The 57671-nt window shown below is 51.6% G+C and carries 43 protein-coding genes and 1 tRNA gene (2 of these 44 cut by a window edge); 30 read left to right on the top strand and 14 right to left on the bottom strand.

Annotated features, from left to right (window positions below):
- Nucleotides 1–158: the beginning of a hypothetical protein gene (locus HU175_RS02655; RefSeq protein ID WP_176569106.1), read on the bottom strand. Its footprint begins 4663 nt before the window's first position; 158 of the gene's 4821 nt are visible here — the first part of the coding sequence; it begins with the start codon at nucleotides 156–158; the stop codon falls past the left edge of the window.
- Between the two features lie 42 nt (nucleotides 159–200).
- On the bottom strand, nucleotides 201–1028 hold the full coding sequence (gene prmA, locus HU175_RS02650) for a 50S ribosomal protein L11 methyltransferase (RefSeq protein ID WP_176565109.1): 828 nt from the start codon (nucleotides 1026–1028) through the stop codon (nucleotides 201–203).
- A 129-nt stretch (nucleotides 1029–1157) separates the two neighbouring features.
- Here prmA and HU175_RS02645 point away from each other — a divergent pair, with 129 nt between their 5' ends.
- The 6 genes from HU175_RS02645 (at nucleotide 1158) to HU175_RS02620 (ending at nucleotide 6444) form a co-directional block, all read left to right on the top strand.
- Nucleotides 1158–1778 carry a sigma-70 family RNA polymerase sigma factor gene (locus HU175_RS02645; protein ID WP_317167784.1) on the top strand — a complete coding sequence of 207 codons (621 nt, stop codon included), beginning with the start codon at nucleotides 1158–1160 and terminating at the stop codon, nucleotides 1776–1778.
- A complete protein-coding gene (locus tag HU175_RS02640; RefSeq protein WP_176565107.1) occupies nucleotides 1775–2380 on the top strand; it encodes a hypothetical protein in 606 nt (201 codons plus the stop codon). Before HU175_RS02645 ends, HU175_RS02640 begins: the two co-directional genes overlap by 4 nt.
- A complete protein-coding gene (locus HU175_RS02635; protein ID WP_176565106.1) occupies nucleotides 2377–3282 on the top strand; it encodes a hypothetical protein in 906 nt (301 codons plus the stop codon). Before HU175_RS02640 ends, HU175_RS02635 begins: the two co-directional genes overlap by 4 nt.
- Nucleotides 3283–3361: 79 nt before the next feature.
- Nucleotides 3362–4132 carry a hypothetical protein gene (locus HU175_RS02630; RefSeq protein ID WP_176565105.1) on the top strand — a complete coding sequence of 257 codons (771 nt, stop codon included), beginning with the start codon at nucleotides 3362–3364 and terminating at the stop codon, nucleotides 4130–4132.
- A 230-nt stretch (nucleotides 4133–4362) separates the two neighbouring features.
- A complete protein-coding gene (locus tag HU175_RS02625; RefSeq protein WP_176565104.1) occupies nucleotides 4363–5859 on the top strand; it encodes a S41 family peptidase in 1497 nt (498 codons plus the stop codon).
- Nucleotides 5860–5901: 42 nt separating this feature from the next.
- Entirely contained in the window at nucleotides 5902–6444 is a 543-nt protein-coding gene (locus HU175_RS02620) for a PolC-type DNA polymerase III (RefSeq protein ID WP_176565103.1), read from the top strand.
- On the opposite strand, the gene HU175_RS02615 is transcribed toward HU175_RS02620, so the two are convergent.
- Entirely contained in the window at nucleotides 6422–9589 is a 3168-nt protein-coding gene (locus HU175_RS02615) for a two-component regulator propeller domain-containing protein (RefSeq protein WP_228724300.1), read from the bottom strand. The genes HU175_RS02620 and HU175_RS02615 overlap by 23 nt on opposite strands.
- Nucleotides 9590–9870: 281 nt before the next feature.
- On the opposite strand from HU175_RS02615, the gene HU175_RS02610 reads away from it, so the two are divergent.
- Nucleotides 9871–11976 (top strand): prolyl oligopeptidase family serine peptidase, encoded by a 2106-nt coding sequence (locus tag HU175_RS02610; RefSeq protein WP_176565102.1) that lies wholly within the window; start codon nucleotides 9871–9873, stop codon nucleotides 11974–11976.
- Between the two features lie 98 nt (nucleotides 11977–12074).
- Here HU175_RS02610 and HU175_RS02605 read toward each other — a convergent pair whose 3' ends face one another.
- The 3 genes from HU175_RS02605 to HU175_RS02595 all read right to left on the bottom strand — a co-directional run bounded on the left by HU175_RS02605 (nucleotide 12075) and on the right by HU175_RS02595 (nucleotide 19910).
- The gene (locus HU175_RS02605) at nucleotides 12075–18131 is read right to left on the bottom strand and encodes an alpha-2-macroglobulin family protein (protein ID WP_176565101.1); all 6057 of its coding nucleotides are present in this window, start codon (nucleotides 18129–18131) and stop codon (nucleotides 12075–12077) included.
- Nucleotides 18132–18304: 173 nt separating this feature from the next.
- Entirely contained in the window at nucleotides 18305–19051 is a 747-nt protein-coding gene (locus HU175_RS02600; protein WP_176565100.1) for an ABC transporter ATP-binding protein, read from the bottom strand.
- A 127-nt stretch (nucleotides 19052–19178) separates the two neighbouring features.
- Entirely contained in the window at nucleotides 19179–19910 is a 732-nt protein-coding gene (locus HU175_RS02595; RefSeq protein WP_176565099.1) for an MlaE family ABC transporter permease, read from the bottom strand.
- Between the two features lie 193 nt (nucleotides 19911–20103).
- Here HU175_RS02595 and HU175_RS02590 point away from each other — a divergent pair, with 193 nt between their 5' ends.
- Nucleotides 20104–20778 carry an SDR family oxidoreductase gene (locus HU175_RS02590; protein ID WP_176565098.1) on the top strand — a complete coding sequence of 225 codons (675 nt, stop codon included), beginning with the start codon at nucleotides 20104–20106 and terminating at the stop codon, nucleotides 20776–20778.
- Nucleotides 20779–20898: 120 nt separating this feature from the next.
- Nucleotides 20899–21813, top strand: a complete 915-nt coding sequence (locus HU175_RS02585; protein ID WP_176565097.1) for an ROK family protein — start codon at nucleotides 20899–20901, stop codon at nucleotides 21811–21813.
- A gap of 97 nt (nucleotides 21814–21910) precedes the next feature.
- On the opposite strand, the gene murB is transcribed toward HU175_RS02585, so the two are convergent.
- Nucleotides 21911–22936, bottom strand: coding sequence for a UDP-N-acetylmuramate dehydrogenase (gene murB / locus HU175_RS02580; RefSeq protein ID WP_176565096.1), 1026 nt, complete (start codon nucleotides 22934–22936; stop codon nucleotides 21911–21913).
- Nucleotides 22937–23060: 124 nt separating this feature from the next.
- On the opposite strand from murB, the gene HU175_RS02575 reads away from it, so the two are divergent.
- Complete coding sequence (locus HU175_RS02575; RefSeq protein ID WP_176565095.1) at nucleotides 23061–23660, top strand: SPOR domain-containing protein; 600 nt, start codon at nucleotides 23061–23063, stop codon at nucleotides 23658–23660.
- Nucleotides 23661–23742: 82 nt separating this feature from the next.
- On the top strand, nucleotides 23743–24855 hold the full coding sequence (gene gmd / locus HU175_RS02570; protein WP_176565094.1) for a GDP-mannose 4,6-dehydratase: 1113 nt from the start codon (nucleotides 23743–23745) through the stop codon (nucleotides 24853–24855).
- A gap of 75 nt (nucleotides 24856–24930) precedes the next feature.
- Here the strand turns inward: gmd and HU175_RS02565 are convergent, their stop codons facing one another.
- On the bottom strand, nucleotides 24931–25863 hold the full coding sequence (locus tag HU175_RS02565; protein WP_176565093.1) for a hypothetical protein: 933 nt from the start codon (nucleotides 25861–25863) through the stop codon (nucleotides 24931–24933).
- Between the two features lie 344 nt (nucleotides 25864–26207).
- Between HU175_RS02565 and HU175_RS02560 the strand changes: the two genes are divergently transcribed.
- From HU175_RS02560 to HU175_RS02540, 5 genes are all read left to right on the top strand, one after another.
- Nucleotides 26208–27026, top strand: coding sequence for an Fpg/Nei family DNA glycosylase (locus HU175_RS02560; protein ID WP_176565092.1), 819 nt, complete (start codon nucleotides 26208–26210; stop codon nucleotides 27024–27026).
- A gap of 95 nt (nucleotides 27027–27121) precedes the next feature.
- Nucleotides 27122–27841 carry a hypothetical protein gene (locus tag HU175_RS02555; RefSeq protein ID WP_176565091.1) on the top strand — a complete coding sequence of 240 codons (720 nt, stop codon included), beginning with the start codon at nucleotides 27122–27124 and terminating at the stop codon, nucleotides 27839–27841.
- A gap of 2 nt (nucleotides 27842–27843) precedes the next feature.
- Nucleotides 27844–30615, top strand: coding sequence for a TonB-dependent receptor (locus HU175_RS02550; protein WP_176565090.1), 2772 nt, complete (start codon nucleotides 27844–27846; stop codon nucleotides 30613–30615).
- A 6-nt stretch (nucleotides 30616–30621) separates the two neighbouring features.
- A complete protein-coding gene (locus HU175_RS02545) occupies nucleotides 30622–31773 on the top strand; it encodes a DUF4249 domain-containing protein (RefSeq protein WP_176565089.1) in 1152 nt (383 codons plus the stop codon).
- Between the two features lie 14 nt (nucleotides 31774–31787).
- Nucleotides 31788–34157: a hypothetical protein gene (locus tag HU175_RS02540; protein WP_176565088.1), complete on the top strand. Its 2370-nt coding sequence runs from the start codon at nucleotides 31788–31790 to the stop codon at nucleotides 34155–34157.
- 4 nt (nucleotides 34158–34161) lie between these two features.
- Here the strand turns inward: HU175_RS02540 and HU175_RS02535 are convergent, their stop codons facing one another.
- Nucleotides 34162–35427 carry a DNA polymerase IV gene (locus HU175_RS02535; protein ID WP_176565087.1) on the bottom strand — a complete coding sequence of 422 codons (1266 nt, stop codon included), beginning with the start codon at nucleotides 35425–35427 and terminating at the stop codon, nucleotides 34162–34164.
- A 143-nt stretch (nucleotides 35428–35570) separates the two neighbouring features.
- Between HU175_RS02535 and HU175_RS02530 the strand changes: the two genes are divergently transcribed.
- From HU175_RS02530 to HU175_RS02495, 8 genes are all read left to right on the top strand, one after another.
- Complete coding sequence (locus HU175_RS02530) at nucleotides 35571–36260, top strand: helix-turn-helix transcriptional regulator (protein WP_176569104.1); 690 nt, start codon at nucleotides 35571–35573, stop codon at nucleotides 36258–36260.
- A 209-nt stretch (nucleotides 36261–36469) separates the two neighbouring features.
- Nucleotides 36470–38587: an elongation factor G gene (fusA, locus tag HU175_RS02525; RefSeq protein ID WP_176565086.1), complete on the top strand. Its 2118-nt coding sequence runs from the start codon at nucleotides 36470–36472 to the stop codon at nucleotides 38585–38587.
- Nucleotides 38588–38783: 196 nt separating this feature from the next.
- Entirely contained in the window at nucleotides 38784–39089 is a 306-nt protein-coding gene (rpsJ, locus tag HU175_RS02520; RefSeq protein ID WP_176565085.1) for a 30S ribosomal protein S10, read from the top strand.
- A gap of 177 nt (nucleotides 39090–39266) precedes the next feature.
- Nucleotides 39267–41270: a DNA mismatch repair endonuclease MutL gene (gene mutL, locus HU175_RS02515; protein WP_176565084.1), complete on the top strand. Its 2004-nt coding sequence runs from the start codon at nucleotides 39267–39269 to the stop codon at nucleotides 41268–41270.
- Between the two features lie 36 nt (nucleotides 41271–41306).
- Nucleotides 41307–42086: a rhomboid family intramembrane serine protease gene (locus tag HU175_RS02510; RefSeq protein WP_176565083.1), complete on the top strand. Its 780-nt coding sequence runs from the start codon at nucleotides 41307–41309 to the stop codon at nucleotides 42084–42086.
- A gap of 2 nt (nucleotides 42087–42088) precedes the next feature.
- Complete coding sequence (locus HU175_RS02505; RefSeq protein ID WP_176565082.1) at nucleotides 42089–43012, top strand: rhomboid family intramembrane serine protease; 924 nt, start codon at nucleotides 42089–42091, stop codon at nucleotides 43010–43012.
- 237 nt (nucleotides 43013–43249) lie between these two features.
- Complete coding sequence (gene dxs / locus HU175_RS02500) at nucleotides 43250–45184, top strand: 1-deoxy-D-xylulose-5-phosphate synthase (protein ID WP_176565081.1); 1935 nt, start codon at nucleotides 43250–43252, stop codon at nucleotides 45182–45184.
- Nucleotides 45185–45284: 100 nt separating this feature from the next.
- On the top strand, nucleotides 45285–46529 hold the full coding sequence (locus HU175_RS02495; protein WP_176565080.1) for an aspartate kinase: 1245 nt from the start codon (nucleotides 45285–45287) through the stop codon (nucleotides 46527–46529).
- A 6-nt stretch (nucleotides 46530–46535) separates the two neighbouring features.
- Here the strand turns inward: HU175_RS02495 and HU175_RS02490 are convergent, their stop codons facing one another.
- Nucleotides 46536–47567, bottom strand: coding sequence for a type IX secretion system membrane protein PorP/SprF (locus HU175_RS02490; RefSeq protein WP_176565079.1), 1032 nt, complete (start codon nucleotides 47565–47567; stop codon nucleotides 46536–46538).
- A 230-nt stretch (nucleotides 47568–47797) separates the two neighbouring features.
- Here HU175_RS02490 and HU175_RS02485 point away from each other — a divergent pair, with 230 nt between their 5' ends.
- From HU175_RS02485 to HU175_RS02475, 3 genes are all read left to right on the top strand, one after another.
- The gene (locus HU175_RS02485) at nucleotides 47798–51019 is read left to right on the top strand and encodes a PKD domain-containing protein (RefSeq protein ID WP_176565078.1); all 3222 of its coding nucleotides are present in this window, start codon (nucleotides 47798–47800) and stop codon (nucleotides 51017–51019) included.
- 88 nt (nucleotides 51020–51107) lie between these two features.
- Nucleotides 51108–52136, top strand: coding sequence for a Holliday junction branch migration DNA helicase RuvB (ruvB, locus tag HU175_RS02480; protein WP_176565077.1), 1029 nt, complete (start codon nucleotides 51108–51110; stop codon nucleotides 52134–52136).
- 190 nt (nucleotides 52137–52326) lie between these two features.
- On the top strand, nucleotides 52327–52620 hold the full coding sequence (locus HU175_RS02475; protein ID WP_176565076.1) for a TIGR03643 family protein: 294 nt from the start codon (nucleotides 52327–52329) through the stop codon (nucleotides 52618–52620).
- A 156-nt stretch (nucleotides 52621–52776) separates the two neighbouring features.
- Here the strand turns inward: HU175_RS02475 and HU175_RS02470 are convergent, their stop codons facing one another.
- The 4 genes from HU175_RS02470 to era all read right to left on the bottom strand — a co-directional run bounded on the left by HU175_RS02470 (nucleotide 52777) and on the right by era (nucleotide 56544).
- Nucleotides 52777–53085 (bottom strand): ArsR/SmtB family transcription factor, encoded by a 309-nt coding sequence (locus tag HU175_RS02470; RefSeq protein WP_176565075.1) that lies wholly within the window; start codon nucleotides 53083–53085, stop codon nucleotides 52777–52779.
- A 146-nt stretch (nucleotides 53086–53231) separates the two neighbouring features.
- Nucleotides 53232–54173, bottom strand: coding sequence for a DMT family transporter (locus tag HU175_RS02465; protein WP_176565074.1), 942 nt, complete (start codon nucleotides 54171–54173; stop codon nucleotides 53232–53234).
- Nucleotides 54174–54228: 55 nt separating this feature from the next.
- On the bottom strand, nucleotides 54229–55536 hold the full coding sequence (gene der / locus HU175_RS02460) for a ribosome biogenesis GTPase Der (protein WP_176565073.1): 1308 nt from the start codon (nucleotides 55534–55536) through the stop codon (nucleotides 54229–54231).
- Nucleotides 55537–55623: 87 nt separating this feature from the next.
- On the bottom strand, nucleotides 55624–56544 hold the full coding sequence (gene era / locus HU175_RS02455) for a GTPase Era (protein ID WP_176565072.1): 921 nt from the start codon (nucleotides 56542–56544) through the stop codon (nucleotides 55624–55626).
- A 146-nt stretch (nucleotides 56545–56690) separates the two neighbouring features.
- Here era and HU175_RS02450 point away from each other — a divergent pair.
- The 3 genes from HU175_RS02450 to HU175_RS02440 form a co-directional block, all read left to right on the top strand.
- Nucleotides 56691–56763 (top strand) — tRNA-Met (locus tag HU175_RS02450).
- A gap of 158 nt (nucleotides 56764–56921) precedes the next feature.
- Complete coding sequence (locus HU175_RS02445; RefSeq protein WP_228724299.1) at nucleotides 56922–57605, top strand: hypothetical protein; 684 nt, start codon at nucleotides 56922–56924, stop codon at nucleotides 57603–57605.
- On the top strand, nucleotides 57602–57671 hold the 5' portion of the coding sequence (locus HU175_RS02440; protein ID WP_176565071.1) for a glycerophosphodiester phosphodiesterase. The gene runs 1199 nt beyond the window's last position; only the first 70 of its 1269 coding nucleotides appear in the window; its start codon is at nucleotides 57602–57604; the stop codon falls past the right edge of the window. The genes HU175_RS02445 and HU175_RS02440 overlap by 4 nt, the downstream gene beginning before the upstream one ends.

Below are 57671 nucleotides of genomic sequence, written 5' to 3'. Positions count from 1 at the left end.
AGGTTCGTTCCGGCCCGAACGGCGGCTGGCCCACCGGTCGCCATCAGTTTCTGTACGTCGGTAATAAACTGCTCGGGTTTGTCGGATAGCTTGACCGCCTGGGCGTGCGCGGCAAACGGTATTGCCAGCAGCAGAAAGAGGTAGAAATTACGGTTCATCATGGTATGTCATTAGCCTCGGCCAGCCGGCTACGCCAGTTTCTATTTAGAAAACGCCAGCGAGGTCCACTGATTTTTACCGAGCTGTTTGATTGTTGTCAGCCCCGATTCGTGGGCTTTTTGTTCAATATCGGGTGCGTCGTGTTCGTAAAAACCACTTACTACCAGTTTTCCGGTTTGTGGCATCAGGCTGGTGTAGATGGGGATTTCTTCCAGCAGGACGTTCCGGTTAATGTTAGCCAGCACAATGTCATAACGCTCAACGGGATCAACATCAGCGATCGTTCCCTGAAAGACCGTAACCTGCGGACAATCATTCAGTTCGGCGTTTTCCCGCGCATTTTCCACCGCCCATTCTTCGATATCAAAGGCAACGACCGACGTAGCCCCCATTTTTGCCGCCAGAATGGCCAAAATGCCGGTGCCGCTGCCAACGTCCAGCACGGTTTTGCCGGCAAAATCAAAGGCAAGCTGCTGTTCCATCATCATAGCCGTTGTTTCGTGATGACCTGTTCCGAACGACATTTTCGGGTTGATGACAATGTCATAACGAAACCGGGCCTCCGGTTGATGAAAGGAGGCCCGGACCCGAACCTGGTCAGCTACTTCTATCGGCTCATAATCCCGTTCCCACTCAGCATTCCAGTTTCGTTTTTCTAACGAACTCACTTCATAGACTATTGCAGTTTGCGGTTCGTATTTAGCCACTAATTCCTGGAGAGCCGACGCATCAAAATCTGATTCGATGATGTACGCATTGAGGCCCTCGTCGGTTTCGACAAACGACTCAAAACCAAGCTCAGCCAGCTCGGCCATTAAAATATCCGTGTAGTCAGGAGAAATTTGTACTCGTAGTTCGATGTAATTCATACGTCAAAGTAACGAAAAAGGACAGGAGGGTGGGAAGAGAAAGAAATATTCAAAATTTCGGGTAGCCTTTCCAACCTTTTGGCAGCCAGATTGCCCTTTCGATTGAAGCCATTACCAACCATGTTCCGCTTGAACACCTTTCCTAACGATCCTAACGCAACCGAGCCAAGAGCCACAGGCCCGGTTCCTGTCGGGCCTGAGCATACCCGGTCAGACAGGACAATAACGGACCCTGTTGAGCGGGATCTGGTAGCGCGATGCCTGTTTGACGGACCGCTGGCTGATCGACGCCTGGCGCAGCGACAGCTGTTTGAGCGCTACAAGCGGGCTATGTTCACGACGGCCTATCGGATTCTGAACGATTACGACCATGCCAACGACGTATTACAGGATGCTTTTGTGGATGTATTTCGGTCCTTAGGGCAGTTTCGGTTTCAATCTACGCTGGGCGCCTGGATCAAAATTATTGTGGTTCGCCAGGCACTTCGGAAACAGCAGCTGGAAGGTCGTTTTCTGACGCTGGATGAAACCATGCACGATCAGCCTGCACCCTGGCGGGATACAATTACGGGGGCTGAGCTTGATGCCGCCATACGAACCCTGCCCGATGGCGCCCGAACAATTTTCCTGCTGGTGGAGGTAGAAGGCTATGCGCATAAAGAAGTGGCCGAGCTGCTCGGCGTTTCAGAGGGAACATCGAAGTCGCAGGTGAGCTACGCCAAAAAACTATTAAGAAAACGCCTGTCATGAACGATCTTTTTTCACAACTCCCCGAAAACGACCCGCGGCCCGATCTGTGGAATCGTATCGATAAGGCGCTGAATGATCAGGAAGATGCGCAGGAGGCACCATTTCAACACGCGCTGGACAACCTGCCACAATATGAACCCGATGCGGGCATGTGGACTGCAATCGAAAGCCAGTTGGCGGAACCTAGTGCCCTAAAACGTTTTCCGTTTACGGTTCACCGGTCCGCATGGCAGTGGCTGTCGGTAGCCGCCGTAGTTCTTCTGGTAGGAAGCTGGCTATTGATACGCTTAGCCTCAACGGAACAGGTTCATATGGAATATGCTACTGAAACAGCCAGGCCTGTTCCTGCTCTGCCCGCTCCCGTTAGCTCGGACGAGGAAGCGTTCATCGCCCGCCAATGCGCTCAACAGCTTCCTGTATGTCAACGCCCCGAAGTCCACGAACTGCGTAACCAGCTCGCCAGTCTGGCAATCGAAGAGGAACGGATTCAGCAGGAACAGCAAACGTTTGGCGACGACCCGGCATTGATCCGCGCTCAGATAAAAGTAGCTAATCAGCGGGCTGAGGTAACGCGGGAACTCATTACGTTACTGCGCTCATGAAAGTATACATGCTAATACTGCTGCTGACAGGAGCTTTCCTATCGGGCTGGTCGCAAACGCCTGTTCAGGTAGTGACGAAAGTGGTGGAGAAAGAATTTTCGTACACCGAAGGCGTACAGCGAGTTAATCTGAATGCTCAGAAAGCTGATTTGCTCATTCGGGGGTGGAACCGGCCAACTGTTAGCGTAAAACTGCGCTTGATGGCCAAGCATCCCGATCGGGCTGTTGCCGAGCGCGAAGTCGCTTATCATCAGTACGTGTTACAGACCAGCGGGAATCAGATTGACTTGTCGAATCGGTTTGTCATTCCGCAACGGACGGGCAAGCTACAGAGTCAGCTCAAGGTCCTGTATGAAGTGAACGTACCGTACAAAGCCCTGCTCACGGTTCGTAACTCGTTCGGCGACATTCGGCTGAAGGATCTGGTTGGCGATGTCAGCGTAACGTTTGAATACGGAAAGCTGCAACTGGACGATATAGGCGGTAAACTGGCCATCACCTCTGCCTACGGCGACATTGATGGACGTAGCATCAACGCGATCCTGACAGGAAAAGCGGAGAAGGCCGATATAACACTGCGTGAGCTTGGGGGTAAGGTAAACTGGCAGAGTCGTTACGGTAAACTGACGATTACTCCCGTTTCATCGTTGACTCAGTTGCACATTGAAGCCATCCGGACCGATATACTGGTAACGGCCAAGCGCCTGACAGACTTCCGGTATGATGTCATTACTTCCTTTGCCCAAATTCATGTGCCTGAAACCGTTACTGATCAACTAGGTCGATATGGTGGTAAATACGTTTTTACGTATCAGCCAGCCGGGCAGCATCCTGAAATTTCTATACAAAACAGCTACAACGACGTGACGATTCAGGAGGAGAAATCACTGGTTGGGCGCTAAACTGACAGATTAATATTATTCCTTCTGTCCCATTCAACTATTCAATCGAATTAAAGTCTACAGTATATAAAACTTATCTATGAAAGCAGTTGTGTATATCATATTATTTAGTTGCTGTTCAATTAATTCGCTCTATGCCCAGTCGGATTCGATCCGGACTGAGTATCAAACCGAGGATGCTAAATTCTCTGCAGAAGAGTTAAAACGCTTCTTTCGGTACATCACCCGGGCAAATGTTGAAGAGAAAACGCTGATTAAGTTAGGTTTTTGGCCGGGTGGTGATCGCGGCAGTTTCAGTGAGGTCTACCGGCTGCGCGCTGGCCTGAATACAGAAATAGCCGTAGAACATAAAGTTAGTCCTTCATTCTCTGTATTGGGTGGCCTGGATGGATACTGGCGATACGCTCTCAATCGAAGGCCGACGGGATCTCTACCGGCTGGATTTGATCCAGACTTCATTCGTACGGTGGTGCAAATGAACTCCCTGGAAGTGCATTACAAAGCTGGCGTACGCTATTACTATAATATGGCTCGCAGAATTAAGCAGGGGAAGTCAGCCAACAACTTTAGCGGTAATTATTTCAGTGCGGTGTGGTCGTCGCCCGTCAAGCAGTTTCAATCAACTCATTTATATAATTGGCGAGACGGATCGCTTTTTAAATCGATAGAAAACTATCGGCTGGCTAATGGCATCGATACTGGCCGTCTTACCATTCTGTACGGCGTACAACGACGGCTTGGTCGGTTTGGCTATGTCGATGTGAGCGCTGGCCCAGAAGTGTTTTACCGAACCGGAGCAAATCCACAGGCAGCCTTGCAGCTGAATGCCTTAATCGGATTTGGGTGGTAGCAGACAAACTATCTATTGACTCAATACCAATCGGACCTGGCTTTGTAGTACCGATGCTGTTGTAAACAGACTAGCTCTAAAACGTTTACTTTTTGCCGTTTAATCAATTCAAAACAAAATATTATTAAGTCTATAAACATAATCTATTGTTTATAGTTGCGTCGATTTTTATATTCACAGAATCAACTGCCTGGCGGCTCTGCCAGCGCTAGACACCGTGACTGTAAACGATGACTTTAGGCCGATTTCTGATTGTATCTCTGCTATGTCTTGGGCTCAGCTTCCAGCTCACCGTTGCCCAGCCCCTTTCTCCTGACCAGGCCCGCGCCGACCTCACCTTTCTTAAACGTAAACTAGACCAACTGCATCCGGGCGTTGGGTATTACACCCCCCAGGCCCGAATGGAACAGCTCTACGACTCGCTGTATAATCAGCTTACGGCCCCGGTTGATTACCTGTCATTCTTCCATCACATCAGCCCGCTGGTTACGTCGATCAAAGACGGGCACACGAACCTGAACCACCGGCGGAATTACATCGGAAAAAGCACGCGCTACCTGCCGTTCTTTATCCGGTCGGTGGATGATACGTATTTCATCAGCCATAACGTATCGACCGACACGACTCTCCGGCGGGGAACCGAGCTACTAACGGTCAATGGGCGACCTGTTGCTGACATACACGCCGAATTGATGAACGCTGACCACTCGGGGTCTGATGGCGATAACAGCACGGGCCGTCGGCAGTGGAGCCTGGTTCAATTTGCGGACTACTACGCGTCCTGGTACGGCTGGGCCGATTCTGTCACTATTACGTATCGTCTGGCTAACAACAGCCTGACCCGGCAAACCCGATTAGCCTGCCCAACGCTCGATGCATTTCGATCAACAGTCCGACTGCGATACCGGAACGAAATCGATCGTCAGCCCAATCTCTCGGTTCGTGTCATTGATACCCTTACCCGAACGGCTGTACTACGGGTATCGTCGTTTATGGGGCTGAAAAAACGCGATCCGTTCCAGTGGGCCTTTAACCGGCGGCTGAAACGGGCTTTCAGACAACTTCGGGAGGAGAACATTCAGCACCTGATTGTCGACATGCAGGGGAACGGCGGAGGCATTGTGGCGAACTCGGCCGAACTGCTGCGGTACTGGATGCCGAGGAAGTTTGCGATCATGGAGCAGGAGGAAATGAAACGGGCTGCCCGCGCCGAACTGATTACCCGCTGGAATCCGCTGTCGGCCCTCAATTTCAGCCTGCGCTACAAAACCGATGCCCGGGGCGGGTTTGCCAGCCGGTCGGGTCGGCATCAGTACCATCCGTACAAACAGAATGCCTTCAAAGGAAAGTTGTATTTTCTGGTAAATGGGGCTTCGTTTTCGGCAACCACGTCGGTTCTGGCAAAAACGCTTGACGCGGGTCTGGGTACCTTTGTGGGCGAAGCCAGCGGAAGTGCATACTGGGGCGATTTTGCGGGCCATTTCAAGACCGTTACGCTACCCAACTCCCGCATTCAGGTACGTATTCCACTCAAAAAGCTGACTCACTCCGTTACTGCCGACCGTGCGAATGGATTTACGGTCGAACCCGACTTTACGGTCGAACGAACCTATAACGACCTGATGACCAACCGGGAATACGTACTGGAGTATACAATGGAACTGATTCGTCAGGGTGTCGTGGCCAATAGACCTCTAAAAAGTCGGCTATTGCAGGCCGCCCGTTAGCCGGAAAAGCCAACGAACGCTGTAAAGTCGTATATTTATACCGTGTATTGTATCGTTGACGTAGAATCGACAGGGGGCGTCAAAGGAGAAACCCGCCTGACTGAGATTGCCATATTTCGCCATGATGGCCAGCAGGTCGTGGATTCATTTCATACACTGCTCAATCCGGAATGCCCGATCCCGCCGTTTATCCGGCATCTGACAGGTATCACGGAAGAACTGGTGCAGGACGCTCCTCTTTTTGCTGACGTAGCCTCGCGGATTGTTGAAATAACGCAGGATGCTGTCTTTGTGGCTCACAACGTTAGTTTCGACTTTAACTTTCTCAAGAAAGAGCTCGAATGGGCAGGTTATGATTTCGCCCGACGTACACTCTGCACCGTTCGAACGAGCCGCAAACTGATTCCGGGTTACCCATCCTATAGCCTGGGCAAACTCTGCGCGTCGCTGAATATCCCGCTGAATGACCGCCACCGGGCGCAGGGTGATGCAGCCGCTACGGTACGCTTGTTTGAATTACTGCTTCAGCGCGACTCACTTGGCCTGATTCCCCGGCTCGGCCCTATTGTTCCCGTGTCTGATTAAGATCGTCGGAGGCCGGTTTCCGGCTGTTCGTAAACCGCCGGTTGGAAAGTTTTTCCGTTGGTACGTCGATCAGAACATGCATCCCGTGCCCCGGGCTGGTCTGCCAGATGGTTCGACCGTTCAGAATGGCTGCCCTTGATTCGATACTGCCCAGACCCAGGCCGGTAGAATTTTGGCGGATCTTATCGTGGTCGAATCCCTGACCATTATCGGTATAGGCGAGCAGCAGGCGGTCATTCTGTACCTGAAGCCGCAACGTAATCCGGCTGGCGTTCGCGTGTTTAAGCGAGTTATTGACCAATTCCTGCGTAATCCGGTAAAGCATTACCTCGGTAGTGGCTTTGAACCGATAATTAAGCGGATCGGGGTCTGGAGCCGATTCAACCAGGCCGGTTATGTCCAGCTGCATATCAATAATCCCCGTAGCGTTGATCCGGGAAAACAGCTCATCGACAGCTGCTACGTAGCCATGTCGTTCCAGTGTTTGCGGGTTGAGTTTGCGTAGCAAATCCCGGACGTCGCTGATGGTTTCGTTAATCAAGCCAAAAATGGTGGTGCGCAAAGAAATAATGGTTGGTGTTTCACCGACCTGCCGCGTGAGCTGAGTCGTATACAGCTTGATGGTGGCCAGGCGGGTGCCGATTTCGTCGTGCAGATCGCGGGCAATCTCTTTCTTGACCTGTTCCTGAATGTCGTAAGCCAGCCGCAGTCGTTCGGCGTCCTGCCGGCGCAGCATCGTATCGCGTCGTTTGATCCAGAAAAAAATGAGCAGTGTCAGCATTAGTAAGGCCGCCAGCAGGAAGGGAGGTCGCTGCCAGAGCGGATGGGCAATATGAATTATCAGCCGCCGGGTGTAGTTGCTCCAGCGACCGTCCTTATTCGCGGCTTTGACCTGAAAAATGTAATCACCCGCGGGCAGATTGGCGTAGCGTACATACGTGCGTTCCCCCGATGATACCCAGCGATCGTCGTAGTTTTTCAGCTGGTACTGGTAATTGTTATGCCCGTTGCTGAAAAAGTCGATGGTGGCAAAGTCAAGCGCAATCGTGTTCTGCTCGGGCGACAACTCAACCCGGTCGGCCTCACCCACGTAGCCATTACCGCTGAATGGTTCTTCGTTAACGCTGAGCGAGTTGATATGTACTTTGGGGTCGAACAGACTCGTGTGAAAATTGGTCGGCCGAAACCGGTTGAAGCCGTTGACGCCACCAAAATAGAACTCACCATTGGCGGTTTGGCAGAACGCATTTCCATTGAATTCATACCCCTGGAGGCCATCCCGCAAAGCAAAGTTTTTGATGGCTCGTGGTTCCAGCGTAATGCGCGAGATACCCCGATTGGTACTGATCCAGATGTGCCCCTGCGCGTCGGCGAGTGAGCCATACACAAACGAGTTGGCCAGTCCCTGGCGCTCGCTGAAAAGCCGGAACTCATTCGTACCCTTGTGCAGCGCCACCAGTCCCCGGTCGCTGGAGAGCCACAGTGTTTTTTTGTCCGCGTCGGGCCGAATGTGCAGTACTGTGTATCCCAGTAAACCCGAGCTTACTCGTTTCCAGGGGCCTTGCAGGTTTCGTTGCGGCAGCTGATAACAGTAATAGCCATTCGTGTAGGTGCCCACCCAAAGCTGACGCGTGGGGGCGTCGTACCAGAGACTGAACATATTCTGCCCTGCCAGAACAGGAGCCCGGCTCCACTGCCGTCGACGGGTATTCAGTAAAAAAAGTCCTTCTTCGGTGGCTCCCAGCAGCGTCGAATCATTCAGGCTAAGCAGGTTACGAACGTAGTTGTCGGCCACTTCGCTACGTTGTTCAGCAAACAGAATGGGCTGAAATGTTTTGGTAGCAGGTTGAAACGCCAGGACGCCCCCCGGTGTACCCACCCAGATACGGTGCTCCGGGTCTTTGTAAATACACTTTGCCTGGTTGTGCATAGGCGAATCCGTCGGCTGTGCATTGGTTAGATAGCGCTCGACAACCTGATTGGTCTGCGGATTGAAAATGTCGATCCCGCTTTCCTGAACGATCCAAAGGCGGTCGGGCCGCTCTTCCATAAAGCCACGAACGGTGTAGTGGCTCAGTCGCTGATCGGGCGGCAGGCTGTTGGCCGACGATTTTTTCAGGCCACCCAGCAGAAAAATATCCGGGATGATGCGCACCAGACCATCGGGGTCGGTATTGATCCAGACGACGCCCATTTTATCGACATAGACCTTGCTGATCTCGAACTCGTTCAGTCGCTGTATCAGGCCGGACGTACTGCGAATGGGCGCGATTTGCCCTTTGTGCTGATCGAATAACAAGACACCGTCTCGCTGTGTACCCAGCCAGAGCTGCCCTTTTGCGTCGGCGGCAACACTGTAGATAGCGCTTATCGGTTGCTGATCAAGGGTGGTGGGGTAGTGGCGATACGTTTGTTGTCGGTAATCGAAGCGGATCAGACCATTACCCGTACCCAGCCAGGCAACTTCGTTGGCATCGATGTGAAAGGAAAAAACCGTCTGTACCGGTCCGAACCGATTAGCTGGATGATCGCTGAAATAGTGGGTCAGGCTTTTGTCCCGAAGGTTATACCGGATAATCCCTCTGGGGGCGTGAAGCCAGATGTTGTCCTGCCCCGTGCGAACCGTTCCGTTTGGGAGGTCATATTCTTTCGTCAGATGAATGTCCCTGTTCAGTACTGTTTTCTGCAACGTCCGGTGATTGAGCTGTACCAGACCTTCGGCGTCGCTGAGGTAGAGCAGGGTGGTTTTATCGATATAAAAAGGCAGCACGCGAGCTGATGGGGTCGAATGCTCGGCAGCAGTTGACGGAAAATGATCGAATTGATCACGCTGGCGATTGTACCGGTTCAGTCCTTCTTCCGTACCGATCCACAGGTTTCCGGCGGGGTCTTCGACAATACCCAGGATATTAACACCCCGGATCGAACCCGCCTGCGCCACGCCCTGTTCGTCGGCAATGGGGCGGTACGTGCGGAATCGGTGCCCATCGTAGCGATTCAGGCCGTCCTGGGTACCAAACCAGAGAAACCCCCGGCTGTCGTTGTGCATGTAGTAGACCGAGCCCTGCGCCAGCCCGTCGCTAACGCCGATGTGGTCGACCTGATAAGCGACCTGGGACCAGCCTGCCAGCTGCAACAGCAGCAAACAACCCGTCAATACTAAACGCCAATATGAAGTGACCGTATTTACCAAAAGAATAGCATTAAGGCGTTGTAAATGAGTAGAGTATTTCTGTATTTTCCAAGTTGTGTTCTGGCATATGAAAATTTGCTGGTGGAGATCCGGTGCCGATTATTGAAGGGGCAAGAACCAGCAACTAACAGACATCAATTTGTCATTACGACGTCGGGACACGAACTTAGTAGCCACGCGAATCCTTCTTTTTCTGACGTATGTACTCTCAACACACGCTACGCTTACTGCTTATGTTAAGTTCTTCCGTTGCGCTGGGTCAGGCCGTAGAGCCGTTGACCTATCCAAAGGCCCGTAAAACCGATCAGGTTGATACGTATCATGGGACAAAAGTGGCTGATCCCTACCGATGGCTTGAAGATGATCGCTCGGCTGAAACCGCCGAATGGGTCACGGCCGAAAACAAGGTCACTTTCGCATATCTGGATAAAATCCCGTACCGGAAACAGTTGCAGCAGCGTCTGGAAGCGGTCTATAACTATCCTAAATACTCGGCGCCCTACCGGCGGGGTGAGTGGTTTTATTTCTCCAAGAATGACGGCTTGCAAAACCAGGCGGTCCTGTACCGACAGAAAGGACTGGACGGGCAACCGGAGGTAGTGATCGATCCAAACAAACTGTCCACCGATGGAACAACCCGACTGGGCGCGTTCTCCTTGTCGAAGGACGGAAAATACGCCGTGGTTGGCCTGTCGAAAGGTGGGTCCGACTGGCAGGAATACCAGATCATGGAGCTGGCAACGAAGACGTACCTGCCCGAAAAAATCGAGTGGGTGAAGGTGTCCGGGGCGGCCTGGCAGGGCGATGGGTTTTACTATAGTCGCTACCCAAAACCGGAAGGCAGCGCCCTTGCCGCGAAAAACGAAAACCACCAGGTCTTCTTCCATAAGCTTAACACCCCCCAGTCCGCCGATAAGCTGATTTACGAAGATGCGGCCCATCCGCAGCGGTTCCATATCGTGAGCACGACCGACGACGAACGATTTGCGCTGCTGTCGATCAGCGACCGGGGGCAGGGTAAGGACGGTAACGCACTGCTGTTTAACGATGCCCGGGCGTCACAGAAAGATTTCGTGCCTGTTGTGTCGGATATAACCGACTTCAGCTATGGTGTTGTTGACAACGACGGCGACCGGCTGCTGATTCTGACCAACGAGAAAGCGCCTAATAGCAAGGTGGTTGCCTTCGATACGAAAAAGAAAGCCTTCTCTACGCTGATTCCCGAGCGGCCGGAACCCATTACCGAAGGGGGCGTCAACGCTGCGGGCGGCAAGCTGTTCGTCGAGTACTCAAAAGACGTAACGTCGCAGATCAATGTATTCGACTATACCGGAAAACTTGAAAGCAATGTACAGCTACCGGGTATTGGCTCGGCGGGGGGCTTCGGGGGCGAGAAAGACGATAAATTCGTGTTCTATACGTTCACCTCGTTCACGTTTCCCCCAACTATTTACCGGTATGACCTGGCCAGCCGGAAAAGCACGGTTTTCCGGGCTCCCGAAGTGTCGTTCAACCCCGACGATTACGAAACAAAGCAGGTTTTCTACCCCAGCAAGGACGGCACGAAGATCCCAATGTTTCTGACGTACCGGAAAGGCATCAAGCTGGACGGTACCAACCCAACCCTGTTGTACGGCTACGGCGGTTTCAATATTAGCCTGACTCCCGGCTTTAGCCCGTTACGGATTCCGTTTCTGGAACAGGGCGGCATTTATGCCCAGGCCAACCTGCGGGGGGGGAGCGAATACGGCGAAAAGTGGCATGAACAGGGTATGAAGCTGAAAAAACAGAACGTATTCGACGATTTCATCGCTGCGGCTGAATTCCTGATTGCCGAGAAATATACCTCCCCCGCCAGGCTGGCGGCTCAGGGCGGCTCAAACGGCGGATTATTGGTGGGAGCTGTTATTAACCAGCGCCCCGATCTGTTCCGGGTTGCCATTCCACAGGTAGGGGTGATGGATATGCTGCGGTTTCACAAGTTCACGATCGGCTGGAACTGGATTGCCGACTACGGCAGCAGTGATAATGCCGACGAGTTCAAGGCACTTTACGCATACTCACCCGTTCACAACCTGAAACCGGACACGAACTACCCGGTAACAATGATTACCACCGCCGACCATGATGATCGGGTGGTGCCCGCTCACTCGTTTAAATACGCGGCTACCTTACAGGAGGTCTACAAAGGCAGCAACCCGGTCCTGATACGTATCGATACCAACTCGGGCCACGGGGCCAGCAACACGAAGAAAAACATCGAAACGACCGGCGACATTTATTCTTTCATTCTCTGGAATATGGGGATCAAGAGCCTGAAAGAAATAGCGAGTAAGTAGGGTAAAGTTTTCAGGAGGTAATCATAAAGACTGCCCTCCTTTCTGTCCATAGCGTAATGCTAAAAGCCAGAAAGGAGGGCAGATTTTGTTAAAGAACTTTACTTGACACTCACCCGCGAACCGGCAGAGTGCGCCGAAAACTCGGGTGCGTAAAAACTCTGGACCGTGGCGATACCCGCAGCAAACGCGCCGGTATGGACTACCCGAACCTGATACTCGAACACGTGCGTACCGGCTGGCAGGCGGTACAGGAAGAAATCTGTGCTGGCGTCGCGGGGGGCTTCGTAATAACCCAGGCCATTCTGGAATTTGTAGCCCGACAACATAGCGACCGGCTCAAAACCCGACGCCCGGCTGTCTTTCAGATGGACGTACTGCATGTCGCGGTCGTTCCGAAGCTCTACCCGCACAGTAACCAGATCGCCCGGTTTCAAGGTAGTCTGCTCAGAAACAGGCGTAATAACTGGTCCTGCCGAAGAATCTTGCCGACGGTAAAGCGTTTTGGCCACGACCAGATTGCCGTTTCTGTCTGACGTAACGATCCGGTCCAGCGGTTCGAAATGCTGGTAGTAGATCCCACCCCAGGTCGGATCACGAAAGGTCGGACCACTACCAGTTTTCGTTACCGAAACAGTACCCATGTCAGACTTGATCTGCGCGGGTTGATAGGTTACTTTTTGATAACCGGTTGGCTCATCGGCGGCAGCGGTAACCAGTGTACCGCCGACGCGAAGCTCGGTCGCGGGTTTCGTCGCTGTCCACTCATCACCTTTCAGCAGCAGGGCGTAAATAGCCTCGGTCGTGGCCTTCGTCGATGGCCAGGCCTGCGTGCGCTTCTGCGCCAATAACCATTGCTTCATGTTGTTGACGGCAGTCTGATCGCCCGTGATCTCATCGAAGGCTTCGATCAGCAAGGCCTGCGTTTCGACGGGTGCCTGCTGCCAGTAGAAGCCGGCTTTGTTGGCAGGCCAGTACATACCCATCTCGTCGGACGTAGTGGCGCGTTCTTTCAGCGATTTCAGGATGTCAACTGGTGTCTTCCTGTCACCAAGCCGGTGCAGGGCCAGGGCAATCATGGCCTGTTCCTGTAGACCTGACTGGAGCCAGTTTTTAACAGCCTGCGTTTTGATGTAAGCTACTGCTTTAGAATCTGCTGCGTTTGCTGAGTAAAAACTACGAGTGTAGAGGTATTGAATTGCCCAATAACTCAATCCATCTGCTACCTTCTCCTTTTGTTGGCGCTCCAGCCACTGGTTCGCATACGTATCGGCAAACTGCAGCGCACTGTTCTGTATCGCTTGAATCTGTTGCTGCTGACTCGCCTTAAACGTAACGCCCAACTTGGCCAGGTGACCAAAACCGCTCAGGACATGCAACGTAACGATCGGATCGGTTGGCATACCCGCAAACCAGACCAGCCCCCCGTCGGGCATTTGTAGCTGCTTTAGTTTATCCAGTGCCAGCTGCTGACGGGCCAGGAGGTTATCGGTTTGCAGAAACTGCCCTAGCTGGGCCTGCTGTTCGGTCTGCGTCCGGGCCGCCTGTCGCCAGGGTGTTTCGTTCAGCGTAACGGCTTTCAGTTCTTCGTTGGCTGCCAGCGGATTAGTCGGCGCCTGCTTCTGCCAGTTAGCCACGACCTGCTGAACATCGGGCCGGGCGCTCACGATCCGGCTACCCAGGGCATTGGCGTAAAATTGACTAAATAGCTGTTCGGAGCAGAGCAGCGATTGATTATCCAGATAAGGCAGACTCTGCAGGGCGGTCCAGACCGGGTTCGACGTTAACTCGATCGTTAACCGTTCTGCCTGACTGGCAATATTGGTTTGATTTTTTAAGGCATCAAGAGTAACCGTCTTGGTACCAGTGCCGTTGAGATAAAACGGTTTGGCGTCCAGCACCAGCATCCGATTTGGCAAAACAGGGAGGGTTCGTTCCTCTCCATCGGTAAACGCACCTGCTTTGGCCGTTACGCGGACTGTTACGTTATCCAGACCCGCAGGGATAACCAGTGTCCAGCCGAGCGCCGTACTCTGGTTCGCCTGTGCCGTAAAGTTAACCGGCGTGACTACGTGCTTGAGGCTAGCGTCAATGGGCTGGTTGGTGGCCGCGTCGAACAGTTCCAGTTGTGCCGAGCCGGCCAACAGTCTACTCGTCAGGTTATTGACACGGGCGGTGAGCCGTAACGTATCGCCTTCGCGCAGGAAGCGGGGGGCGTTGGTCGTAATCATCAATTCCTTCTGCGTCACTACCGAGCGCTCCAGACTTCCCGTCTGCATCGTTTTCGAATGGGCAAAAAGCATCAACCGCCAGCGGGTAAGCGCTTCGGGCATGGTGAACTTCAGCAGAATCCGACCTTCTTTATCGGTATGTAGCGTAGGGAAGAAGAAGGCTGTCTCGTTGAAATTACGTCGGGGGTTGAGTTGAGGTTCGTTGGCAGATATCGTTTTAGATTGACCATAGCCCACCTCAACAACCTCATTCAGCGGCTGACTATCCCAGCCGAACCTATCTGTCTGGATAGCAGGAGCTACTTCGGTAGCGGCTCCTTTAAGCGAAACAGCCCCACTTAACGTTCTGGCTGCACCTGCGCGATACACGGGGCTAGTAGGTAATCGCTTCAAGGCATCATACGTTATCGTTTGAAAGGGATACGAGCGCAAGTCATAATTCAGGAGAACACTGCCCCGCGTTTTGAAGCCATTGTCTGACCAATAGCCATTAAATGAGTAATCCTCAGCAGCGGAGCGATTAACGTCAGGCCAGTGCAATTTCTGAAAATTATCCAGCGAGGCATCGTACAAGGTCGCCACAGCTTCAGCCATAACTTTTTCCTTGCCGGGTCCGCTGATACGTAACGTCCATTCTTCCGGCTGACCGGGCTTCAGCCGTTCGCGGAACGTAATGGTTTCGATCGTCAGACGCTGGTCGGCCTGCGAGACCGGAATTGTCTTCGTGTCCTGATAGAGCCGCCCGTTCTGAATTTTCGTAAACGAAATAGACACATTTGTACGTGTGCTGGCCGGAATCGGTACAGCAATCCGAACGGGTTTATCTCCAAGCTTAATCCATTTTTCCTGTGTATCTGTTCGCATCAACGCCCAGCCGGGGCCATCGTTCGCCAGCCAGATGGTCGCCGTTTTACCGGGTTTTACCTCCGATTCCACAACCCGAACCCAGTTATCAGCTAACACCGCTAAAACGGGCCGCTGAGGTGTCGTGACGGTGAAATACTGTGTCTGACGAGCTGTTTCACCAGTTGAGTCGGTTACGGTTAGCTCGGCTACGTAAGCCCCTGCTGGGTACTTACTCAAGTCCAGCGATACGCTATCCCGGCCCGACGTGCGTACCGGCAGCTGAGCAATCGCCTGACTGCGAGGCCAGTTTTCAGGCTGATCTTCATCCTGATACACATCCAGCGGAAATAGTCGCTTGAACTCGTCTCGGCTCAGGACAAAGCGGTCGGGTTGTTCCCAGAGCCGTTTCCGAAGGGCAGGCTGCGGTGCCTGAATTGGATAGACCGTAAGTTGACCCGTTGCCGGTACGGGTTGACCACCGGCGTTTTGAATCGATACGCCAACTGCTTGCCGATTACCTTCGATTTGTTCCGGAATGTTGAGCGCAGCCGTCAGGGCGGAATAGCCGATACGTAGCGTCTGTTTAGCTGACCGCGTTTCACCGGAAACATCCGTTACGTCGAAGGTGATGGTGTACTGAAAAATGGGATTGGTCTTTCGATCAACGCTCCGATCCGGACTGGCAACGAACGAGAGTGATAACGTACCAGTATTCGTTGTTGTCAGCGTGCCATTGGCAATTTCTGTTTCCTGGCTAGACGCCGGTGGAAATATTTGCCAGCCCCGTTTCAGCCACGGCCAACGGGGAAGCAGTTGTCGGGTAATACGATACCGGACCTGGGCGCCATCAATAGGTGCGCCCGAAAACGTTTTCGCATTCGCTTTTATAGCGATTGACTGTCCGAGTTTATAGCTACCCTTAACAGGATCGGCAACGACTTCGAAGGTTGGTCGCTTATATTCCTCCACCCGAATCGACGTTTGATCGTCGAGTATCGAAATCGTCATCATACCGGTCAGGCGACCTGCTGGCGCAGTAAACTTACCTTCGACCGTACCAAACTCGTTGGCGGTCAGCGTCAGGCTCGATACCCCCTCTCCGTTGGCATCGGTCAGCGTTACTGGTGTTGACCGACCGGCCGCTACCTGTAACTGGTCCCCCTTTTTGGCGTACAGGACCCCCTTGAAGTATATTGGCTGACCGGGTCGATAGATGGCCCGGTCGGTGAATAGCAGGGCATTGGTTTGTACAGTGTCCGTATCAGAGGACGGATTGGGCCTGGCGTTGTAAACGCCCGCCGTTTCGAGGGTGTCCTGCTGGTCGATAAGCCAAAGTGGGTAACTTTTGCCGGATTGAACGGTTTGGGGGATCTGAAAACGACCCTGTGCATCCGTCTTGTAATTACCGACCGGACGGGTCTGCTGACGGTTGTTGGCGTAATAGCTTTCAGCCAGCTGAACCGTTACATTCGGTAGCGGTTTACCCGTCTGTCGGTGCATGGCGTAAATCGTAGGGGTTGGCTTCGCGTTTCGACCGGCTGGTGATCCGTGCAAATCGATCAGATAGCTCAGTTCGGTCACTACCAGTGGCGTATAAGCCAGCATCGACGTAGAGTCGGTTAGTGGGGTGGACAACGCCGACAGAATGACGTAGTGCCCGACCGGTAGGGCAGGAAGCGCAATTTCAGTGCTGTGGTCCTGCAAGTCACCGTTGTCCGGTAGTTGAACCGTTCGCTCCACTACGGTCGGAAGAGACAGCCAGCGTTTCAGGAGCGGATTTTTTCGGTTATCAACAGAATTCTGTGCAACCTCAGCTGGTTTTGCCCGGACAATTCGGTAGTAGAAACTTGGGGTGTTGCGGTAATTGACCAACGCCCGAATCGGTTGCTGGGGGGCATTTCCTTCCTCGACGGTTAGTTGAAGTTGCCGCTGCCGTAACTGGGTTTGAAGGGTCCGGGCGTTTCGGGCATCCTGCCCTTCATCGGGTGGACTTTGTAATAAGCTTGTGAGCAGCGAATCGGCCTGCCTGCGCCAGTTGCCGGTTTTGTCCCGATACGATTGCTGCTCCCAGTATTGAGCTAGCGCCAGGCCGTAAACAAACTTGGGGGGCTGATTTTTGTACCGATCCAGTTGCTGCGTCAGCGTTTGCTGATAAAGCGAGTCTTTTTCCGGAAAAATACTGTGTTGGTGCACGAACGTCAGCCGATCAGCATCAACGTCAGCCAGCGCGATTGGATTCCTGTCGGATAGATGAAAGACGATCAGCCGCTGGTAAAGCGTCAGCGTTTGAAACCGTAGTGACAGACTGTCGCTGGTACGTAGTGGAACAGTGGCAAAGCGGTTGGGCGTAGCCAGATACGCTGGCTGGTCCAGTTCAAACTGTTGCGCCGGGCGTATCAGATCGGCTTCGGTATTTTTGAAAAAATCCAGCGCCCGGTGGGCCAGAAAATCGTAGACCGTTGGTCGGCGTAAACGGCCTTCATCGCTGCCTTTGTCAAGTAGCAGGTCATACGCAGCAATGGGGGTTTCTTTTAGCGTAGCTTCGTTTTGCAGGGAAGTTTTGTAAGCAGCAATAATCTCCGTGATGAGTCGGTGCAGGTTCCAGGTAGCCAGGCTATCAGCTTGGTTTTCTGGGGCCTGATTTTGGCCCGGACGGCGCACTGCCGGCTCTCGTACTATCGTTGTACGGTTCTGAAATTTCCATCGGTTTTGCTGATAATACTGCCAGTACGTTTCGGCCAGAACCGATTGCAGGATGTTCCGGGCTGGGGTGCTCAACGTACTGCCCGCTAACTCCTGTTGCAGCGATTGAACCGTCTGGAATGTACTACCCGCATCCGAGTATTTCTGAAGTGACTGCCGGTAAATGACTGCCTTCACCAGCTGGCGCTCGTTTCGTTCGGCTTTGGCTCGCTTATAAATCTGGTCGACAATTGCCAAGGCCGACTGGGGCAGCCCTTTCATATTCAGCGAATCAATACGCTGCCAGTCCGGATCATACGTAGCCACTGATTTGCGAGTTTGTTGCGCATGAGCCCCCAGCGCGATCAGGGTAAAAAGAAAAATGAGAAAGCGTTGCATACAATTACGGACGATAGAAGCCGTCGAACTACGATGGCACAGGAAGGAATTTTCCATAGTCGTCTGTACATAGGACTCCAGCCAGCCCGCTAAGGTTTAAATGGTGCAGTCGTCTGATAACAAAGAAGGGTATCCTGCGCAGGATACCCTTCTGGAAAATGGCTGATACTGATTTATTGATTCATTTCACGCAGCAGCTTATTGGCGTAAATAAACTCGTTCAGTTCCTCTACGTCCGATTGAGTGAGCGTATCGCTGTTGCCTTCCCAGAGTTTTTTGCCCTGGTAGAGAAAAACGATCTTCTCGCCAATCTCCATCATCGAGTTCATATCGTGGGTAATAACGACGGTCGTGATCTGATATTCGTCTGTAATCTCCTTGATGAGCTGGTCGATCTTGATGGACGTCAGTGGATCGAGGCCGGAGTTGGGTTCGTCGCAGAACAGATACTTGGGTGTCATGACGATGGCCCGGGCAATACCAACCCGTTTTTTCATCCCCCCGCTAATTTCGGACGGCATCCGGTCGGCGGCATTTTCCAGACCCACCCGAACCAGACACTCATGCACCCGGTCTGTTTTCTCACTCTCCGACTGATCGGTAAGCATATCGAGCGGAAACCGGACGTTCTCCTGCACAGTCTTCGAATCGAACAACGCCGATCCCTGAAACAGAACACCCATCTCGCGCCGGATAGCTTTCTGTTCTTCCTTGTCGCCGGTCAGGAAGTTACGGCCGTCATAAAGCACTTCGCCGGAGTCCGGCTTAATCAGACCAATCATGCACTTTAAAAGTACGCTTTTACCCGTACCACTTCCGCCAATGATCAGGCTGGTCTGTCCCGGCTTGAAACTGTCGCTGATTCCTGCCAGAACCTGCCGTTCGCCAAAGGACTTGGTTATATTTTTGATGTCAAGCATGGACGATGAGTGAATGAGTGAATGAGTGAATGAGTGAATGGTCCGCCGTTGCGGTGAATAATTTTCGGCAAACCATTATTGGCGTCAGCCTATTCGCTCAATCGCTCATTGACTCATTCACCATTATTTATGTTAGCAATAATTGCGTTAGCAAAAAGTCGGCCCCTACAATAGCGATACAGCTATTCGTTACAGCCGCCGTTGATGCGCTGCCCACTTCCAGTGCCCCTCCGCTTACGTTGTAGCCCTGAAATGCTGAAATAGTCGATACCAGAAAAGCAAAAACAACAGTTTTGGTTAGAGAGAACGTAACGCCAAAGGGATTATAGTCGAAGCGCAGGCCCGATACGTATTCTTCGGGGGTAATGACCCCCGACAGGGTACCAGCAATGTAGCCACCCAGAATGGACAGAAAAGCTGCCATAATGACCAGCAGCGGAAACATCAGCACCGACGCGACTACCTTGGGTAAGACCAGGTATGAACTCGAGTTGATCCCCATCACTTCCAGCGCATCGATCTGCTCCGAAATGCGCATCGTGCCCAGCTCACCGGCGATGTTGGAGCCAACCTTCCCAGCCAGCACGATACAGGTAAGGGTAGGGGCCAGTTCCAGAATGGTACTGTCGCGCACAATCAGGGCAATAATGTTATGGGGAACAAAGGGGTTCGTCAGGTTATACGCCGTCTGAACGCAGGTAACGGCACCAATGAACGTATTGACCAGCGCAACAATGAAAATCGAGCCCACGCCGATAGACGTACACTCGTTCAGAATGAGCCGAAAATAAACCGACAGCTTTTCCCGGTTTCGGAAGAGGGTGCCCAGAAAAATAAAGTACTTACCAATTCGTGACATATGCGTGTAGCAAAGAGAGGGCACAGCATCGCGCTGTCGGGAACCACTTTCAGTTGAGTGGTTTCATGCCGGACGGTTCCCACTCGGGAAAACTGTACGAAAGGAAGAATGGTTTCTAACGTAACTTGCACCCTGACAGAAACTGGTGGCTTTTCGGAGTCGAACAGAAATTGGTTGATTAGTTTGCTGCTTTATGAATCCATTACTTGTTGTCACGGGGGGCTCCAAAGGTATCGGTCGGGCCATTGCGGATAAGTTTGTTGCCGAAGGTTTTGATGCCGTTGTCTGCGCCCGCTCCGTCGGTGAAATCACCAGCCCTGGTCTGCTTCCGTTTGCCGCCGATTTATCGACCCGCGATGGTGTCAATGCGTTGCTCGACTATGTTCGGTTGCTGAACCGGCCTGTGGATGTACTGGTCAACAACGCGGGTGTTTTTCAGCCGGGGCAGATTCAGAACGAAGCCGAAGGCGTATTCGAAGAGCTGATGACTACCAATGTAGCGAGCGCCTATCATTTAACGCGGGGGCTGATTGGCGGCATGATTTCCCGCCGGAAGGGACACATTTTTATGATGTGCTCAACCGCCAGTATTACGCCTTACACCAACGGCGGCTCGTACTGTATTTCGAAATTTGCCCTGCTGGGCATGAGCCGGGTGTTGCGCGAAGAGCTAAAACCGCATAGTGTAAAAGTGACGGCCTTGCTGCCGGGGGCTACGCTGACAAACAGCTGGGCCGGTACGGATCTGCCCGAAGATCGGTTTATGAAGGCTGAAGATGTGGCCGATACGGCCTGGGCTGCCTATTCATTGTCGGCCAGTGCCGTGGTTGAAGAGATTCTGATTCGACCTCAGTTGGGAGATATATAAGTCGGCGTGGAACACTGTTCCCTCAGACCGTTACCATACAACGCTGATTTTCGTAACTTGCGGCACACTTGATCAACCCGAACTAGTTAATCGAAACTCGTAAATCGTAAAAATAAGTACATGTCTTCCGTTGAGTATCTAGGTATTGACGTTGGCGGAACAAACGTCAAAATGGGCATCGTGGATGCCAATACGGGTAAAATCTCCAACTTCTATAGCCACGATACGATGAGCTGGCGCCAGTCCGGCCATTTTATCGACCGCTTTGGCGATGCTGTTGCGCTGCAGTTATTAGCGAATAAAGATGTCAAAAAAGTAGGTATTGGCTTACCTGGCATGCTCAACCGGGATCGTACTGTTCCGCTGGAAATCACCGCTATTCCCGAAATCAATGACATTCCGGTCGTTGATATTCTGACCAAGCGCTTTCCGGGTACCGGATTTTTCCTGGCCAATGATGCCAATGCTGCTGCGTTGGGTGAATATTACTTTGCCGAAGAAAAAATAACGGAAAATTATATTTTCATTACGCTTGGTACGGGGGTTGGCGGGGCAGCCATCATTAACAAGAAAATCTTTACCGGTGGGGATGGTAACGCCATGGAGCCGGGCCATATTCCATCGCGTCATGGTCGGGTGCTGGAACGTAACATCGGCAAGAAAGAACTGCTGGAGTTAGCCGTACTGCGCCGGAGCGAATACAACGGTGAAACGCATCTGCCCGACGACGGATCTATCTCAACGACGGGCCTGGTGGCCGCTGCCGTAGAAGGCGATGAACTAGCGATGCAGATCTGGACGGAAGTCGGCGAAATTCTCGGCGAAGGTCTGGCTGCGCTCATCAAAATTCTGGATATTAAACAGGTCTTGATTGGCGGTGGTCTGTCGGCCTCGTTCGACTACATCCTGCCTGCGGTTAATAAAACGCTGGATTACTGGCTGAACGATTACTACAAAAATGGCCTAGCCATCAAGCGGGCTACCCTCGGCAACGACGCCGGTCTCCTCGGAGCCGCATCGCTGTGTTTTGAATAAAAAAGGAGGAAAGGGAGGAGGGAGGAAAGGAGTAAGGAATGCCGAAGCAAACTTTTCTCCTTTCCCCCTCCTCCCCCTTCTCCTTCCTCCCTTTCTCCTAAATAATATTTACCTCCGGGTTGATGGTTACGCCAAATTTCTCCTGAACGGATGCCTGGATTTTTCGGGCGAGGGCAATCAGCTCGTTGCCGGATGCATAACCATAATTGACCAGCACTAACGCCTGTTTAGTGTGTACACCCGCATCGCCGGCGCGGTATCCTTTCCAGCCAGCCTGCTCGATGAGCCAGCCCGCGGGGATTTTTACTACGTTGCCATCAAGCGGATAACCGGGCATCGCCGGATACGTATCCTTTAATGCATCAAATTGCTCAGCCGGAATCTCCGGATTTTTGAAGAAACTACCCGCATTGCCAATCTGCGCCGGATCGGGGAGCTTACTCCGCCGAATCCGAATTACCGCGTCGCTGATGGCTTTGATCGACAACTGCTCGTCGGAAACGCCCATTTCAGTAAGGGTTTCCTGAATAGCGCCGTAACGAGTGTGAAATACGGGTTGTTTATCCAACTGGAACGTAACGCTCGTAATGATGTACTGACCTTTCAGTTCATGTTTAAAAACGCTCTCCCGGTAACCAAACTGACAGTCGGCGTGGGAAAAGGTCCGTTTTTCGCGGGTCTGCGTATGAATGGCCGTCAGTGATTCAAAAACCTGCTCCAGTTCAACACCGTAGGCACCAATGTTCTGCATGGGGGCGGCACCAACGGTGCCCGGAATCAGGGACAGATTCTCCATGCCGGCATAACCATTGCTGACGCAGTACACAACCAGGTCATGCCAGGTGACGCCCGCGCCCACCGTCAGGTAGACGTGCTGATCGTCTTCCCGGACGACCTCAATACCCTGAATATTCATCTTGACAACTAGGCCGTCGAAGTCATGGCAGAGCAGTACGTTACTACCTCCGCCCAGAATAAGCTTGGGCGTATTCAGGAATTCTGAAATGCTGAGAAGCGTCTGTAAGTCGTTCTCGTGATTAATCTCAACCCAGTATCGCGCATCGACGTCAATCCCGAATGTGTTGTAGGGCTTAAGTGATACGTGACTTTGTATACTCAACATGAGAATGGTACCTGATAAAAGCCCAAAAATAACCAAATTCCCGGATGGCTTGCGCTGGCCCGGGCATCCTTTCGCAATTCGATGGACAAAATGGCTATTTTTGCCTATTCATCCAGGTTTACTTATGCCCAGATATTTATGTCTTGGTTACGGGTTGCTCGCTGCCTTATTGACCAGCTGCGCCAGTAGCCGACCCGCTACTACGTCGGGCCGTTCGTCGGTCGATTATAACCGGTATACAGAAGATTTATCGGGCGTCAGACCGGTATATAAACCCGTAGACGGGCCAGCGGCTAAACCCACACGGACAACTACGACTGCCCCGGCAAAATCGACTACGCCAGCCCCCCGCCGGAACGAACCTAAGAAAACAAATAGCTCGACCGCCAGTACCGTACCCTCAATAAATCGGGAACTTGATTTGGTACTTGACACCATGGCGACCAACAATCGAAGCATTCGGTACGCCAGTGGCTTCCGAATTCAGGTGTATGTTGGCAACCAGCGTCAGGCTGCTGACGACGCTAAATTATTGATTTATCAAAATTTTCCTGAGTTAAGTCCATATCTGACGTATACACAGCCAACGTACCGGCTCAAAGTCGGCGATTTTATGAAACGGACCGACTCAGAGCGTTACTACGCAGCCATTAAGCAACTGCTCCCTGCCGCGCAGATTCAGCCCGATCGAGTGGACATTCGCCGTAGCCTGTTAATAAAATAGTGCTATGATTTTAAGGCGTTTGCTTTATATTTGATGGAATTTGTACAATTCAGCCGTTTGACTTTCGTCGCGTAAAAGATTTATGAAAAAAGCGTTAATCACCGGAATCACCGGGCAAGATGGGGCCTACTTGGCCGAGTTACTGCTGGAAAAAGGATACGAAGTGCATGGCATCAAACGCCGGAGTTCGTTATTCAACACGCAGCGGATTGATCACATGTATGAAGATCCGCATGAGAAAAATGTCCGTTTCAAACTGCACTACGGTGATCTGGCTGATTCAACGAACGTGATCCGGATTATCCAGGAGATACAGCCTGACGAAATTTACAACCTTGGTGCTATGTCGCACGTGCGCGTAAGTTTCGACGAGCCAGAATACACCGCACAGGTCGATGGGATCGGTACGCTGCGGATTCTGGAAGCCGTTCGTCTGCTGGGCCTGACCGAGAAAACACGTATCTATCAGGCGTCGACGTCTGAGCTGTATGGTGGTGTTCAGGGCCACGCGCAGTCTGAAACGACACCATTCTATCCTCGTTCGCCATACGCGGTTGCTAAATTGTATGGCTACTGGATCACGGTAAACTACCGGGAAGCGTATAACATGTATGCCTGCAACGGTATCCTGTTCAACCACGAATCTCCCCTGCGTGGCGAAACGTTCGTAACGCGGAAGATTACCCGTGCGGTATCGCGTATCGGTCTGGGGCTGCAGGATAAAGTATACCTGGGTAACATGGATTCGCTGCGTGACTGGGGCCATGCCAAAGACTACGTTGAAGCGATGTATCTGATCCTGCAACAGGAAAAACCAGAAGATTTCGTAATCGCTACCGGCGTAACGACGTCGATCCGGGATTTCGTCCGGATGGCATTCGCGGAAATCGGCGTTGAGTTGGAATTCAAAGGCGAAGGTGAAAGCGAAGTAGGCGTAGTAGTTAGCTCGTCGAACCCGGATTTTGCCGTTGAAATCGGTAAAGAAGTGGTAGCGGTTGATCCTCGTTACTTCCGCCCAACCGAAGTAGATCTGCTGCTGGGTGATCCAACCAAAGCAATGACCCAACTGAACTGGACGCCGAAATACGATCTGGCGGGTCTGGTAAAAGACATGATGCAGGCCGATATTGATCTGTTCCGTCGCGACCAGTTGCTGGCGAAAAGCGGTCACCAGATCTTGAATTACTACGAATAGATCTATCTGGTCTTACTGATAACAGAAAAGCCCGTCGTTCGACGGGCTTTTCGTTTATGCTGTCAGGTGGATTGCCTACCGAACGGCAAACTGGCCGGAGCCAATCCGGAAACCTTCCGAATACAACTCAATAGTGTATTTACCAGGTTTGTAAGGAATACCACGGGTGTACATCAGTTCGACGTTCTGATTGTTGTTCGTGTAGTTCACCGTTTGTTTGGTCGTGTAGATGGTTTCGTTTCCATCAACAACAAACGTACCGGAACCGTTAGCCATGTCCGACACGACTGCGCCCTGCGGGTCCAGCACCCGAACAAATACTTCTTTGGCCTCTTCGCGCGTCAGAGGGTTGTCCTGCAGCGTGTACAGCAGTTTAATTTTATCTAGGCGTTTCGCTTTGTACGAGTCATCGTCTTTAACTTTTCCTTTCGACGAGACAGCCAATACTTTTACGTTCTGAGCTTTAAGAGCTGCGGCCCGGGTTACCTTGCTACTAAGGTCCTGGTTCTGGGCCACTACGGTAGAAACGGAGTCACTCAACCGTTGCCGATCCGTTTTAAGCCCTGTGTTTTCGTCGCCCAGTACGCGTACGTTATCGGTCAGCGTAGCGTTTTCGCGCTGCAGATTGGCAATCAGAGTGTCCTTTTCAACCAGGAACGCTTCGTATTGCTTGATTTTCGATTCGTACTTAGCCAACGAAACCCGGTTGCCCCGGCGTAGAGACGCTTTGTCCTTCTCCAGTTGTGCTTTCACTTTTTCCAGCTCCGTAATATCGCCACCCAATTTCTGCACTTCGGCAATTTTGGCATCCAGGGCCGTCGAGATCGAATCCAGTTTTACCCGGGTTGACGACAGTTCTTCAACGCGTTCGGAGATGGTCACTTCCTGACTTTCCGACACTTTCTTTTGATCGAAATACAGATAACTCGATACCCCTGCCAGGCCCGTCATAATAATCAGAGCGGCTAACAAGGCACCATTAGTCTTGGGTTTTTGATTGTTTTCCATTGGGAATTCAGTTTAACAATTAAACATGTAAAACTTAAAAAAGCCGCTTGCGCGGTCGGTAGAAGTTGTTACATCCTGTGTAGTATGATGGTAAATGTCGTGAATGCATTTTGGTGAAAACACTCACAATAAAACGTATCTCCCAAACGTACGTAAGCCCGTTTGTATTGTCCTGTAGAACGTGCAAATAACTAAAATGGTTTATTTTGTGGAGTGAAGGAGGGCTGATTAACAGTTATTTGACCTTTTTGTACGCGCGCTGAACGAGGACTGACAGATTTAAAAGATGGCCTTCCTGTTTGGAACAACTGACTTGAAACTGGGTTGTATGGACAAAAAAATACATGCCTGAATTACCCGAAGTCGAAATTCGCCGTCAGTACCTGGAAGCCTCCGCGCTGCACCAGCCCATCCGTCATATTGAGGTCGAAGACAAAAAATTACTGACCACTGAGTATAGCACGTTACTGGCTAAGCTGGAGGGACGCCAGTTTACCGGAACACGCCGGGTCGGTAAGAACCTGTTCGTTCTGACAGACGACCCGGAAGTGATAGTCCGAATGCACTTCGGCATGACGGGCGATCTGGAGTATTATCATTCGTCGCTCGACCGGCCGCGTTTTGCCCGGATCGTCTTTGAATTCGAAGGCGGCTTCAATCTCGGATTTCTTTGTCCGCGCAAGTTTGAGCGCGTCGGTTTGGTTTCGGATATTGATGCTTTTCTCAAAGAAAAGAAAATTGCCCCGGATGGGCTCGACATAACCCGCGACCAACTGGCAGACAAACTCCGGCGCAAAAAAGCCCTCATCAAACCCGTTTTGCTCGACCAGAGTATAGTCGCTGGTCTGGGTAACTGGATTGTCGATGAGGTGTTATTTCAGGCGTACGTTCACCCGGAGCAACGGGCTGATACACTGACCGACGAGCAGATTACACAGATTCATGTGGCTATCCGGCTAGTGCTCGAAACGGCTATTCGGTACGAAGCGATGTATCGTGATTTCCCTAAGAACTTTCTGATCCACGTTCGGGAATGGGACAATTCACCGTACGATGATCTGGAAGCCCATAAATTTTGCCCGCGATGCAAGACGCGGATCGAGCGTTCTGTGGTTGGCGGGCGTACAACATTCTTTTGTCCAAAAGAACAAGAACTGCCGTAAACTATTGAGTTTTCTGCAACGAATACCAGTTCAGTAGAGTAAGAGTTTGAAAATGCGGATTTGTATTGGTTACTTCCCGCAATCAAACCTTCCTCATGCTTTATCGTTTATTCGTCCTTTGTTTGTTACTAAAAACGACGACTGGGTTGGGCCAGACTTCGGCTGATACGCTGGCGATGGCCGCCGGTCAGATAGAGGCTGTGCTGGCTTATGACCGGGCGACGAAGAAACAGGCTCATCTCTTTGAAGGAAACGAGTATGTAGCACACAATTATCAGATAAAAATTCACCCTTTCTTTTTCTCGGATAGTCTGCAGATCGGCACTGTTGACTATAATGGCGTTTTCTATAAAAATGTGTCGATGCTGTACGACATCGTCCGGGATGAACTGGCTATCCAGCGTCCCGGAACGCCTTACCGGATTCGGCTGCACAGCGAACAAATCCGATCATTTTCGATAGGTAGTCATCACTTTGCGCGATTGGTGGGCGACAGTACGGTTGAGGTACGTACCGGTTTCTACCAACTGCTGTACGATGGGTCGGTGAAGGCGCTGGCCCGCCGGGTCAAGACCATTCATGAAGATATTTCGAGCGGGCAGTACAAGGCCGACTTTGTGGAGGAAGATCGCTACTTCATTCTGAAAAATGGAACCTACTATCCGGTCAAATCAAAGCGGGCGCTCCTGCGGCTGTTTCCGGAGCAAGCCTCTGTGCTGCAAAAATACTTGCGCGCCAACGGAATAAAATTCAAGCAGCAGCGCGAGGAAGCTATCACAGCCATTGTGCGTCAGTACGACCACCTAACTCACTGAGCATGCCCCACCTATACCGTTGTATTTTCATTCTGGTTATTCTGTGCTGTCTGCTGACAGGGGCGTCGGGGCAGAACCATTCGCCCATCCTGATCAACGGAAGCTTCACGAATCTTCGCTTCGAGCAATTTGCGGAACGAATTGAAGCCAGCACAACCTACCGATTCTACTTTGATGCAAAAGAGGTTGATAGCCTATTTATTACGGTCCAGGCTAAGAATATACCTCTCCAGGGGGTACTCTATCAGGCCCTGAACGGGAGTAAGTACGCCTTTGCCATTGATGCTCAGCAGCGAGTATACATCACACTCGAACGACCTATTCGTACGGAATTACCCATTGGCTTTTTCGAGCGGGGAAGAAATCCCAATAGCACGGATTCGACGGCGGATGCTTACCTAGCCATGAGCCGGATCAAACGGACAGAGCCGGAAACCAAAACCTACGAGGTTGGTACCCGAACGAATCCAATCCGCTCGGGTCGGGCAACGGTGGCTGGCTCAGTGCGGAACGTAGCGTCGGGCGAGCCGGTTGTGGGCGTGGCGATCTATGTCGACAATCCGCGTGTCGGTACGGTTTCCGATCAATTCGGGTATTATTCGCTGACACTGCCCCGCGGTCGGCACGAGTTGAAGCTACGTAGCATCGGCATGAAAGATACCCGTCGCCGGATTGTTCTCTACAACGACGGTAAGCTGGACATTGAGATGGAAGACGACGTGATTGCCCTGAAAGAGGTAATCATTGAAGCCGAAAAGGACGTAAACATTGCCGGTACGCAGATGGGTCAGGACCGGGTCGACATCAAAACCATTCGTCAGGTGCCTACCGCCCTGGGCGAAGCCGATCTGCTACGGGTTGTGCTAACTTTACCGGGCGTAAAATCAGTAGGGGAGAGCTCAACGGGCCTAAACGTCCGCGGGGGGGCTACCGACCAGAACCTGATTCTTTACAACGACGCAACGATCTACAACCCGTCGCACCTGTTCGGTTTTTTCTCGGCGTTCAACCCGGATGTGATTAAAAGCGCTGAGCTCTATAAAAGCGGAATTCCATCCCGATTTGGCGGACGGCTGTCGTCGGTGCTGGACGTACAGACGCGTGATGGCAACAAGAAGAAATTTGTTGGGGCAGGTGGTATCGGCCTGCTGACCGGACGGCTGATGGTTGAAGGGCCATTGATTAAAGAAAAAACAGCCTTTATCCTCGGTGGCCGCTCGACGTACTCGAACTGGATTCTGAAACAGCTGCCTACGGACGCCTACCGAAACAGCCGGGCTGGCTTTTACGATGTGAATCTGCACGTAACGCATGACGCCAACGAACGGAACACCGTTTATTTTACCGGATACCTGAGCCATGACAATTTTCGTCTGAATACCGATACGACCTATGAATACCAGAACCGGACGGCTACGCTGAAATGGAAGCACATTATTAATAACAAGCTCTACAGCGTTTTCACGGGCAGCTACAGCGGTTATAACTACCAGGTTTACAGCCAGAAAAATCCGATCAACGCCTACCAGCTGGATTTTGCGGTGAACCAGTCGCAGCTGAAAGCCGACTTTAACTATTTCCCTACCAATCAGCACGCGGTCGATTTTGGGTTCGGTACTACGTATTATAAACTGTTTCCGGGCAGTTTCCAGCCGCGCGGCAGTGAATCGCTGATCCTGCCGGATGTTGTACCGCACGAACAGGGCCTGGAGAGCGCGTTCTACGTCGGTGACAAGTTCGACGTCACGGATCGGCTGTCGATCAATGCCGGATTGAGGTACTCATTTTATACCTACCTGGGTCCGAAGTCAGTGTTTCAGTACGCACCCGGTCTTGCCCAGACGGTCAGTACTATTACTGATACGCTGACGTACGGTAACAATCAGCCGATCAAAACCTACCACGGCCCGGAATATCGCCTGGCGCTCCGGTATACACTGTCGCCAACGTCGTCAATCAAGGCCAGCTTTAACCGGACGCGGCAGTACATCCAAATGCTGTCCAACACAACCGTTATTTCGCCCACCGACATCTGGAAGCTGAGCGATCCGAACATCAAACCGCAGATTGGTGATCAATACGCCATTGGTCTCTACAAAAACAACCGGCGTAATACCATCGAAACCTCCGTCGAAGCGTATTATAAGACGATGCAGAACCTGCTCGACTACCGGGGTGGCGCTACGTTGATTCTGAACTCGCACATCGAAACGGATGTCGTCAACGCGCAGGGAGTGGCATACGGAGTTGAGTTCCTGATCAAGAAAACGACGGGTAAACTGAACGGCTGGCTGAGCTACACCTACGCCCGGACGTTGCTCCAAACCAACAGCCCAAATAAGGCTGAGCAGATCAACAATGGGTCATTTTACCCCAGTAGCTACGACAAACCGCACGACCTGACGTTCATTGGCAACTACAAGGTTAATCGGCGATTCAGTCTGTCGCTGAATTTTACGTACAGCACTGGCCGGCCCATTACGCTACCCGTACTTAAATACACACTCGACGGATCGCAGCGGCTGTTCTTCTCGGAGCGGAACCAGTATCGAGTGCCGGACTATTACCGGGCTGATTTCGCGATGAATATCGAAGGCAATCATAAAGTGAAAAAACTGGCCCACAGCTTCTGGACCATTTCGGTCTATAACCTGACGGGTCGGCGGAACGTGTACTCCATTTATTTCAAATCCGAAAATGGTGTCGTGAATGGCTATCGCCTGTCGATCTTTGGTCAGCCTATTCCGTCATTAACCTATAATTTCAGATTCTAACCGGCTATGCTGCGGCTTATTCAAACATTTCGCTCGATAACAAGTCCACCGGTGCTCCGGCTGCTGGGCTGGAGCCTGGTGCTGCTGGTTGCCGGTTGTGTCGATCCCTATCGGCCCCCCGAGATAACAGCACCGGGCAGCTATTTGGTCGTGAACGGTTTTTTCGATAGCGCTCCGGGCTCAACGACCAGTATCCGGCTGACGCGAACGCAGAACTTGGCCGATTCGAAAGCCCCTACCGTAGAAACGAAAGCACAGGTGACCATCGAGAGCATGTATCATGGAAATTATCCGCTCCAGGAAACCCGAAACGGCACTTATTCGCTAACGGGGGTTACGCCACTGATCAACGAAACCTACCGGTTGCGCATCAAAACGGCGCAGGGAAAAGAGTATGTTTCGGAATACGTACCCGTCGTAACCACACCCGCGATTGACAGTGTAAACTGGTTTGTGGAAAACGACGGTGTTCAGATCAACGTGAATACGCACGACCCGCGGGGCAATACTCGCTATTACCGGTGGGATTATAACGAAACCTGGGAGTTTACGGCCGCCTATCAATCTTCGCTGGAATTGATCAACAACCAACTTGTCGGCCGGACCGAAGATGCGTATCGGTGCTGGACAGGCGATTCATCCAGCACAATTCTGTTGAGTACATCGGCCCGACTGAGTCAGGATATCATTAGCCAGCGCCCTCTGATGTTTATTCCGGGTCAGTCGATTAAACTGGGCATCCGCTATAGTATGCTGGTGCGGCAGTACGGCCTGACCAAAGAAGCCTACGACTATTACGAGCAACTGGCCAAGATTACCCAGAGCGTTGGCTCGCTTTTCGATCCGCAGCCTTCGCAGATTACGGGGAATATTCACTCCGTCAGTAATAGTGCCGATCTGGTACTCGGTTTCTTTCGGGTCGGTAGCGTCACCAGCAAACGCATTTTTATTCAGAAAGCGCAACTGCCGCCCTGGTATCCGCAGACGGGTAATACTTTATGTCAGACCGATACAATGACGTTGGATGAGATTCGCCAGAATCAGCCAGGTGGTGTGGTTGGTTATTTTGATCAGAGTCAGTACCTGACATCATCGTTGTACTGCGTCGATTGCCGATTAAGGGGAACCAACAAGCGTCCTGCGTTCTGGAGCAACTAGTGACCACTAACCTCATGAAATACCTGGATAAAAGGCTTGTTGCGGTGCTGTTGTGGCTGGTTGGCTGGCAGGCGTTCGGTCAATCAACTACTACGTCCATACAGGACGCATTTAATACGTATCAGCGGCAGACGCTTCAGGAAAGACTGTTCCTTCACCTGGACCAGACAACTCACCTGACTGGCGAAACCCTTTGGTTCAAGGTGTACTATGTCGATGCAAACACCAACCAGCCCCTTACGGTCAGCAAGGTGTCGTACGTTGAGGTACTAGACAAAGAACTCAGGCCTGTCCTGCAGACCAAAGTAGCCTTGTCGCCAGATGGGGCGGGCGGCTATCTGTTTCTGCCTGCCTCGCTGTCGTCGGGGCAGTATCTGGTTCGGGCGTATACCAACTGGATGAAAAACTTCGATGCGGCCACGTTTTTCGAACAACCGCTGACAATTATCAACCCCTTCCGGCCACTTGGCTTACCGCTCAAACAGGCAACGCCTGCCTACCAGGTGCAGCTGTTTCCCGAGGGCGGTAACCTCGTTCGGGGCTTGGCCAGCCGAGTCGCTTTTCGGGTTGCTGATAGGGCCGACCGGGGTATAGCCGCACAGGGATGGCTACTAACAGCGAAGAATGACACCGTAGCTCGTTTTGCTACGCAGCCGTTCGGGATGGGTAGTTTTGAGGTTACGCCGGTCAGCTCGGAAACGTACCGGGTCGTTTTTCGGGACAAACAGGGACAGACCGTAACGCAGCCTCTGCCCACGGTGCTTGAACAGGGCTACGTGATGCGCCTTGACGATCAAAACGGCCAGATGACCGTTTCGGTACGTAGCAACGTATCCGGCTCCTCCACGGTGTATCTGCTCGCCCACACGCGACAGGCCATTAAACTGGCCGAAACCAAGTCTGTCCAGCAGGAAACTACGTTCTCAATCGATCGGAACAGGCTGGGGGAAGGTGTATCGCACATCACCCTGTTCGATGCCAATCGCAACCCTCTGTGTGAACGGCTGTATTTCAAACGACCAACGCAGCTCCTGCCCATTGATTTAACGACCGACCAACCGCAGTACGCCCAGCGCTCAAAAGTGACGCTGACGGCTTCTACCGGCGGCAAGCCTGCCGATTTGTCAATGGCGGTGTATCGGCTCGATTCACTTGCGTCCGGATCATCGACCAGCATCCGGAATTACTGCTGGCTGACTTCAGCGCTGCAGGGGACAGTAGAAAACCCGGATTACTATTTTCAGCAGGAAACAGCGGAAACTCGTGCAGTAGCCGATAACCTGATGCTTACCCACGGCTGGCGCCGGTTCCGCTGGGCGTCGATACTGGCTGATGAGACCCACCGCCCAGCCTTTACGTTCGTGCCTGAATACAACGGCCTGATCGTGCAGGGAACCGTAACAACTCCCTCGACGGGTGCCCCAGCACGTAACGTGATGACGTACCTGTCGGTACCTAGTAAGCTGATCCGGCTTTACACGTCCATAAGCGATTCCAGCGGCCGTATCCTGTTCGAAATGCCTGACTTCTATGGCTCTAAGCAACTAATCGTACAACCGGAGCCGGAAGATAGTCTATTGCGACTGACTATTGTTAACCCGTTCAGTGATAAAGCTCCCGGTACCCGGTTTGCTGAATTTTCAGCGGATGAATCGCTGTCGGCTTCGCTGCTCAGCCGAAGCGTTGGTATGCAGACGCAGACGACCTACCTGGGCGATCGGGCAATTCAGTACCGGCCTCCGGCCATCGACAGTGCTGCGTTTTACGGCGCACCGAGTGAATCGTACCTGCTGGATGCCTACACGCGCTTCCCTACAACGGAGGACGTTTTGCGGGAGTATGTTCTGGGCGTGATGGTCCGTAAGCGGCAGGGCCATTTTCAGTGGATTGTCCCCAATACGCCCTATCGTGAGTATTTCGAGAATAACCCGATGGTGCTGCTGGATGGCGTACCCACCTTTAATATTGATAAAATGATGGCCTTCAGTCCGCTCAAAGTCAGAAAGCTGGACGTCATCAAAAATCGGTATATGACCGGACCGACTACCTTTGATGGGCTGGTTAGTTTTATGACCTATAAAGGTGATCTGGCCGGTTTTCCACTCGATTCATACCAGATCAAAATTGACTACGATGGTCTGCAGGTACAGCGGGAGTTTTACGCCCCCCGCTACGATACGCCCAAACAGCGGGAAAGCCGCCTGCCCGACGGCCGGACGCTGCTGTACTGGAACCCTGATCTGAAACCTAATGCGCAGGGACAGATCAATTTCTATACCTCCGATCAGGACGGTACGTATCTGGTGGAAGTGAATGGGCTAGCGCCAGACGGGCGGGTAGGAACGCAGCAATTACGGTTTGAGGTAAAACGAACCATCAAATAAGGACTCACAAGTCTTTGATGTTGCCAAAGCCGATAACATCCCGATAAATGGGGTTGTCGCGCAGTTCGGCCGCCCGGATCAGCTTATCCGTGCCGTATTTGCTTTTCAGCTGATGCAGTGTCTGGCGGAGCTTGTCCTTCCGGGTGCTTTTCTCGAACAGGTTGAACGGAATCAGATCAGCCGGGATAAACCGGAAAACGACTACCGACATGCTACGCAAATGGCTATTCAGTACAGGCTCGCACTGGTGGGCCTGCTGGAATTTATCGAGTCGCTGCCGAATAATCTGATACAGTTCCGAACCATCCTGCATAGGGTTCGGTAGCCGGGCTTCGTAATTATACGTCCGGCCGGTGTGGTAGCGGCAGGAAAACGACAGTTCCTGACAGAAAACGTTGTTGCGAACCATCCGGCGTTCGAGCGTCAGGCAAAGCGACATAAGCAGCTCGTCCAGTTGTTCGGGTGAGTGGCGCTGCTCGGTCGAGAGTGTACGCATAGCCGACATACTCTTGTAGGCATCGTTTTCACCCAGATCAACCTCGCCACCAAAATTCAGGCGCAGGTGCCAGTGCCAGCCGATAATGCTTTTACAGACAGCGCGGAGGTGCTCGGGTTTGGCATAACGTAGCGCCAAAGGGGTGTGTATGCCGCCCTCCTCCAGTCGCACTGCCATCCGCTGACCAATTCCGGGTAGGTCTGTCAGGCGTAGCTTGCGTAGGACGTCGTCGATCGTTTCGGGCGTAATGATCGTCAGTCCGTCGGGTTTTTGCACGTCAGAGGCTAGTTTCGCCAGGAACGCGTTCGGTGCAATACCAATTGAACACCGCAGATAATCACCCACTTTTTCCCGAATCGCCTGTTTGATGGCCAGCGCTGTCTGGCGTATATCTTTGTACACGTACTGGTAATTAGTCAGGTCAATAACGGCTTCATCAATGCTTTTAGGCAGAACATCATCCGAAAAGGAACGTAACACTTCTACAAGCTTGACATGGTACTCCCTATAGCGAGTCGGGTGGGTTTCGACCGGAACTAGATCAGGACAAAGAGTCATGGCTTCATCCAGGCGCATGCCGGTTTTAACGCCCCGCGCTTTGGCTTCGACCGACGGCGCGATGACGCAGCCCTGCCGCCCCGTGTACACACATACACCTACCGGCCTGCCCCGCAGCCAGAAGTTAACCTGCTGCTCGCAGGAAGCGAAGAAACTGTTCATGTCGACAAACAGGACTGTTGGGTGCGTGTGGCTGGTTAATCGGTTCCGGTTCATCTATTTTCAGTAATTAAGCCGCTGTTGTTTCGTCATTCCTGTGTATTTGTTGTATGTTTGTTGTAATACAAGCGCAATATATTTTACTTGTATTATAGTTGCTAATTATCCATACTGTGATGGAGAAAAAATGTTCAGAAAAGATGGACAAAGTGGCGAGTATACAGGATCGACTGAAGCAGGTTTTTGATGCGCTGGGTATTACGATATACCAGATAGCGAAGGAGTTAGGCGAAAATCCGTCTAAATTTTACAACATTCTGAATGGTCGGGCGAAGCCATCGTACGATACGATTATGAGTTTGCTGACCTGCTACCCGCAGATCAGTGCCGACTATCTGATTCGGGGAATGCTGCCGATCTTGAGTTCACCGGAGGCCAATGCTGCGGTAACGAATACGGATGAGGATACTATGGAGGTACCCTTCGTGCCCGTACGCTTTTACGCCAGTTTTGTTGAAAGCTACGGCGACGGTGCTGGTTCGATGGATATGGAACCGTTTCGTATTCGTAAGACAGTGGCAAGGGGACATAAACATGCGGTGGTGCTTGAAATCTCGGGCAATAGCATGAGCCCTCAGCTGGCACACGGCGCTAAAGTACTGGCCGTGCCGGTGAGTGAGAACGACTGGGTATATCAGTCGGGGGGCGTCTATGCAGTCATGTACCGGGATTACTTTGTCGTGAAACGGATTCGGGATAATGAACTCCTAACGCGCAAGTTTTTGACGCTTCATTCCGACAATCCCAATGGCGGTAACGTGACGGTTCCCCTGCAGGATATCCGGGGGCTGTGGAAAATTGTCATGATTGTGGAAGCCCCGGTTGAATAGAAGCTAATGCGTAACAGGGGAAAACCCTGTTACGCTATCTTTTAGTTATCGAACAGCCGGATACGAATACCAGATTTCCGGGTGCCTCGTTTGTTTTCTAACTGACTTTCAGTAATTTTGCGTCCTGATTTACAAAAGGCGCCGACTGCTGAACTTAGTAGGCCTTTTCTGCTGTTTTAGAATTACATAACTCTCAGTATAACAATCTAATGGCTCGCGATTTAAAATTCACGAGAAACATCGGTATCGCTGCCCACATTGATGCGGGTAAGACGACCACAACCGAGCGTATTCTCTATTACGCCGGGGTAAGTCACAAAATCGGTGAGGTACACGATGGTGCTGCTACGATGGACTGGATGGAGCAGGAGCAGGAGCGTGGTATTACCATCACTTCGGCTGCTACTACCGTTGACTGGACCTATCGGGACAACAAGTACCACATCAACATCATTGATACCCCAGGCCACGTTGACTTTACGGTTGAAGTAAACCGGTCACTGCGTGTACTGGATGGTCTGGTGTTCCTGTTCAGCGCCGTTGATGGTGTCGAACCTCAGTCAGAAACCAACTGGCGTCTGGCAAACAACTACAACGTTGCTCGTCTGGGCTTCGTGAACAAAATGGACCGTTCGGGTGCTGACTTCCTGAATGTCTGCACGCAGGTTAAAGAAATGCTGGGTAGCTACGCTGTCCCTCTCCAGTTGCCAATCGGTGCTGAAGATGAGTTCAAAGGTGTAGTTGACCTGGTTAACTTCCGCGGTATCGTCTGGAATGAATCGGATAAAGGCATGACCTTCGAGGTTGTCCCCATTCCGGAAGACATGATGGACGAAGCGACCGAATGGCGCGAAAAACTGCTGGAAGCCGTCGCCGAATTCGACGACACGCTGATGGAGAAGTACTTCGAAGATCCTGAGTCGATCTCTGAAGCAGAAATCCTGGAAGCGCTGCGTAAAGCAACGATCGCCATGAAAATCGTTCCGATGCTTTGCGGATCGTCGTTCAAAAACAAAGGTGTTCAAACCATGCTCGACTACGTAATGGCCCTGCTGCCATCGCCGTTGGATAAGGAGAGCATCAAAGGAACGAACCCAAACACGGGCGAAGAGATTTCTCGCAAGCCTTCGTCGTCGGAGCCTTTCTCGGCCCTGGCGTTCAAAATCGCTACTGACCCCTACGTAGGTCGTCTGTGCTTCGTTCGTTCGTACTCGGGCGTACTGGAGTCAGGTTCTTACATTCTGAACAACCGGTCGGGTAACAAAGAGCGTATCTCGCGTATTTTCCAGATGCACGCCAACAAACAGAATCAGATCGACCGTCTGGAAGCTGGTGACATCGGTGCTGTGGTTGGTTTCAAAGACATCAAAACGGGTGATACCCTGTCGGATGAAAAGAACCCAATCGTTCTGGAATCGATGGTATTCCCGGATCCCGTTATCGGTTACGCTATCGAACCGAAGAAAACGGCCGATCAGGACAACTTCTCGAAAGCAATTGGTAAACTGATCGAAGAAGATCCAACCCTGAAGGTTGAATCGAACGAAGAAACCGGTCAGACCATCATCCGGGGTATGGGTGAACTGCACCTTGAAATCATTATCGACCGGATGCGTCGTGAGTTCAAAGTGGAAGTAAATCAGGGTGCACCTCAGGTTGCTTACAAAGAGAAACTGACGAAAAGCGTTGAACACCGCGAAGTGTACAAGAAACAATCGGGTGGTCGCGGTAAGTTTGCTGACATCGTGTTTGAACTTGGACCTCGTGACCAGGAAGAAGACGGTTCGATCACGCCAGGCCTGCAGTTCGTTAATGGAATTGTTGGTGGTGTAATTCCGAAAGAATTTATTCAGCCAGTGCAGAAAGGCTTTGACGAGTCACTGAAAAATGGTCCGCTAGCTGGTTTCCCGCTGGAAAGCATGAAAGTGCGTCTGTTCCACGGTTCGTACCATGACGTTGACTCCGATTCGCTGTCGTTCGAGATGGCCGCTCGTCTGGGCTTCCGTGAGGCTGCTCGTCAGGCTGGTCCGAAACTGCTCGAACCAATCATGGCGGTTGAAGTACTGACGCCGGAAGAGTATACCGGTCCAATTACGGGCGACCTGAACCGTCGTCGTGGTGTGATGAAAGGTATGGACACGAAAGCTGGTTCGCAGGTGATTAAAGCCGATGTTCCTCTGTCTGAACTGTTCGGTTACGTAACGGATCTGCGGACGATGTCATCGGGCCGTGCTACGGCTAACCTGACCTTCTCGCACTACGAAGTTGTTCCACAGAACATTTCGGACACCGTTGTTGCCAAAGAAAAAGGTACGGTGAAAGCGTAATCGCTCAGCCGCTTATGAATACAGGAAAGGCGTCCGTTTCGGACGCCTTTCTTTTTTGCCGAAGTAAAAAAAACTAGAAAAGAGTAAGCATACCTTCTCTAAGTAGTTGATTATTCGTACCTTTGCGCTCCAATTACAGGCCCTGACGGAGTAAATGGTTCTTTCGGCAGGGTTAACTCAAACGAACCACAACAGAATGAGCCAAAAAATTCGCATCAAGCTGAAATCGTTCGACCACATGCTGGTTGACAAATCAGCCGAGAAAATCGTTAAGGCCGTTAAGTCGACCGGCGCAGTTGTTAGCGGGCCCATCCCACTGCCAACCGAGAAAGAAAAATACACCGTTCTGCGGTCGCCCCACGTCAATAAAAAGGCGCGGGAACAGTTCCAGCTTTGCACCTATAAGCGCCTGGTAGATATCTACAGCAGCAGCGCTAAAACGGTAGATGCACTGATGAAACTGGAACTTCCCAGTGGCGTTGACGTAGAAATCAAAGTATAACGATTTTTGCCAATGGCTTACGATGCCACAGATGCTGGACAAGTTAGTCCGGCGTTTGTGGCATTCTTGTGTTTACGCAACAATGCTTTGTTCGGGGTGAATTATCTGCCTCCCGCGCCTGTTTTCTTCGTATATTGTCTGCTACAGCGAAGTTAAATTTCAGTACCCTCTCCCGTTATGTTAAACGTTATTCAACTCCTGCCTGATTCGATTGCCAATCAGATTGCTGCTGGTGAAGTCGTACAGCGTCCGGCGTCGGTGGTGAAAGAGTTACTTGAAAATTCGGTAGACGCTAAGGCAAAATCGATCCAGGTAATCATTCGGGAGGCTGGGCGGAACCTGATTCAGGTGATCGACGATGGGGTCGGTATGACCGAAACCGATGCCCGTATGAGCTTCGAGCGGCACGCTACGTCGAAAATTCGTTCGTCAGACGATCTGTTTCGAATCAAAACGATGGGTTTCCGGGGCGAAGCGATGGCGTCAATCGCTGCGGTTGCCCAGATTGAGATGCGCACCCGCCGGGCCGATGATGAACTAGGTACGCTAATCCGGATTGAGGGGTCAGATATTAAAACTCAGGAGTCCATTTCCTGCCTGCCGGGAACAAACCTGCTGGTAAAGAATCTGTTTTTCAACGTACCCGCCCGGCGTAATTTCCTGAAGTCCAACTCGGTCGAGATGCGGCACATTCTCGACGAGTTTCAGCGGGTGGCGCTGGCGAATCCGGAGGTTGCTTTCTCGCTGTTTCATAATGATCAGGAAATCTACAACCTGCACGCCGGAAAACTCAGCCGTCGGATCATCGATATGTTTGGTAAGAGCTACCGGGAGCAATTGAACCACTGCGAGGAAACAACGCCTTACGTTACGGTTCGGGGGTACATCGGCAAACCGGAATCAGCTCGCAAGACCCGGAACGAACAGTTCTTTTTTGTGAATAATCGGTTCGTAAAACATAACTACCTGCATCATGCTGTAGTAGGGGCCTACGAAGGAACCCTGCCGGAAGGGAGTCATCCGTTTTACGTCCTGTTCATCGATATTGACCCGTCGCACATCGATATCAATATTCACCCGACTAAAACAGAGATCAAGTTTGACGACGAACGGTCGGTGTACGCCATTATGATGGCTGCGGTGCGTAAAGCCGTAGGGGTATATAATCTGACGCCATCGCTTGATTTTGACTCGGACGTGAATTTTCTGTCGGGGGGGCGGGGTGGTAGTGCTCCCAAGTCGGGTTCATCAGACGTGCCGAAACCGGTAACGCCATCCTGGGCAGTAAGCTCGTCGGCTGCCAGCACGCCAGCCGCTAAGCCAGAACGTAGCGCGCTCCAGACTAACGCGCTGGATCAGGCAACGGCACACAGTTTCGACGTTCCCCGTAAACCGTCCGTCAATAACTGGCAAAGCTTGTATGAAGGTGTTGCAAAAAAGGAGAAAGAATCCGTCACTGAGAAGCCCGTTACCGGCGACTGGCTGGGACCCGCCAAAGTGCAGACGCCTGCCCTGCCCGAGAATGGGGCAGAAACTGAACCCGTTACACTAGGTAGCCGGGTAAATCAGTTGCAGACCGAAACGACAGGTGCCAACCAGGAAACGCCGATTATTGTTGATGACGAAAATATTGTGCAGGTGCAGAATCGGTATCTGCTGGCTCCCGTACGATCCGGCATGCTGCTGATTGACCAGCGACGGGCCTACGAACGGATTCTCTATGAGCAGTTTCATGCCTCATTGACGAAACGGAATGGGGCGTCACAGCAGTTACTTTTTCCTAAGACGATCAGTCTAACCCCCGTCGATTTTCAGCTTGCGCTCGATTTACGGTCGGAGCTGAACAGCCTTGGCTTTGAATTTGATGAACTGGGTGCAAACACCTTCATCGTGCGCGGTGTTCCTATGTTAACGACCGGCGAAAACGAGGAAGAATTGTTTGCTAACCTGCTGGCTCAGCTGCGGCTGGACACGGGACGGCTTAAACTCGACAAAGCCGACTCGATGGCCCGGTCACTGGCCCGCCGTTCGTCGACAAGGCACGTTACGCGGTTAAGTACGCCTGAACGAAAAGCCTTGGTCGATCAGTTGTTTGCGTCATCAAACCCAAGTTATACGCCAGGCGGTGAGCCCGTTACGGTTTTATTGTCGCTGGATAAGATTGCGGGACTTTTTCGCTGAAGTTTAGTTAATAAACGATAAATTAGGTCAATAAAAATGTTTTCACTTACCCCGGTTGTTCGTGTTCTACTGATCATAAACGTACTGGTATTTTTTGTGACAGACGAGAACGTGATTCAACAGTTTGGGTTGCATTCATTTCTGTCTGAATCATTCAATCCGACGCAGATTATCACCCACATGTTTCTACATGGCAGTTTTGGCCATATTTTCAGCAACATGATCGGGCTGGTTGTTTTTGGACCCATGCTGGAGCAGTTCTGGGGGCCACGCCGGTTTACGTTTTTTTACTTTTTTACGGGCATAGGGGCCGCACTCCTGTTCTCCGGGATCAATTATATCGAGATGCGGGACGTATATGAAGCCGTGCTGGAGTATCGGTCCAATCCAACACCAGATGGCTTTCTATCGTTTATCGATAGTGAAGCGTCGTCCCTGTACGACCGGTTACAACCTGTGATCGATCAATTTCAGCGGATGCCGAACGATGCTCAGACTAAGGAGTATACGCTGCGAATCGTAAACAAAATTTACGGCGAACAGATTAGTCAACCGATGGTTGGGGCCTCAGGCGCGATTTTTGGTGTGATCATGGGATTTGGGTTGTTGTTTCCAAACACTCAGCTATTTTTGTTGTTCCCACCAATACCAATCAAAGCCAAATACCTCGTTTTAATATACGGGGCTTACGAACTGTATTCAGGCGTCTATCAGGCGCAATCCGATAACGTAGCTCATTTTGCGCACATCGGTGGTATGCTGTTTGCATTTATACTAGTGAAGTACTGGAATTCACAACGAAAAACATTCTATTAATAATGAGCGGGTTATTCGACGATTTTCGAAGCGAATTCAGCAAGCCCAATAATACGCTGGTGCAGTTAATTCTGGTCAATACGGTTGTATTTCTGGTGTTGCTGGTGGCGAAAATTGGCTTTACTATGGCCCAGCAGGGAGGTGTCTATGATTTTCTGCTGGCGCAGGTCATGATACCGGGTTCTGCTAGTGCTTTTCTGCATAAGCCCTGGACGCTGCTGACGTATTCCTTCGCCCACGAAGATATATTTCACATTCTGTACAACATGCTGTTCCTGTTCTGGTTCGGGCGGTTGATTGATGAATACCTGGGTAGTCGTCGACTGATCGGGCTGTACATTATGGGGGGCCTGGCGGGCGGTATTTTATACCTGGCCATGTATAATCTGGTGCCTTATTTTCAGAACCAGATCGAAGCCGCTCGGATGCTGGGTGCTTCAGCGGCCGCTTTTGCGGTAGCAATGGGTGCTGCTACGTTGCTGCCGAACTATACATTTCATCTGCTGTTCTTCGGGCCGGTCCGCATCAAGTACATTGTCTTCTTCTTTATCGTTCTGTCTATTGCTCAATCAGCGGGGCCTAATGCCGGAGGAAACCTGGCGCACCTGGGCGGGGCAATACTGGGATTCGCTTATGTAAAATTGCTGCAGAACGGTACTGATTTAGGAAAACCTATCTATTGGCTGGTTGATAGTATAAGCAACCTGACCAAGCCTAAACCACCGGTAAAAGTGTCTTATCGTCAGCGGAGCAACGCCAGCACCACGACAAGTACATATGCCTCGGCGGCTAGTGGGACACCCTCGTCGTCAGCACCTAATCAAGACGAAGTCGATACTATCCTGGATAAGATATCACGTTCCGGCTACGAGAGCCTGACGCGCGAAGAGAAGCAGAAACTGTTCCGGGCCAGTCAGCGGAATTAATGGTACTAGCTGGTTCAGACACATAAATCTGATAAGTCCGGCAGTACGTAAGCATAATGAATGAACGAAGCCCTTATTCTGTCTGGCGGCTGTCAGGCAAATGAGGGCTTCTGATTTTCAGTAAATGAATTGAAATTAGTGTACTTTCGTTGTATGAAATAATGAGGGGCGGCTCTATGCAAACATTGTCTTTTCGAGAATGGTTGATGTGGAGACAGACGCTTCTCGCTACCGATCATGCTGATTACCCCCGGCAGTCTTCTAGCCACCATCAACACTCCCGACGATCTTCGCAAACTCGATAAATCCCGTCTGCCCCAGGTTGCCGATGAACTTCGTCAGTTTATTATCGATGATGTTTCCGTATTTGGCGGGCATTTCGGCGCAGGATTAGGTGTTGTCGAACTGACCGTTGCTCTGCACTACGTATTTAATACTCCCGACGATCAACTGATTTGGGATGTGGGTCACCAGGCTTACGGACACAAAATCCTGACCGGCCGCCGAGAGAAGTTTCATACCAACCGGTTCTACAAAGGTATTTCCGGCTTTCCGAAGCGAAAAGAAAGCGAGTATGACTCCTTTGGGGTTGGCCATTCGTCAACGTCAATTTCGGCAGCGCTGGGTATGGCCGTAGCGTCTCAGTTACAGGGCAATATGCAGCGCAATCATATCGCTGTTATTGGTGACGGAGCTATGACGGCGGGTGAAGCGTTTGAAGGCATGAACCACGCCGGAGCGACGGATACAAACCTGCTGATTGTGCTGAATGACAACTGCATGAGCATTGACCCGAACGTGGGGGCGCTGCGGGAGTATCTGACCGACATTACTACGTCGCAGACGTACAATAAAGTCAAAGACGAAGTCTGGAACCTGCTGGGTAAGATGAGCACCTTCGGCAAAAGCGCGCAGGAAATTGTCTCCAAAGTCGAAACCGGCCTGAAATCGTCGTTACTGACACAGAGCAACTTATTCGAATCTTTACATCTACGCTACTTTGGCCCCATTGATGGGCATGATATCGATCATCTGGTAAGTGTGCTGGAAGACCTGAAAAACATCCCGGGGCCGAAGCTGCTGCATGTGCTGACCGTCAAAGGCAAAGGTTATGCCCCCGCCGAAAAGGACCAGACCAAATGGCACGCGCCCGGCTTGTTCGATAAGGTGACCGGAGTCATTCAGAAGAAAGTTTACGACTCGCCCCAGCCGCCTAAGTACCAGGATGTCTTCGGCCAGACGCTGGTTGAACTGGCCGAGCAGAACACGCGCATTGTTGGGGTAACGCCAGCTATGCCGTCGGGATCGTCGATGAATCTGATGATGAAAGCCATGCCCAAACGCGCGTTCGACGTGGGCATTGCCGAACAGCACGCTGTTACGTTCTCGGCGGGGATGGCTACGCAGGGCGAAGTAGTATTCTGTAATATCTACTCGACATTCATGCAGCGGGCTTACGATCAGGTAATCCACGATGTCTGTATTCAGGAATTACCTGTTGTGTTCTGTCTCGATCGCGCTGGTTTTGCCGGTGCCGATGGTCCAACGCACCACGGTGCCTATGATATTGCATTTATGCGCTGTGTGCCAAATATGATCGTAGCCGCTCCCATGAATGAGCAGGAGCTACGTAACATGATGTATACCGCCCAGTCGGACGTCGTGCAGAAAGGAAAACAGGCGTTTACAATCCGGTATCCGCGGGGCGAAGGTGTCATGCCCGACTGGCGAACGCCGTTTGAACAACAGCAAATTGGCAAAGGGCGTATGATTGCCGATGGCGAGGACGTAGCCATCCTGACCATCGGGCATATTGGCAATTACGCCGTTCAGGCCACACAGCTACTCGAAAAAGAAGGCGTCCGCCCTGCTCACTTCGATATGCGTTACGTTAAACCACTGGATGAAGAGCTATTACATCAAATCTTTAGCCGCTTTGATCGGGTACTGACCGTAGAAGACGGCTGCCTGATGGGAGGATTCGGCAGCGCGATACTCGAATTTATGGCTAATCATGGTTACATGGCTCGTGTGAAGCGGCTGGGTATTCCGGACGCCGTTATCGAGCACGGCGAACAGCTTGAACTCCACCGCGAATGTGGTTTCGACCCCGCCGGTATTGCCGACGCCGTCCGTGAATTGCTTTACACGGGTCGAACAGTCACGATTTAATACAAAGAGCGAGATGACGAATGAGTGAAAGAGTGATCAGTTGCTTGTGTCAGCAAATCGCTCTTTCACTCATTCGTCATCTCGCTCTTTATTTTAAGCTATGAACGTTTTCAAGTTTGGCGAGGCGTCCGTTAAGGATGCGTCTGGCGTGCGGAATCTGGCTTCTATTGTGCAGAAACAACTTCCCGCGGGTGTCATTGTCGTATCGGCGATGGGAAAAACGACCAATGCGCTGGAAAGGCTCGTACAGGCATATAGGAGCCAGCAGGCCGATGCTATTCAAACGCAGCTGCAGACGCTGCGTACGTATCATGAGAGCATCATGCAGGAGTTGGGCGGCTCGTTTACTGACGCCTACCAGACGTTCGCGCAACTTGAAAAGTCTCTGGATCAAATTCCAGACGAGACCTACGATAACACCTACGATCAGATCGTATCGCTGGGGGAGATCTTGTCAACCCAGATCGTTGCTGAGTACCTGAAACAGACGGGTGTTCCAGTACGCTGGGTCGATGCACGTCAGTTAATTCGTACGGATGCTACGTTTCGGGAAGGGCGGGTGAACTGGCAAGAAACGGAGCAACGTATACGCGAAAGCGTTTCGCCCAATGAAATCATCATTACTCAGGGTTTCATTGGCCAGGCACCTGGTGGATTGACAACTACCTTGGGTCGGGAAGGATCGGATTATACGGCGGCTATTTTTGCCTACTGCCTGAACGCAACAGGCGTAACGATCTGGAAAGACGTACCTGGCGTGCTCAACGCCGACCCCAAATGGTTCGACGAAACCGTACTGTTGCCTAAAATCACGTATCAGGATGCCATTGAGCTGGCTTATTACGGGGCCACAGTCATTCATCCCAAGACGATCAAGCCGTTACAAAACAAGTCGATTCCGCTTTACGTCCGCTCCTTCGTAAAACCGGAAGAACAGGGAACGGCAATCGGCGATTATGAACGTCATCTGGACACGCCGTCATTCATTTTCAAGATCGATCAGGTGCTGATTTCGCTACACCCGAATGACTTCTCGTTTATTGCCGAAGAAAACCTAAGCCTCATTTTTGGGCAGTTTGCGCAGGCTGGCGTCAAAATCAACCTGATGCAGAACACGGCGATTAGCTTTTCGGTGGTTGTCGATAACAACCCGGCCCGTATTCCTGCCTTGCTGAAGCACCTACAGGAAAGTTTTCGGGTGAACTACAACGATGGGCTGGAGCTGATTACCATTCGCTATTACGACCAGAGCACGATTGATCGTGTGCTGACTGAAAAGAAGCTGTTGCTGGAGCAGAAAAGCCGCTACACCGTGCAACTGGTGGCCAAAGATATTGCTGCGTAAAAGTGGTTAGAATTTGGGGCAGGGGAGCTTTTTGTCCCGGCGCCGGACGCCGGCCCGACGCCCTTCCGGTTTCTCGAAAATATACGACAGGGAAAGTTCGTGCGACCCTCCGCTGTTGCCAAGCGTCGAAATGGTTACATCGTAGCTATAGCCAATTGAAAACTTATCAACCCGGTATCCAGCCAGTAACGCAATAGCATCGTGGTTGTTGATCGTCTGATCGTACTTTTTGAATGGAATACCGCGGTAGTAAGCGCCTACCGTTATGGGTGAGTACGTCAGATAGGCCCCCAGATCCAGCTGATCGTAGCGACCCTGAAATTTGTAAAGAATAACCGGCGAGAAACTGATTTCCCGATCCATCTCATCGGCCAGACCAGTATAACCTGCCAGCGGAATCCGCAGGCCCGCGTGAATACTGCCTTTTATCGGTAACCGATCCGATCCTTCCACGAAGAACGACTGGCTGGGCCGGTTGATGTGATGCGCCGATACCCCCACCCAGTACCAGTCGGAGTAGAGCAGGCCACCCGTTGAAAAATCCAGGTATTTATTCTTGGGCGAACCCGCCAGCAGGGTAGGGTCGCTAGTGACACTGCCCGAAATGAACCCCTGCTCGTTAAATTGATCGCCGGTAGTCAGACCAAAATAGTTCACGTTCCGGTTTACATACGAGCCCTGTAAGCCCAGCCGCACAAAGGACGATTCGTTTAACTGAAACTGGTATGAGTATTGTAACCCAATATCGGTAGACTGGATATTACCCTGTCCCTGATTGTCGTTTTGAATCAACAGACCAACGCCACTGTTCACCCGATCGAAGTAGTAATCGGCGGCCACCATAGTTGTTACGTAGTTCGTGATAGCAGGCCACTGGTTCCGGTAGTTTGCGGTTACGCGGGGAGCCAGCGCCGAACCGGCAAAAGCCGGGTTTAAGTACTGCGGAGCGGCATAGAACTGGGTGAACTGAGGGTCCTGCGCCAGCGCAATCTGCCCCAGGCTGATCGCAAAAAGAATGAACAGGTATTTCTTAATCATGATTCGAGTAGGAGCAAAGACCGGGCCGGTTCCAGTGATCAATCGGCAGCAACAAAGGATAAGAAGCAACTAACCGAATAATCAATAAAAATAGTTACGCAAAAGCCCATTTATGGACCTTTCCAGGATAAAATTTTCGGGAATCGACTTCGTTTATACTAACGTAATGCTCCCGCTGATGTTATGCTGAGGGACGAATTTGAGAGAGCGGGTTTAGCCAAATTATCTTCATGGGAATCTCTACCAAGTGCATCCGAATAATCGGGCTCTGGGCCGTACTGCTGTTGCTGGCAGGGATACCAATGGCCTGGTCGCAGAGCACATCATCAACAACAATAAAAATTAGTGGTAAAACCTGTGTACCTGACCAGGATTGTGATACCTCGCAGGTGGTCTTTACGGATAGCATCCGGACTGGCGTAACCAGCCGGATCTGGAACTTTGGGGACAACAGCCCTACGTTAACCGTAACGGGTAGTGATTCCACCGCCCGGCATGCCTATTTAACTGCCGGGACTTATACCGTTACACTGACTAGAACGATCAACGGGCAGAACCAGACGGTATCACGCAATTTTCAGGTGTACGAGCGACCACGCTCATTCTCAAACTGGAAAACGGATACGACCATCTGCCAGGGTGAACGAATAACGCTCGATCCCTACTCAGGCGGACCCGCACAATCGGGGTTAAACTTTCTCTGGTATCCTAAAGGCCAGACGACCCAGAGTATCCAGGTCGATAGCTCGGGTTGTTATTCCGTCGAAGTAATTGATCCCGCAACCGGTTGTTCGACCCAGAACCGGATCAACGTTGATGTCTGCGGAGAAAAGAAAGAATCGCAGGGGGTAAAATGGTATTTCGGTCAGAACGCCGGACTGGATTTCAGCGGAGGTGGCACTCCGCAGGCCATCACCGATGGAAAACTGAGCACGATTGAAGGGTCGTCATCCATCGCCAACACCAAAGGTATTCTGCTGTTTTACACCGACGGGATAACGATCTTCGATAAGGACGGCCTGCCTCTGAAATCGCTCGATCCGCGGGACTCGTCGGCTACAGCCACCAAGATTCCACTGGGTGGGAACAAGCGATCAACGCAGTCGGCGCTGATCGTGCCGAAGCCAACCTGTAAAGGCTGCGAGTACCTGTATTATGTTTATACCACCTCGGAAATCAACGGCACCAAGCAACTGACCTACAGCATTGTTGATATGCGGCAGAACGGTGGTAAAGGGGCTGTTACGCAGAAAAATATCCCTGTAACCAGCGCAGGTACAGAGCAGTCGGCGTCGGTGCGGAATGATCGTGATTCGACGTACTGGGTAATCACACGGGTGTATGGCACGAACCAGTTTCAGATTCGTCACCTGACGGAAGACGCTGTGCCGACCGTGACGACCTTTAGTGGCGGGCAGACGCTGGACTCGCTCACCAACGCCGAGGGATACATCAAAATTGGACCGGCTGATACGACCAGCGGCAACGAAGGCAACCGGCCCATGGCCGTTGTCGTGCCGGGACCCCCCAAAAACTCCGTCGATCTGTTTACGTTCAATGATTCGACAGGGACAATGACGTTTCTTCGAACGGTTGACCTGGGGGCGGCTCCCCCCAAAGCGTATGGAGTCGAGTTCTCGCCGGACGGCAAGAATCTGTACGTCACTATGCTGGCCGATACTAATTCTGATGGAAGTCAGAAGGGCGCGTCATATCTCCTCAAGTATGATCTGAACCAGCCCGACTCGCTGGTAAATCTCTCCCGAACGGTGGTCGACAGTAGCACCACCAGGCAATACGGTTCCGTGCAGATTGGCCCGGATGGGCGAATTTATGTGGCTGTCCAGGGCAGTACGTCGCTGGGTACGATTGAGAATCCGAATGGTGGTTTGCTCGACAGTCTGATCTTTAACCCGGCGGGTCAGTCGCTGGGCGGAAAAACCAGTCAGCTGGGTTTGCCCAACCTGGTGTCCAATTTCAACGATCAGTCGAGTGGACCCGGTTTTACGTATGCTGATACCTGCGCCCGATCCCCGACAATATTCCAGGCCAGTCCAAACTGCCAGAAATTAAAAGAGACGTATACCTGGTTGTTTGGCGATGGCTCGCAACCCGTTTCGACAACGGCACTGCAGCCCCAGTTACATACCTACCAACAAGCGGGCGATTACATAGTCAGCCTCCGGATTGTTACAGAGACCAGTCAGAGGGGAATTTGTAAGGATACAACGATCAACGATACCATCACGATTGTGGAGACGCCACCCGCCCTGCAGCTGGGGGGGGACACCATTGTCTGTAACCGGCGGGGGCTGACGCTTGATCTGAAAGTAACGGCCAGGACGTATGTCTGGCTGGTTAACGGCGCTGTTGCAGGTCGACAGAAAACCATTACGCTCACCCGGCCAGGCTATTATTACGTTATTGGCTATGCGGCCAATGGCGGCTGTTTTCAGAGCGATACGATTCGGGTTCAGATTCGACCTGCTCCCTCACTCGATCTGGGTCCTGATACGTTGTTCTGCTATCGGTCGTCGGTCAGCATCCGGGTACCGCAAAATGTCTGGACAGAATTTCAATGGAGCAATGGCGGAACGACTCGCCAGATTTCGGTGACGTCAGCCGGCCAATACAGCGTGGTCGGACGTTTTACGTTGAATGGAGCAACCTGCGAAAACTCGGACACGATTCAGGTGCGGGAACTGCCGAAGATAACGCTCAACGCCCGGCTCACAAATCCGCTGACCTGTACGCTGGCCGATGGTAGTATCGAAGTCACGCCCACGCCCGTCAGGTCCTACACCTACAGCTGGAGTCAGAATGGAACCCCGCTTTCGTCGCTGACCAACGTACAGACGAACCTGGCTTCCGGTACGTACACGGTGAGCGCTACGGATACGGTATATGAATGTAAAGCGGACAGCGCGTTCACCCTGGTGCCGCCTAATCCACCCGCGTTCAATTTAACCCCGAATGCATCCTTATGTGTAGGGGACAATGGCCAGACGCAGCTGGTAGCTAGTGGACAAAATCTATCCTACAGGTGGCCCAGCCTGAACGCCACAACAGGAACCGTTACGGTCAATCAGATTGGCAGGTACGAAGTCATCGTAACTGATCCAAGAGGTTGTACGGCCACGGGAGCCGCACTGGTTGTCGATCTGTGTGAACCCCGGCTGAATATTCCGGATGCGTTTACGCCAAACAACGACAACCAGAATGATCTGCTGGAGGTATTCGCTTCGTACATCACCGATTATCAGTTGAGGATCTACAATCGCTGGGGAGAGATCATTTTTGAGAGTACCAATCCCGAGCAGAAGTGGGACGGAACGTACCGGGGGGTACTCTATCCGCCCATGCTCTATCCGTATATTATCAGCTATAAAAGTCAGTCATTTCCCGACCGTGGGACCCTGATAAAACGGGGGTCTGTACTGCTGGTCAGGTAGTGTTTTTGTCGGTAAAATTTCGTAAATTTGAAGAGAGCGTTTCGGCTAAAACAAGCTGTTTTCGGCCAGATTCTCCCCAAGAACGATTATGCGAAACGACATTTTAAAAGGGAGTGGTGACGGCATGACCACAACGGATAAGGAGATCGAACGGGCGCTCCGTCCCCTTTCGTTTGCCGACTTCACGGGGCAGGCCAAGGTCCTCGAAAATCTTGAAGTATTTGTCCGGGCGGCCCAGCAACGGGGTGAAGCGCTGGACCATGTACTGCTACATGGCCCTCCGGGGCTGGGTAAAACCACGCTGTCTCATATTGTGGCTAATGAGCTTCAGGCTAATATCCGGATGACCTCCGGGCCGGTACTGGATAAGCCCAGCGATCTGGCTGGTCTGCTCACGAACCTGCAGCCGAACGATGTCCTCTTTATCGACGAAATACACCGGCTCAATCCCATTGTGGAAGAGTATCTGTACTCGGCGATGGAGGATTACAAGATTGATATTATGCTCGATTCGGGACCTAACGCCCGGACAGTGCAGATCAAGCTTAACCCATTTACGTTGATTGGGGCTACAACCCGCGCTGGTATGCTGACCGCACCGTTACGAGCCCGGTTCGGCATTAGCTGCCGTCTGGAATACTACGACGCTACGTTGCTGACAAATATCGTACAGCGGTCGTCGGCCATTCTGGGAACGCCCATCGATGAGTCGGGTGCCTACGAGATCGCGCGCCGGAGCCGGGGCACACCACGTATTGCTAATAACCTGCTGCGCCGTACTCGTGACTTTGCGCAGGTAAAAGGTAATGGCTACATCAACGTCGACATTGCCGAGATCGCCCTAAGTGCGCTGGATGTCGATCAGAACGGGCTGGACGAAATGGACAACCGAATTCTGACGACGATCATCGAGAAGTTTAAGGGCGGGCCGGTTGGATTATCGACCATTGCCACGGCCTGTGGCGAAGAAGCCGAAACGATTGAAGAGGTATATGAGCCGTTCCTCATTCAGGAGGGCTTTCTGAAACGTACCTCGCGAGGGCGTGAAGTGACCGAGCGGGCCTTTATCCATCTAGGTATAGTGCCGACTTACAAAACGGGTCATTTATTTGATTAACACGATATGTAAACTGACTTCAGCTTCTAGCCGTTGGTGATACTAGACCTGTTTCCTGTTGTTGAGCATTACGATGATGCCGGGCCAGGAAGCAGGTCTTTTCATATTCGAAACAGGCTAGGTCAGGTCAAACCGGAAACGGCTTGAGGATATCTGTTAACCAGTTAGCTGATCATGGAGTTAACGAAGTATGAAACAACAACCATCATCCACCACCCTCACTGAGCGTGAGCTGGACCGGCTTATTGAAATGGCCTGGGAGGACCGAACTCCTTTTGAGGCTATTCAAAGTCAATTTGGCCTGTCGGAGTCAGCTGTCATTACCATCATGCGTCAGCAGTTAACGCCAAATGGCTGGCGCCGATGGCGGGCCCGAGTTCAAGGGCGGGCCACCAAGCATGCGGTCCTGTCGGCGGTAACCGATTCCCGTTTCAAATCATCCCGGCAGCGACAGGTGAGTCACAACAAAATCAGCAAACGGTAGCCTTTGACAAGTCAGACAGTAATACTGCATATAAAAAAGACCTCTTCTCGGGCGTGTGCATTCTAACAATGGTTAACGCACCTAGGAGAGGTCTTTTTAGACGGTGAAACTAGTCTTTATGGGTTAGTACGAGCAGGTACAAACTAACGTAGTCAACTAGTTCAGAATCTTACTTTTATAAATGCACTCAACTACATCAGAAACGGCACTATCTACCAGGAAATAGTAAATGTTTTTGCCACTGCGCCGAATGTCAAGGATTCCTTTATCGCGCATATTAATCAGGTGATGCGAAATGAGTGATTGTTCTGCGTTCAAGTTTTTGTAGATAGAAGAGACATTTAACTCCTTGTTATCATTCAGCATTTGAATGATTTTAATGCGTAATGGATGCGCAACAGCCTTCAATACGTAAGCTGCCTTATCAATACGTTTCTCGTCGTCAGTAGCTTTTTCCGTTGCCATACCGCTTTGGGTTTTGGGTGTGAGTGTCGTGAAAGTTAGTAGGAAACTTTACATATATATGATAATAAAATATTTAGTGGTGTTTTTTATTTATCTAAAGGCAGGTTTCTCCCTATAAGGTGTTGTTTTGGTAAGTATTAGTGGGCTTACTCTGTATCCGTATTTTTACGGTTTCCGCGCCAGCCGATCAGAAATACGCCCACCAGAACAAGCAGCGTACCAATGATCTGTTCCGGGCTGATGGTTTCGTGCAGGACGAACGTGGACAGGAAAATTGTGAAAATAGGGCCTACACTCGCTACAATCGACGCATTACCCGATCCAATCCGTTTGATCCCCTCAGCGATCATAAACGTAGGCAGCACAGTCACGAAAATGCCCATACTGATACCCAGCCAGTAAACAGGTTCCGGATAACTACCTAGACTGAATCCATGCTGTACCAGGTAGTGTAGAACCGTAGGTATTGTAGCGGCTATCATGGCGTAACAGGTAAAACGTTGAGCACCCACCCGGTCAATCATCCGGTCGCTGCCCACCAGGTACGCCGCATACACCAGTCCACTTAGAATAACCCAGAAAGCCCCCAGCGCTACGTTCTTTTGCGCCGAAGTCTCAATATTGCCGACAAAGGCCAGCATGATACCAGCATAGGTAAGCCCCAGCGAAACAAGCTGTAATTTCGTTGGGCGAACGGTCTGCCGACCGAAGCCACCCAGGGCATTGAGCAGGAGAACAAACGTGGGATAAACGAACAGCAGTATCCGTTCAAGGCTGGCAGTAATGTAAACCAGCCCCAGAAAGTTAAAAAAGCTGGCGAAATAGTAGCCCGTAATGCCCAGCAGCGCCAGTACCAGCCACTCATTGGCGGTGAGCTTGGCGGGCGGTAGTTTCCGACTCAAATTCAAGGCAATAGCGACGTAGAAAGGCAGCGCAAACAGCATCCGCAGCGTAAGTAGCGAAATCGAGTCGATGGGGTACCGGTAGGCCAGCTTGATCAGAATACCCTTCGTGGCAAAGCAGAAAGCCGCCAGGAATACCAGAAAGGCACCTAGCCAGTATTGAGCGCGGGTGGGTTGCTGAGTCATTGCTATAAACAAAAACCCTCCGAACTGGGAGGGTTTCTGGTATGAGTCTGTTGGTTTATTTCTGACGGAAATAGACGGTTATCGGCACCCCGTCAAACCCGAAATGGGACCGGAGTTTGTTTTCCAGGAATCGTTGGTACGATTCCTGAACGTACTGCGGCAAGTTACAGAAAAAGACAAACGTAGGCGAGGGGGTTGGCAACTGCACCATGTATTTGATCTTGATCATTTTACTCTTGACCGACGGCGGGGGAAAGCGCTCAATCTCGGGTTGCATTAGCTCATTCAGTTTCGAGGTCGATACTTTCTTGCCCTTGTTCTCGTACACTTCCATCGCTTTTTCCATCACTTGGAAAATCCGCTGTTTCTCGTGCACCGACGCAAAGATGATGGGGACGTAGTCAATCGGCATCATCCGCTGGATCATTTCCTTACGAAGTACGTCGGCAGTGCGATGATCCTTTTCCACGGCATCCCACTTGTTCACCATAATAACCACGCCTTTCTTCGCCTTCACCGCCTGACCGATAATATTCAGATCCTGCGCTTCCAGACCCCGCGTGGCGTCCAGCAGAATGATACATACGTCAGAATCTTCCATCGCTTTAAGCGAACGGAGGACCGAATAAAATTCAACGTTGGAGTCGACCCGTGCCCGGCGTCGAATACCAGCGGTGTCAGTCAGGATGAAATCCTTACCGTAGGCCCGGTACCGCGTGTTGATGGCGTCGCGGGTTGTACCGGCAATGTTTGTGACAATACTTCGGTCTTTGCCCGTCAATACGTTCAGGAACGACGACTTTCCTACATTCGGGCGACCCAGAATAGCAATTCGGGGGATACCCGCTTCGGGATCTTCGACGCCGTCGGTCTGGAAATGTTTGATGACTTCGTCCAGCAGGTCACCCGTACCGGTGCCGGTCTGCGACGAAACAGGATAGGGATCGCCTAGGCCAAGCGCGTAAAACTCGGCCGCACTCTGGGCACGCTCGGTCGTTTCGGCTTTGTTTGCAATGACATATACCGGCTTTTTACTCCGGCGCAGTACGTTCGCAAAATCCTCGTCCAGCCCCGTCAGCCCGGTCATTGTATCAACAACGAACAGCAAAACGGTTGATTCCTCGATGGCAATCTCGACCTGTTCCCGGATCGACTCCTCGAAAATGTCTTCGGACCCCACAACATAGCCACCCGTATCGATGACCGTAAAATACTTATCGTTCCACTCGGCCGTACCGTAATGCCGGTCGCGCGTAACACCACTTTGGTTGTCCATGATGGCCTGACGCTGTTCCGTCAGGCGGTTGAATAGCGTCGACTTGCCCACGTTCGGGCGACCAACGATTGCAACAATATTTGCCATGATTTTATTAAGGAGAAAGGAGTAAGGGGGAAAGGAACAGGCAGAAGGTACAAACCTTTCTCCTTGTTCCGGTTGTCCTTATTCCTTTTATTCGTCATAGCCCAACCGCTTGAGCATACGCTCTTTCTGGCGCCAATCGGGCTCTACTTTGACGAACTGTTCTAAAAATACTTTTTTACCGAAGAAGCGTTCCAGCTCTTCGCGGGCCATAATGCCCGTTTTCTTGATCATTTTACCACCTTCGCCCAGCAGGATAGCCCGTTGCGTGGCCCGCTCGACCAGAATTTCCGATTGAATGACGATGATGTCATCTTTTTCTTTAAAACCAATGATGACGACCTCGCTACTGTACGGCACCTCCTTTTTGTAATTCAGGAAAATCTTTTCCCGAATGATCTCCGACGCGAAAAAGCGCTCGGGTTTGTCGGTCAGTTCATCCTTGGGGAAATACGGTGGGTGCTGCGGTAGCCGGTTGATGATCCCGTCAAAAACCTGATCGATGTTGAAACCATTCAATGCCGAAATCGGGATGATGGCTTCGGCATTGAAGTTTTCCTGCCAGTACACAATTTTCTCTTCGACCTGTTCCTGCGTAGCCTGATCGATTTTATTGATCAGCAGAAAGATGGGTACTTCCGATTTTTGCAGTCGGGCAATTACATCGTTTTCATCGTGTTGCTCGAAAATGTCCGTGACGAACAGGACAACGTCGGCATCCTCAATGGAACCGCGCACAAAGCTCATCATCGACTCATGAAGTTTGTACTGCGGTTTAATGATGCCCGGTGTATCGGAATAAACGAGCTGGAATTCCTGGCCATTATGCGTACCGTTCAGGATACCCATAATGCGGTGACGCGTAGTCTGCGCTTTGGATGTAATGATGGATAAACGCTCGCCAACGAGCTGATTCATCAGGGTCGATTTGCCGACGTTGGGCTTCCCAACAATGCTGACGAACCCGGCTTTGTGATCAGCCGGAAAATTCTCAATAGAAGGTGTATTCATTTGTAGGTGATCCCACTGCTTGATTTACAGTGGCTTTAGGGGCTAACTCATCTGCGCCCAAAATCGTTTCCGGACGGGCGAGAAAAATATTTTCTACAAAGGTATTGCTTTTTGAAATATTCTTTCTACTTTTGCAAACCAAACATCGCGGGATGGAGCAGTTGGTAGCTCGTTGGGCTCATAACCCAAAGGTCGCTGGTTCGAGTCCAGCTCCCGCTACTAGAAAAAGGCCACTAAATTTTAGTGGCCTTTTTGTTTTTCCAGACCAAAAGAACATAATCCGGTGTACTACAGTTTACTGCATCTAACATTCACGCAGAAACAGTTCGGTGGAAACTTTCTACAGGGTAGGGATTTGGGTTATATTATTTACAAGCTTGCTTAGCAGGCAGGCCGTGGCGCAGGAGGATACGATAAACCGGCAGCCGGCTATCTATTTTCCGCAAGCCCCTGTTCCGGGCGAGTGGCGCATGTCGCTGGGAGCCGTGTTTACTTCAACGCCACCTGAACTGACAGAAGAGATTCGTCTGGCGCTCCCCGCGATTGATTTCAACATCCAGAAAGGGGTATCCCGCCAGTTTTTTCTGACCGGGCGTGTACAGACGCAGTTTCTGCAAAGCAACCTGGCCCTGGGTGCCCGCTGGGCAAGGCCAATCAACAACCGGTGGTTTGTTGCCGTTGGCGACGACTTTGCGGGCTGGTTCGGCACCCTACAGATTAAAAATGTCTTCGACAGCGAAGCCTACGGGCTGCAAAATTTCCCCCATGCCTCGTTAGGTTATCGATTAACCCGCGAATTACAGATTTCGGCTCGGGCTGAAGCTATTCTGGATGTGTATTACCGATCGGCCGCGGGAGCACTGGTCGTAGAAACGCCGGGCTGGCGCGGCAACGGATTTGCTTTTACGTTCATGCTCGAACAGCCATTCTATAAGCAGCAGCACGTATCAATTGGGCTCCGCGCGGCTTATTCCCGCTTTAACTGGCAATTCTGGTCCTTGTACAGTACGTTCGACCGCAGCCTGTTTTACCCACAATTACTTTTTAATTTTATTCTGTGAAACGAGCCTGGTTTTATCTACTTCTGGGTGTTGTAAGCACCATTGCATTGAGTTGCCGAACGGAGT

It is taken from the genome of Spirosoma sp. KUDC1026, from assembly GCF_013375035.1.
GTDB lineage: Bacteria > Bacteroidota > Bacteroidia > Cytophagales > Spirosomataceae > Spirosoma.
This window is presented reverse-complemented; position numbering and strand designations above follow the sequence as displayed.

What these genes read in the sequence shown, in the direction of transcription:
- prmA (WP_176565109.1), bottom strand. Translation starts at nt 1,028, where the DNA reads ATGAATTACATCGAACTACGAGTACAAATTTCTCCTGACTACACGGAT.
- HU175_RS02640 (WP_176565107.1), top strand. Translation starts at nt 1,775, where the DNA reads ATGAACGATCTTTTTTCACAACTCCCCGAAAACGACCCGCGGCCCGAT.
- HU175_RS02635 (WP_176565106.1), top strand. Translation starts at nt 2,377, where the DNA reads ATGAAAGTATACATGCTAATACTGCTGCTGACAGGAGCTTTCCTATCG.
- HU175_RS02630 (WP_176565105.1), top strand. Translation starts at nt 3,362, where the DNA reads ATGAAAGCAGTTGTGTATATCATATTATTTAGTTGCTGTTCAATTAAT.
- HU175_RS02625 (WP_176565104.1), top strand. Translation starts at nt 4,363, where the DNA reads ATGACTTTAGGCCGATTTCTGATTGTATCTCTGCTATGTCTTGGGCTC.
- HU175_RS02610 (WP_176565102.1), top strand. Translation starts at nt 9,871, where the DNA reads ATGTTAAGTTCTTCCGTTGCGCTGGGTCAGGCCGTAGAGCCGTTGACC.
- HU175_RS02605 (WP_176565101.1), bottom strand. Translation starts at nt 18,131, where the DNA reads ATGCAACGCTTTCTCATTTTTCTTTTTACCCTGATCGCGCTGGGGGCT.
- HU175_RS02600 (WP_176565100.1), bottom strand. Translation starts at nt 19,051, where the DNA reads ATGCTTGACATCAAAAATATAACCAAGTCCTTTGGCGAACGGCAGGTT.
- HU175_RS02595 (WP_176565099.1), bottom strand. Translation starts at nt 19,910, where the DNA reads ATGTCACGAATTGGTAAGTACTTTATTTTTCTGGGCACCCTCTTCCGA.
- HU175_RS02590 (WP_176565098.1), top strand. Translation starts at nt 20,104, where the DNA reads ATGAATCCATTACTTGTTGTCACGGGGGGCTCCAAAGGTATCGGTCGG.
- HU175_RS02585 (WP_176565097.1), top strand. Translation starts at nt 20,899, where the DNA reads ATGTCTTCCGTTGAGTATCTAGGTATTGACGTTGGCGGAACAAACGTC.
- murB (WP_176565096.1), bottom strand. Translation starts at nt 22,936, where the DNA reads ATGTTGAGTATACAAAGTCACGTATCACTTAAGCCCTACAACACATTC.
- HU175_RS02575 (WP_176565095.1), top strand. Translation starts at nt 23,061, where the DNA reads ATGCCCAGATATTTATGTCTTGGTTACGGGTTGCTCGCTGCCTTATTG.
- gmd (WP_176565094.1), top strand. Translation starts at nt 23,743, where the DNA reads ATGAAAAAAGCGTTAATCACCGGAATCACCGGGCAAGATGGGGCCTAC.
- HU175_RS02565 (WP_176565093.1), bottom strand. Translation starts at nt 25,863, where the DNA reads ATGGAAAACAATCAAAAACCCAAGACTAATGGTGCCTTGTTAGCCGCT.
- HU175_RS02560 (WP_176565092.1), top strand. Translation starts at nt 26,208, where the DNA reads ATGCCTGAATTACCCGAAGTCGAAATTCGCCGTCAGTACCTGGAAGCC.
- HU175_RS02555 (WP_176565091.1), top strand. Translation starts at nt 27,122, where the DNA reads ATGCTTTATCGTTTATTCGTCCTTTGTTTGTTACTAAAAACGACGACT.
- HU175_RS02550 (WP_176565090.1), top strand. Translation starts at nt 27,844, where the DNA reads ATGCCCCACCTATACCGTTGTATTTTCATTCTGGTTATTCTGTGCTGT.
- HU175_RS02545 (WP_176565089.1), top strand. Translation starts at nt 30,622, where the DNA reads ATGCTGCGGCTTATTCAAACATTTCGCTCGATAACAAGTCCACCGGTG.
- HU175_RS02540 (WP_176565088.1), top strand. Translation starts at nt 31,788, where the DNA reads ATGAAATACCTGGATAAAAGGCTTGTTGCGGTGCTGTTGTGGCTGGTT.
- HU175_RS02535 (WP_176565087.1), bottom strand. Translation starts at nt 35,427, where the DNA reads ATGAACCGGAACCGATTAACCAGCCACACGCACCCAACAGTCCTGTTT.
- HU175_RS02530 (WP_176569104.1), top strand. Translation starts at nt 35,571, where the DNA reads ATGGACAAAGTGGCGAGTATACAGGATCGACTGAAGCAGGTTTTTGAT.
- fusA (WP_176565086.1), top strand. Translation starts at nt 36,470, where the DNA reads ATGGCTCGCGATTTAAAATTCACGAGAAACATCGGTATCGCTGCCCAC.
- rpsJ (WP_176565085.1), top strand. Translation starts at nt 38,784, where the DNA reads ATGAGCCAAAAAATTCGCATCAAGCTGAAATCGTTCGACCACATGCTG.
- mutL (WP_176565084.1), top strand. Translation starts at nt 39,267, where the DNA reads ATGTTAAACGTTATTCAACTCCTGCCTGATTCGATTGCCAATCAGATT.
- HU175_RS02510 (WP_176565083.1), top strand. Translation starts at nt 41,307, where the DNA reads ATGTTTTCACTTACCCCGGTTGTTCGTGTTCTACTGATCATAAACGTA.
- HU175_RS02505 (WP_176565082.1), top strand. Translation starts at nt 42,089, where the DNA reads ATGAGCGGGTTATTCGACGATTTTCGAAGCGAATTCAGCAAGCCCAAT.
- dxs (WP_176565081.1), top strand. Translation starts at nt 43,250, where the DNA reads ATGCTGATTACCCCCGGCAGTCTTCTAGCCACCATCAACACTCCCGAC.
- HU175_RS02495 (WP_176565080.1), top strand. Translation starts at nt 45,285, where the DNA reads ATGAACGTTTTCAAGTTTGGCGAGGCGTCCGTTAAGGATGCGTCTGGC.
- HU175_RS02490 (WP_176565079.1), bottom strand. Translation starts at nt 47,567, where the DNA reads ATGATTAAGAAATACCTGTTCATTCTTTTTGCGATCAGCCTGGGGCAG.
- HU175_RS02485 (WP_176565078.1), top strand. Translation starts at nt 47,798, where the DNA reads ATGGGAATCTCTACCAAGTGCATCCGAATAATCGGGCTCTGGGCCGTA.
- ruvB (WP_176565077.1), top strand. Translation starts at nt 51,108, where the DNA reads ATGCGAAACGACATTTTAAAAGGGAGTGGTGACGGCATGACCACAACG.
- HU175_RS02475 (WP_176565076.1), top strand. Translation starts at nt 52,327, where the DNA reads ATGAAACAACAACCATCATCCACCACCCTCACTGAGCGTGAGCTGGAC.
- HU175_RS02470 (WP_176565075.1), bottom strand. Translation starts at nt 53,085, where the DNA reads ATGGCAACGGAAAAAGCTACTGACGACGAGAAACGTATTGATAAGGCA.
- HU175_RS02465 (WP_176565074.1), bottom strand. Translation starts at nt 54,173, where the DNA reads ATGACTCAGCAACCCACCCGCGCTCAATACTGGCTAGGTGCCTTTCTG.
- der (WP_176565073.1), bottom strand. Translation starts at nt 55,536, where the DNA reads ATGGCAAATATTGTTGCAATCGTTGGTCGCCCGAACGTGGGCAAGTCG.
- era (WP_176565072.1), bottom strand. Translation starts at nt 56,544, where the DNA reads ATGAATACACCTTCTATTGAGAATTTTCCGGCTGATCACAAAGCCGGG.